The organism is Pseudoalteromonas sp. SR43-7, from assembly GCF_014163785.1.
Classification (GTDB): Bacteria; Pseudomonadota; Gammaproteobacteria; order Enterobacterales; family Alteromonadaceae; genus Pseudoalteromonas; species Pseudoalteromonas distincta.
Genome location: NZ_JACJDY010000005.1, coordinates 173,015 through 216,290 on the forward strand (window position 1 = coordinate 173,015; position 43,276 = coordinate 216,290).

40 protein-coding genes and 1 tRNA gene (1 of these 41 only partly in view) are annotated in these 43,276 nt (G+C 38.8%); 18 read left to right on the forward strand and 23 right to left on the reverse strand.

The genetic code is table 11. The features are described from left to right. The 4 genes from H5087_RS05990 to H5087_RS06005 form a co-directional block, all read right to left on the reverse strand. On the reverse strand, positions 1–731 hold the 5' portion of the coding sequence (locus H5087_RS05990; RefSeq protein WP_182671453.1) for a TolC family protein. It extends 646 nt beyond the left edge of the window; 731 of the gene's 1,377 nt are visible here — the first part of the coding sequence; its start codon is at positions 729–731; its stop codon lies off the left edge, out of view. Positions 732–989: 258 nt separating this feature from the next. Next, positions 990–1,352, reverse strand: coding sequence for a hypothetical protein (locus tag H5087_RS05995; protein WP_259397744.1), 363 nt, complete (start codon positions 1,350–1,352; stop codon positions 990–992). 94 nt (positions 1,353–1,446) lie between these two features. Beyond that, complete coding sequence (locus H5087_RS06000; protein WP_182671454.1) at positions 1,447–2,061, reverse strand: paraquat-inducible protein A; 615 nt, start codon at positions 2,059–2,061, stop codon at positions 1,447–1,449. A 2-nt stretch (positions 2,062–2,063) separates the two neighbouring features. Then, positions 2,064–3,329 carry an EAL domain-containing protein gene (locus H5087_RS06005; RefSeq protein WP_182671455.1) on the reverse strand — a complete coding sequence of 422 codons (1,266 nt, stop codon included), beginning with the start codon at positions 3,327–3,329 and terminating at the stop codon, positions 2,064–2,066. 149 nt (positions 3,330–3,478) lie between these two features. Between H5087_RS06005 and H5087_RS06010 the strand changes: the two genes are divergently transcribed. The 3 genes from H5087_RS06010 to H5087_RS06020 all read left to right on the forward strand — a co-directional run bounded on the left by H5087_RS06010 (position 3,479) and on the right by H5087_RS06020 (position 5,813). Beyond that, entirely contained in the window at positions 3,479–4,228 is a 750-nt protein-coding gene (locus H5087_RS06010) for an ABC transporter substrate-binding protein (RefSeq protein ID WP_039489054.1), read from the forward strand. Positions 4,229–4,306: 78 nt separating this feature from the next. Continuing rightward, the gene (locus H5087_RS06015; protein ID WP_007586451.1) at positions 4,307–4,873 is read left to right on the forward strand and encodes a PhnA domain-containing protein; all 567 of its coding nucleotides are present in this window, start codon (positions 4,307–4,309) and stop codon (positions 4,871–4,873) included. A gap of 121 nt (positions 4,874–4,994) precedes the next feature. Further along, the gene (locus tag H5087_RS06020) at positions 4,995–5,813 is read left to right on the forward strand and encodes an META domain-containing protein (protein ID WP_182671456.1); all 819 of its coding nucleotides are present in this window, start codon (positions 4,995–4,997) and stop codon (positions 5,811–5,813) included. 107 nt (positions 5,814–5,920) lie between these two features. Here the strand turns inward: H5087_RS06020 and H5087_RS06025 are convergent, their stop codons facing one another. Next, the gene (locus H5087_RS06025; protein WP_182671457.1) at positions 5,921–6,760 is read right to left on the reverse strand and encodes a 23S rRNA (adenine(2030)-N(6))-methyltransferase RlmJ; all 840 of its coding nucleotides are present in this window, start codon (positions 6,758–6,760) and stop codon (positions 5,921–5,923) included. A gap of 238 nt (positions 6,761–6,998) precedes the next feature. Between H5087_RS06025 and zapB the strand changes: the two genes are divergently transcribed. The 8 genes from zapB to H5087_RS06065 all read left to right on the forward strand — a co-directional run bounded on the left by zapB (position 6,999) and on the right by H5087_RS06065 (position 12,707). Next, the gene (gene zapB, locus H5087_RS06030; RefSeq protein ID WP_002957855.1) at positions 6,999–7,229 is read left to right on the forward strand and encodes a cell division protein ZapB; all 231 of its coding nucleotides are present in this window, start codon (positions 6,999–7,001) and stop codon (positions 7,227–7,229) included. Next, on the forward strand, positions 7,229–7,534 hold the full coding sequence (locus H5087_RS06035; RefSeq protein WP_002957856.1) for a cell division protein ZapA: 306 nt from the start codon (positions 7,229–7,231) through the stop codon (positions 7,532–7,534). Before zapB ends, H5087_RS06035 begins: the two co-directional genes overlap by 1 nt. Before the next feature lie 63 nt (positions 7,535–7,597). After that, positions 7,598–8,620, forward strand: a complete 1,023-nt coding sequence (locus H5087_RS06040) for an MBL fold metallo-hydrolase (RefSeq protein WP_182671458.1) — start codon at positions 7,598–7,600, stop codon at positions 8,618–8,620. 55 nt (positions 8,621–8,675) lie between these two features. Continuing rightward, complete coding sequence (locus H5087_RS06045; RefSeq protein ID WP_182671459.1) at positions 8,676–10,145, forward strand: LysM peptidoglycan-binding domain-containing protein; 1,470 nt, start codon at positions 8,676–8,678, stop codon at positions 10,143–10,145. A 66-nt stretch (positions 10,146–10,211) separates the two neighbouring features. Next, on the forward strand, positions 10,212–10,700 hold the full coding sequence (locus tag H5087_RS06050) for a peptidylprolyl isomerase (RefSeq protein ID WP_002957860.1): 489 nt from the start codon (positions 10,212–10,214) through the stop codon (positions 10,698–10,700). Positions 10,701–10,721: 21 nt separating this feature from the next. Beyond that, the gene (locus tag H5087_RS06055; RefSeq protein ID WP_182671460.1) at positions 10,722–11,450 is read left to right on the forward strand and encodes an SDR family NAD(P)-dependent oxidoreductase; all 729 of its coding nucleotides are present in this window, start codon (positions 10,722–10,724) and stop codon (positions 11,448–11,450) included. Beyond that, a complete protein-coding gene (locus H5087_RS06060; RefSeq protein ID WP_182671461.1) occupies positions 11,447–12,286 on the forward strand; it encodes an amidohydrolase in 840 nt (279 codons plus the stop codon). Before H5087_RS06055 ends, H5087_RS06060 begins: the two co-directional genes overlap by 4 nt. A gap of 49 nt (positions 12,287–12,335) precedes the next feature. Continuing rightward, positions 12,336–12,707 (forward strand): hypothetical protein, encoded by a 372-nt coding sequence (locus H5087_RS06065; protein WP_182671462.1) that lies wholly within the window; start codon positions 12,336–12,338, stop codon positions 12,705–12,707. Positions 12,708–12,802: 95 nt separating this feature from the next. On the opposite strand, the gene H5087_RS06070 is transcribed toward H5087_RS06065, so the two are convergent. From H5087_RS06070 to H5087_RS06085, 4 genes are all read right to left on the reverse strand, one after another. After that, positions 12,803–13,978 carry a mandelate racemase/muconate lactonizing enzyme family protein gene (locus tag H5087_RS06070; RefSeq protein ID WP_182671463.1) on the reverse strand — a complete coding sequence of 392 codons (1,176 nt, stop codon included), beginning with the start codon at positions 13,976–13,978 and terminating at the stop codon, positions 12,803–12,805. Positions 13,979–14,004: 26 nt separating this feature from the next. Then, a complete protein-coding gene (locus H5087_RS06075; protein ID WP_010554363.1) occupies positions 14,005–14,772 on the reverse strand; it encodes a class II aldolase/adducin family protein in 768 nt (255 codons plus the stop codon). 165 nt (positions 14,773–14,937) lie between these two features. Then, positions 14,938–15,261, reverse strand: coding sequence for a c-type cytochrome (locus H5087_RS06080; RefSeq protein ID WP_002957866.1), 324 nt, complete (start codon positions 15,259–15,261; stop codon positions 14,938–14,940). A gap of 183 nt (positions 15,262–15,444) precedes the next feature. Beyond that, positions 15,445–15,984: a DUF2058 domain-containing protein gene (locus H5087_RS06085; protein WP_182671464.1), complete on the reverse strand. Its 540-nt coding sequence runs from the start codon at positions 15,982–15,984 to the stop codon at positions 15,445–15,447. 198 nt (positions 15,985–16,182) lie between these two features. On the opposite strand from H5087_RS06085, the gene H5087_RS06090 reads away from it, so the two are divergent. Continuing rightward, positions 16,183–17,331: an MFS transporter gene (locus tag H5087_RS06090; protein ID WP_182671465.1), complete on the forward strand. Its 1,149-nt coding sequence runs from the start codon at positions 16,183–16,185 to the stop codon at positions 17,329–17,331. Here the strand turns inward: H5087_RS06090 and H5087_RS06095 are convergent. Then, positions 17,298–17,798, reverse strand: a complete 501-nt coding sequence (locus tag H5087_RS06095; RefSeq protein ID WP_182671466.1) for a prolyl-tRNA synthetase associated domain-containing protein — start codon at positions 17,796–17,798, stop codon at positions 17,298–17,300. The two genes, H5087_RS06090 and H5087_RS06095, sit on opposite strands and share 34 nt — an antisense overlap. 1 nt (position 17,799) lies before the next feature. Beyond that, positions 17,800–18,195, reverse strand: coding sequence for a hypothetical protein (locus tag H5087_RS06100; protein ID WP_002957870.1), 396 nt, complete (start codon positions 18,193–18,195; stop codon positions 17,800–17,802). Between the two features lie 166 nt (positions 18,196–18,361). Between H5087_RS06100 and H5087_RS06105 the strand changes: the two genes are divergently transcribed. From H5087_RS06105 to H5087_RS06120, 4 genes are all read left to right on the forward strand, one after another. Further along, positions 18,362–18,437, forward strand: a tRNA-Ala gene (locus H5087_RS06105). Between the two features lie 179 nt (positions 18,438–18,616). Further along, positions 18,617–19,879 (forward strand): PotD/PotF family extracellular solute-binding protein, encoded by a 1,263-nt coding sequence (locus H5087_RS06110; protein ID WP_182671467.1) that lies wholly within the window; start codon positions 18,617–18,619, stop codon positions 19,877–19,879. Beyond that, positions 19,879–23,097, forward strand: coding sequence for an ATP-binding protein (locus H5087_RS06115; protein WP_182671468.1), 3,219 nt, complete (start codon positions 19,879–19,881; stop codon positions 23,095–23,097). Before H5087_RS06110 ends, H5087_RS06115 begins: the two co-directional genes overlap by 1 nt. Before the next feature lie 59 nt (positions 23,098–23,156). After that, positions 23,157–25,364: an EAL domain-containing protein gene (locus tag H5087_RS06120; RefSeq protein WP_182671469.1), complete on the forward strand. Its 2,208-nt coding sequence runs from the start codon at positions 23,157–23,159 to the stop codon at positions 25,362–25,364. A gap of 72 nt (positions 25,365–25,436) precedes the next feature. Here the strand turns inward: H5087_RS06120 and H5087_RS06125 are convergent, their stop codons facing one another. Together H5087_RS06125 and proB are read right to left on the reverse strand one after the other, a co-directional pair. Beyond that, the gene (locus H5087_RS06125; RefSeq protein ID WP_182671470.1) at positions 25,437–26,684 is read right to left on the reverse strand and encodes a glutamate-5-semialdehyde dehydrogenase; all 1,248 of its coding nucleotides are present in this window, start codon (positions 26,682–26,684) and stop codon (positions 25,437–25,439) included. Further along, positions 26,681–27,787, reverse strand: a complete 1,107-nt coding sequence (proB, locus tag H5087_RS06130; protein WP_002957876.1) for a glutamate 5-kinase — start codon at positions 27,785–27,787, stop codon at positions 26,681–26,683. The genes H5087_RS06125 and proB overlap by 4 nt, the downstream gene beginning before the upstream one ends. An 869-nt stretch (positions 27,788–28,656) precedes the next feature. Here proB and H5087_RS06135 point away from each other — a divergent pair. Then, positions 28,657–30,504, forward strand: a complete 1,848-nt coding sequence (locus H5087_RS06135; RefSeq protein WP_002957877.1) for a sodium:proton antiporter — start codon at positions 28,657–28,659, stop codon at positions 30,502–30,504. A 69-nt stretch (positions 30,505–30,573) separates the two neighbouring features. Here the strand turns inward: H5087_RS06135 and H5087_RS06140 are convergent, their stop codons facing one another. The 10 genes from H5087_RS06140 to tsaE all read right to left on the reverse strand — a co-directional run bounded on the left by H5087_RS06140 (position 30,574) and on the right by tsaE (position 41,304). Further along, complete coding sequence (locus tag H5087_RS06140) at positions 30,574–31,212, reverse strand: tetratricopeptide repeat protein (RefSeq protein ID WP_182671471.1); 639 nt, start codon at positions 31,210–31,212, stop codon at positions 30,574–30,576. Positions 31,213–31,324: 112 nt separating this feature from the next. After that, on the reverse strand, positions 31,325–32,638 hold the full coding sequence (locus H5087_RS06145; RefSeq protein ID WP_024597266.1) for an adenylosuccinate synthase: 1,314 nt from the start codon (positions 32,636–32,638) through the stop codon (positions 31,325–31,327). 214 nt (positions 32,639–32,852) lie between these two features. Next, positions 32,853–33,731 (reverse strand): protease modulator HflC, encoded by an 879-nt coding sequence (gene hflC / locus H5087_RS06150; RefSeq protein ID WP_002957880.1) that lies wholly within the window; start codon positions 33,729–33,731, stop codon positions 32,853–32,855. 5 nt (positions 33,732–33,736) lie between these two features. Then, a complete protein-coding gene (gene hflK / locus H5087_RS06155) occupies positions 33,737–34,906 on the reverse strand; it encodes an FtsH protease activity modulator HflK (protein WP_002957881.1) in 1,170 nt (389 codons plus the stop codon). Positions 34,907–35,006: 100 nt separating this feature from the next. After that, on the reverse strand, positions 35,007–36,296 hold the full coding sequence (hflX, locus tag H5087_RS06160) for a ribosome rescue GTPase HflX (protein ID WP_182671472.1): 1,290 nt from the start codon (positions 36,294–36,296) through the stop codon (positions 35,007–35,009). 15 nt (positions 36,297–36,311) lie between these two features. Beyond that, complete coding sequence (hfq, locus tag H5087_RS06165) at positions 36,312–36,575, reverse strand: RNA chaperone Hfq (protein WP_002957883.1); 264 nt, start codon at positions 36,573–36,575, stop codon at positions 36,312–36,314. Positions 36,576–36,653: 78 nt separating this feature from the next. Then, a complete protein-coding gene (gene miaA, locus H5087_RS06170) occupies positions 36,654–37,571 on the reverse strand; it encodes a tRNA (adenosine(37)-N6)-dimethylallyltransferase MiaA (protein ID WP_182671473.1) in 918 nt (305 codons plus the stop codon). 10 nt (positions 37,572–37,581) lie between these two features. Continuing rightward, positions 37,582–39,429, reverse strand: a complete 1,848-nt coding sequence (gene mutL / locus H5087_RS06175; protein WP_182671474.1) for a DNA mismatch repair endonuclease MutL — start codon at positions 39,427–39,429, stop codon at positions 37,582–37,584. A gap of 36 nt (positions 39,430–39,465) precedes the next feature. Further along, complete coding sequence (locus H5087_RS06180; RefSeq protein ID WP_182671475.1) at positions 39,466–40,809, reverse strand: N-acetylmuramoyl-L-alanine amidase; 1,344 nt, start codon at positions 40,807–40,809, stop codon at positions 39,466–39,468. A 27-nt stretch (positions 40,810–40,836) separates the two neighbouring features. Beyond that, positions 40,837–41,304: a tRNA (adenosine(37)-N6)-threonylcarbamoyltransferase complex ATPase subunit type 1 TsaE gene (gene tsaE / locus H5087_RS06185; RefSeq protein ID WP_182671476.1), complete on the reverse strand. Its 468-nt coding sequence runs from the start codon at positions 41,302–41,304 to the stop codon at positions 40,837–40,839. Positions 41,305–42,007: 703 nt separating this feature from the next. Between tsaE and H5087_RS06190 the strand changes: the two genes are divergently transcribed. Continuing rightward, positions 42,008–43,248, forward strand: a protein-coding gene (locus tag H5087_RS06190) for an IS3 family transposase (protein WP_182671477.1) whose coding sequence is annotated in 2 segments (ribosomal slippage) — positions 42,008–42,377 and positions 42,377–43,248 — 1,242 coding nt in all. Because the reading frame shifts where the segments join, the coding sequence is not laid out codon by codon here. Positions 43,249–43,276 lie beyond the last annotated feature (28 nt).

A 43,276-nucleotide genomic window follows, 5' to 3' on the forward strand; every position in this document is an offset into this window, starting at 1 on the left:
TTAGTAAATTCGGCATTTAAAGGCTGCATAAGCATATTCATAGGTAACCACTGTGCTAAACGATTTTTAGCACTTTCAAATTGCTGCTCAAGCATAACCAGCTTATCTTCAAGGCGAGTGAGCTCTAATTGCGCACGAATAATATCTTGCTGGCGTGTTTTACCTAAGGTACTTGCGTAGCTTGCTTCGGTAATTTCAATAAGCTGAGTAAATAGCCCTTTATCTTGCTCAATTAAAGTAATACTTCGCTGAGCACGATACGCGTTTAACCACGACTCAATCACAATTGCTTTTACTTGTGCTAAGCGATCGGCGCGCTGCCAAGGATATTGTTGAGCAGACTGAGCTAATGCCTTTTGTTTAAGTGCTAAACTATCCCCTCGGCTAAACTTTTGGCTCAAATCGACTTTAAGCTGCGTCATCCCTTCTTGATCAAACGCATAACCGTTAGTAGGCAAGTTAAGTAAGCCAACCGTTAAAACAGGATCGGGTAAGGTGCCTGCGGCAATACTTTGCGCTATTGCGGCATCTTCTTGGTAGCCACTCGCTTTTAGCCATGGCTCATGCGTTAGTGCATAATTAAGCGCTTGCGTTAAGCTAAGCGTTTGCTCATTGCGGGCTTGCTTTAGCGTATCGATATTTAGGTTATTTGAATTGTTTTGCGCATCAACAGCTGTGCTAAAAAACACAACACTACATAATACGGCTTTAATACTTACAGCGTGGTTCATCACCTGCTCCATCTAAAAATAAAAGAAATTCTTAAATTAGGAAGCAAAAAAGGTGTTTAGGAGTTTTACAAAAACCTTTTATATCAATTGCATTGAATTAATGATCTATTATTGCGGTAGGGAAATAGCTCTATAACAAGGAAAAAATTACGCAGTATAGTTGCTTTATATAAGTAATTTTTAACGCAGTTAGAGAGGTATTTAACTCGCTAGAATGAGCATGTTTTCAATAAAATTGATATTACACCTATCCTGCTATTAAGCAGACATAGGAGGGCGGTAGAGTGAACGAGGTATATTAATTTGTGTAGTAAATACACTTATATTTACTTTTTCAGATTCAAGTAAAGTAACGCTAAATAAAGTATCAACATTAAGCATTGAATTAGCAGCGCAGCCACTGATAGGGCATTTGCAATCATTTTGTGGCGTACTTTCGTCGTCGCAACAATCCATCTGCATCATATTTTCAGACATGCTAGCAACAGCTGTTGCATCACTACTGTGTGTCATTGGCATTTGGGCATGCGTTGCTGTTTTCGTTGGCAAATGTGGCATTTCGCATACCATAGCTACAGACGCAACTGCCTGACCCACAAAAGTGATCAGTAAAGTTATCATGAGTAAACTAGAGTAAAAACGTTGCAACATTATGCCTTTTAATAAATTTTAAAATGATTGTAAGATAACCTAACGGCAACCACAAATACTTTAATTATGTAGACTGCGGTTTATCAGGTGTTTTAATTAAGTTACTCGCTATAATTGCAAATATACAATATGCGCTAAAATACCAAAAGCCCTCACCAAATTGTGCATTCATAACAAGTAGCTCACCACTTTTACCATGAGCGTTACCTGCTAGGTAAGTCACTATTAATGCAATAACAAATACATCAACCATGCTCCACTTACTTAATGCACAAATAACCAGACCGAGCTTTTGCTTCAACCCATTCAAAGGTAGGCAACAATAAAGCAATTGTAATAGCAGCTTCAAGCTTGGAATAACAATAGAAAACAACCCCACTAAAGCAGCTACAAATAAATTATTATTACTAGCAAGCTCTTTAACTGTGCCTAAAATACTTTGTGTTTTGTTATAGGCGCTAATCTCGCCCTCTAACTTATCAAGCCCTAGCATATTTGAGAACATCATTAGCATGCTACGAGTCCGACCATCGCCCTCTTCAGCAAGCATTTCAATGCCCGCCTGCGCTAATTTTGATTTATCTATGTTGCCCTCTATTGTTAATACTGGTTTTGTAATACCAGGAAACAATAAACAAAGAGCAACCACTACACTTATAACCGACAGCCAATTACGCATATTTATTCTGCTATTGCCTCAATAATGTCATCACTGTATAAAACAGCATCCAATAAAAAATTAAATATATCGCCAATATGCAGCTCTGAGTTTATGTTGGCCAAATGGACCATAGCTTCATCTATATTATCTAATTCAAACTCTTTTATAAGCGATAAACAGTTCCCTAAAATGCCGCTCTCTAATAGTAACGCATCAGATATTGCAGCATCTAAAGTAAACTCTTTAACTATGTCTTTTAATTCAGCATCTAAAATAGCATCAAGCACCGAGAACAAACCCACCAGATACCCTTGCTCGGTCAACTCTTTATTATTTTGCTCCAATATTAGCGACATAAATTGAGCCCGCGTTAAAGCAAGCTTAGTTAATTCGGTTGGTTTTTCGACCCCCAACTCACTAATTGCTAATACGCGAACAAATTGTCTTATTGTGTCCTCACCTAAATAAATAACCGCTTGTGAAATAGACGTAATGACTAAATTTGCTTTGCCTGAACGCGCGTTAGCTAGCTTTAAAACCCTCGCTGTTATGGCGACATCCCTGGCCACTCGTTGATGAACTTCTTTAAAGCAAAGTGTTTCTTTTGCTGTAAAACGTAATAGATCAAAAACGGTTAGCTTTGAAGGCTCTACACCTTTATACGTAATCATTTCTGGGCGAGAAAAAAAGAACCCTTGAAATAAATCGCAGCCAGCCAATTTTAATACATTAAATTGTTCATGCGTCTCTATTCGTTCAACAATTATTTTTGCATGTGGATTTGCGCGTTTTATTTTTTTAATGCGCATATTGGTTTTAATAACCGGATCATCTATCTCAATTTTTATGTAATCAACATGTGCTAACAGTGGCTCCCATTTTGGATCGCCATCGTAATCATCAAGTGCAAAAACATAGCCTTCTTTTTTAAGTTCTTGCACACGCTCAGCCACCGCAGGAATATTACCCGTGCGCTCCACTATTTCAATAACACTATTTTCTGGCAATAAAAGTTTGGGGAAGTTATCGAGAATAGTTTCTGATGACAAGTTTATAAAAGCTAAATGATGTGCGGTAAGTCTATCTAAACCAACCAACATTAAAGCATTAAAAAATAGGCGGCTTGTCGCATGGACATCAGAAGTGCCTGCAGGAAACGCATTATTGGCTGAGTCTCTATAAAGCAATTCGTACGAGAAAACATTCTGGTCTATATCAAAAATAGGTTGCCGCGCAACAAACTGAGTTATTTTTTGTACTTCATCAGGTATGTTATGTAATTTCACTTGGCTCTAAACCTATAAATAAAAGATGGCAAAACAGCCAATAATATGTGTACTTTAATGCAACACGCATAAGATAAATATAGTCGTCATTGCAAAAACGTTAAAATTACACAACACTAATATAAAATATTAATATAAAAGGTAGAGATTTGACTAACTTTATTCGGTTATTAGTACTGAGCCCTCTGCTATTTGTATTTTTTAGCTATGCCAGCATTAATCCTACTCCCCTCAAATATAATGTTAGCGCGTCAGGGAGTCATTATCCATATTATACAAATGATCCAGAAAAGCCTGGCATATTACCCGAAATTATTGAAAAAGTACTCGATGATGCCAATATTGCAGCTTCTCATATCGGCCTACCTACAAAGCGTATTACCAAATATTTACAAGATGAAATAATCGATTTTGATGTTATTTCATTAGAATGGCTCTCAAAGAGTGAGAGAAATGACCCTCGTTATGTTTTTTCAGAGCCGCTTATTTATGCCACAGAAATGATTGTTACCTTGCCTAAAAATGCCCAGCATTGGCAAAGCGTTGATAGCTTGAAGGGTAAAAATATAGGAACGGTACTAGGTTACTATTACTTTAATGACAACACCTTTGAGCGTGTTGACTTTCCATCCGAAAAAGAACTTATGACAGCCCTATCAAGAAACCGTGTAGAAGCGGCACTAGTAGGTAAGTTAACTGCGCTCTATTGGGCAAAGCAGTTAGGGATAAACATTGCCTTTGGCGCACAGCATTCCCATGGTTTTTTAAGAATTCGCTTATTGAGCAAACATAAAGAATTATTGCCCCAAATAAACCTAGCAATTAAAAACCTTCACGCTCAAGGATATATAAAAACTATTGAAGATAAGTATATGAGTAATATACCCACACAAAATTAAGGGACTAATGGCGCAGAGCTCGTGTTTTGGAGTATAATAGCAGCAAATGTTAACTCGACCAGAATCAGAAAGAGCCCCATGAGTATTGAAAAAGCCTTAATCGAACGTAGTAATAATCAATGTGAATTGTGTGCAGCCACCGAGAACTTATCTGTTTATGAAGTACCACCGGTAACTGAAACCCACTCAGATAAATGTATTTACACGTGTCAAACATGTAAAGATCAAATCGAGAATAACAGCGAAATAACGCCTACGCATTGGCACTGTTTAAACGATAGCATGTGGAGCCAAACTCCTGCAGTACAAGTTGTAGCTTACAGAATGCTTTCGCGTTTAGCGCCTGATAATGGCTGGGCACAAGATGCGCTAGACATGATTTACCTTGAAGAAGACACGCTAACGTGGGCTAAAAAAGCACTTGCTGAAGATGACGATTTAAAGCATGTAGATAGCAACGGTGTAGTACTTCAAGCAGGCGATACTGTTACCCTAATTAAAGACTTAGACGTTAAAGGTAGTAGCCTTACAGCTAAACGTGGAACAGCTGTTCGTAATATTGGCCTAACCAGCAACCCTGAACATATTGAAGGGCGAGTTGACGGCCAGCGCATAGTTATTTTAACTAAGTTTGTTAAAAAATAATCGTTTGTTTTTAATTATTAAAGGCGCTAATGCGCCTTTTTTTATGTTTAAAATAAGTTAAGGAATGATTAAGTCACTAGGTAATACACTAGGGGGATAATATTGAGTAAGGATAACAAACATGGAAAAGCATCAAGCAGTACATTCACGTAAAAAAACACTTACAGGACTTAGTTTATTAGCACTGAGCGCTTTTGCTATAACCGGTTGTGATCAACAAACAAAGCCGACTGAAAATACAGAGCAAGCAAAATCAATATCGACTCTAACTACCCAAGTTAGCTACAAAGATCGCAGTATGCTTCGCCCCGGTTCACAGTTAATAGTTACGCTTTCGGATGTATCTAAAATGGATGTAAAAGCAGATATAATAACCCAAGAAGTGATTGATATTACCCAAGCCCCACCATTTACTGTAGAGCTAACTTATGATGCCAGTAAAGTTAACGATAAACACCGCTATAGCCTAAGCGCCAGAATCATAAATAAAGACAAAGTACTTTACACAAGTACCACAAATAACGACCCATTTAGAGAATCACAGCTAACTGGCCCTTATAAAATTGAGCTTTCAAAAGTATCCGTTGAAAAGCCAGACGTAACGCTTACAAACACGTACTGGAAAGCAATAACAATCAATGCTCAAACAGTAAATGTTACAACTAAAGAGCCGTTTATTCAGTTCGATAAAGACTACCGTGTTAATGGCTTTTTAGGCTGTAATAATTTTAGCGGAAGTTATAGCACCGAGCAGCACACAATTACACTTAGTCAGTTAGCGAGTACAAAAAAGATGTGTTCGGAGAATATGGACCAAGAGGCAGCTATGTCTAACGTACTTAACAATACTTCAAAGTGGGAAATTACAGGCGAGTCACTAAAACTAAAAAACAACAGCGGTAATACGCTTGCTACTTTTAACGCAGTTTATTTTAATTAATATTTAGCTCCCTAATATATGTGTTACCTAACACATTCGTATTGATTTTAAATAAAATGCCCAGCAAAACTGGGCATTTTATCATTCATTCTAAGCACTATTTAAAGCTACTCATCAACGAGTTGTTCACTTCTGTAAAAACCACTTGGCTCACTCAACAAATCAACAAGTTCAGGCATTATTGCATCCATTGTTTGCTTTAGCTTCCATGGAGGGTTAATCACAATCATGCCAGATGCTGTCATGCCGTGTACGTCAGTGTCCGCTTCAGTGCCTAATTCAAATAGCTGAATGTTGCGCATTCCTGAATCAATTAAGCCCTGCTCCATATTATCAATGCGCTCTCTGTCTACTACCGGATACCAAATCATATAAGTACCTGTAGCAAAACGCTGATGAGCTTTAACTAAGGTTTTTACAACCGTTTCGTAGTCATCTTTAATTTCGTACGGAGGGTCAATTAACACACACGCTCTGCGAGATGCTGGTGGTAATAATCCTACTAAGCCGGTAAAGCCATCTTCTCCGCGCACACGAATGGAGCGCTTACCTTGCATATTTTCTTCAAGTAATAATAAATCGCGCGGGTGCAGTTCAAAAAACCAACCCTTATCTTGGCGGCGCAAGTAATGCTCTGCAATTTTTGGTGAACCCGGATAAAATGCAAGTTCGTCAGTGTCGTTAAATGACTTAATTAATTCAATGTACTCATTAAGCTCAGCATGTTCACTTTTATGTTGCCAAAGTTTTTCAATACCATCTTGATACTCTTGCGTTTTTTGCGCATCAGCAGCTGCCAGTTCAAAAAAGCCAGCACCTGAATGCGTGTCTATATAATCAAGCGGTTTATCTTTAATTGTTTGGTAATTTAGTACTTGTGCCAGTACTAAATGTTTAAGTACATCGGCAGGATTACCCGCATGAAATGAGTGTCTGTAACTAAGCATTATTTATTTTCGCCATACGCAATTTAATATCGTAAGTGAACCATAAGCACTAGGCTTTGGCAACTCACACCAAGATAAGAGAGTGTTAAAGTGAACCATTTCTGAATGAAAAAGCTCATATGCTGAATTATCCCTTAACGCAGAAGAAAAATCAGCTAAAACCACCGTAAATGCTGGCAAATCAACACACTTTGCTTTACATTTGCATGACATTAATTACAGTTATATGAGCGCCTTTATGAACAACACTACTCTTCAACAACTCGAACAACTGATCGATTCTTTAATCGAACGTAATAATCAATTACAAACAGATGTTGCTACTTTAAAAGAACAGAACACTAAACTAAGCGATGAAAACGAATTACTACAGCTTGAAGCTTTAGAAAATGAAGAAAAGCAAAAAGATGCCAGCACAACTTTATCTGGTCTCCTTGATAAATTACAAAGCGCACAACAGGCTAGCTAATGTCTGAGCTGCAAAACCAGCGGGTCACTGTTGAGTTGCTAGGTAAAGAGCAGCAATTTGCTTGCCCCGAAGGGCAGGAAGATGCATTAATAGCAGCAGCTAAAAATCTAAATGACTTAGTTGAGCAAATGAAACAACGCTCAACCGTTAGAAACGATCAAAAAGCCCTATTAATGGCAGCATTAAACTTAAGCCACGAATTGCTAGAAGCAAAAACACAGGCTACAGTTGAACAACAGCATCAAGACCAATTGATTGATAAACTCAGTCAACATTTGGCAAATGACCCCAAACACCAAAAATAAAAAGCGCATACTGCGCTTTTTGTTTATTATTAAAGTAATTAAACCTCAGCGTAGAGATAATAAATGAAGTTAAAACTTTCAAACATAACCTCTTTATGTAAGCACTTACTATTGTCATGCACTTTGCTATTAATAGCACCCAGCACCTACGCTGCCGTTATTTGGAATACAATAAACCCTCATATTCAGTTTTTAAAGCAACAAGACAAGCTTCGCTTTTACGACTCTAACCAAGTATTAATTGAAGGCGAAAAATGTGCCCTACTGGTTGATACGAGTGCCAATTTTGCTGCAGTTGAACAACTTGCTGAAGATTTAAAAAAACGCCTTAAAACACCTTTATGCTATTTGGTTGCCACGCATTACCATGACGATCACTTGCTAGGTATGGCGGTTATGCAAAATTTTTATCCTGATGCCAAGCTCATTGTTCATCAGCAAGTAAATAAAAATTTTAGCCTTTACCAAACAGCATATACCGACAAACTAGACACCTATGAAAAGAGCATTGAGCTGAGCTACCAACGGTTAGCGAATGTACCCAAAGAAGAGCAAGCTAAATGGCGTGATAAGTTAAAGCTTGCAAAAAAGCGACTTTTTCGCTGGCAGGAGTATCAGCTTAGCCAACCCGAAATAGTAATTGATAGTCGTAAAATTATCGACCTTGGTGGTTTTGAGGTAACGCTTGAGCCGCAGCAAGCCCATACTAACGGTGATTTAACTATTACTACTAATAATGGCAGTGTGCTGATTGGTGGCGATATCGTTGACTGGCTTCCTTACCCTGGTCACGGCGAACTTAAAAGTTGGCAAACGTTGCTTAAGCAATATATTAACGACGAAAAGCTCACTATTATTATACCTGGCCACGGCGGCACATTAACAAAAGAGCAGCTGAAACAGCCACTATCATTTTTAACAGCCATAACAGAGCACGTTAAAAACAATAAAGATCAAAGTATTGAGCAGTTAATGCTATCGTTTCCTGAATCAGTTATTGAGCCTTATAAACAAGAAGCGCTTAATATAAAATCGAGCAACTTCTTTTTACAAGCTGGCCTAAATCGCGCAAAAAGCGCAGAATAACTCAACACAACGGATTGTGTTAAAATAATAAAAGGAATTTACAAAAGTGATCACTATGCGCAGTTTGGTTTTATGTTGTTTGGGTGTTTTGTTATTTGGTTGTCAATCAACGGAGCAAGAACCACAAGAAGCTCCACAAATATTTACTCATTTTGAGCCTGACTATACTTATAATATTGACGAGGAAATAGCTCAAACGCCTCAAGTTAATGAGATAGTTACGCCACTTCAATTCAAAAAAACAATCGTAAAAAAGCGCCCACCTAAAACCACCGATCTGTGGGTGCATATAGCCAATAATCTACACTTTACGATTTATCAAAATCGCGCCTTAAAAAAGCGTATCAGCTGGTATGCAAAGCAACCTAACTACTTACAAACGGTGAGCAAACGCGCAGCGCCTTATCTGTATCACATCGTAAAAAAAATTGAGCAAAAGCAATTACCTATGGAGCTCGCTTTACTACCATTTGTAGAAAGCGATTTTAGACCAACAATAGCCTCATCACAGCAAGCTGTTGGTGTTTGGCAATTAGTTGGCGCAACGGCGCATCACTTTGGTGTTAAATCAGATCAATGGTATGACGGGCGCCAAGACGTACTTGCTTCAACCGATGCTGCACTTGATTACTTAAGTTACTTACATAAACGCTTTGATGGTAATTGGCTACATGCTTTGGCCGCTTATAATAGTGGTGAGGGCCGTGTTAAACGCGCAATCGAAAAAAACAAAAAACGCGGTAAAAGCACCGATTACTGGTCGCTCAGTCTGCCAAAAGAAACCGCTGACTATGTACCCAAGTTACTCGCTTTAAGCTATTTAGTTAAACACCCACAAAAGGGCATTAAACGCCCAAAGCTTGCATATAAACCATTTACAACACAGATGAATATAGGCCAGCAGTTCGATTTTTCAGTCATAGCTAAGCTCTCTGGTATAGGTTCAAAGCAGTTACATGCTATTAATCAGGGGTATTTAAAAAATCAAAGCTCACCTAATGGGCCGCATACTTTACTGCTACCTATAGGACAAGAAGCATTATTAAAAAGTCAGTTTTTTAAATCAAATTTTGCTGGAGAGTACATCGTTAAACAAAACGATACGCTTTACAGTATCGCCGGGCGTTTTAGTATGTCTGTAAAAGCGTTAAAACAACTTAATAATAAAAATAATAATTTAATAGGTGTTGGAGAAAAGTTATTAGTTGGACAACCTAAAACTCTGCCAAGCACATTAACTGTTGATTACAAAATCAGCCCTTATTTAGAACCCCAAGAGATTGCGATCCCCACCATTGAAATAGATTACGAAGTTAAGTCAGGCGATAGCCTTTGGAGTATAAGTCAGCTTTATGATGTACCTCATAGCGACTTGGCAAAATGGAACAAACTCTCTGCATCAAGTATTTTAAAGCCTGGCACTCAATTAGTACTGTTTATACCACAGGCTGAAAAGCAAAAAGCAGCACCAATAAAAAAAGATTTACTGCTAGATTTACAAAAAACACTAAATCAGCCACGTTAAGTTTATAAACACGTATATTTCGCGTAAAATTGCGCCCTAACATAGTTATTATTTGAAGAGACAAGCATGCAAATTAGCAAAAATTCAGCAGTTGAATTTCATTACACCCTTAGCGAAGCGGGCGAGCAAATTGAAAGTAGCACAAACGAAGCGCCACTTACTTACATTCATGGCAGCGAAGGCATGCTTCCTGGTTTAGAAAAAGCACTTGAAGGCAAAGAAGCTGGCGAAAAATTTAGTGTAACTCTAGAGCCAAGTGAATCATACGGCGAGCGTGTTGATGACTTAATTCAACGTATTCCGCTTAAGCACCTACAAGGCGACGTAAAAGTATGGAAACCAGGTATGACAGCAATGGTTAGCTCTAATCAAGGTCGTCATCAGGTTACTATTGTTAAGGTTGGTCGTTTTAACGCAGATTGTGATTTAAACCACCCATTTGCGGGCAAAACACTAACGTTTGACGTTGAAGTTGTATCTGTACGTGAAGCAACAAGTGAAGAAGTTTCTCACGGACATGTGCACGCTGAAGGCGGCTGTGGTCACTCTCACTAGTTAGCAATAAAGGAAGTAAGTATGTCTAAAGTTGCAGTAGTTACAGGTGGTACAAAAGGAATTGGTCTAGCCGTTGTAAAGCGTTTGCTAAGTAATGGTTATAAAGTACATAACCTTGATATAGAGCCAAGCGAAACTGGTATATTCCATCAGTGTGATGTAAGTGATGTATCGGCGGTACAAAGCTGTATCAACGCTATCTGTGAACAAAGCAAACGCATTGATGTACTTGTTTCTAATGCTGGAAAACACTTAAGCGCAAATATAGAAAGCACCGATGAGCAAACTCTCGATGCACTTTTTGCGCTTAATGTTAAAGGCGCCTATGCCGCAGTACAAAGCGTATTGCCAAGCATGAAAGCGCAAAATAGCGGCGCTATTATATTAGTCGCATCCGATCAAGCAATTATAGGTAAGCAAAACTCTTTTGCGTATAACCTAACAAAACATGCCCTTGCCTCAATGGCCAAAACAACGGCGCTTGATTACGCGAGCTTTAATATTAGAGTAAATGCGGTATGCCCTGGCACAATAGAAACCCCGCTATTTCATAACGCGATAGATGCGTACTGCGCAAACAGTGGCGCAAACAAAGCTGAAATAGTTGCCGAGGAAGCAAGTCTTCAACCGCTTAACCGATTAGGTCAAGCCGATGAGGTTGCTGCCCTTGTGAGCTTTTTAGCAAGTGATGATGCCAGTTTTATAACAGGCAGCCTACAAAGTATTGATGGTGGTTACACTGCCCAATGAGCATGCAAATTATTGACCCTCATGTGCATTTTTTTAATCTTGCCGAGGGGCAATATACTTGGCTACAAGGCGAAAACCCACCAGCATGGCCTAACCTAGAAAAAATTAAACAAGCAATAAGTGCAGAGCAACTTGTTAAAAGTACTGATTTTGAACTTGCGGGTATTGTGCACATTGAGGCTGGGTTTGATAATCAATCACCTATAAACGAGTTAAACTGGCTAAGCTCGCATTTAAAAAACCTTTCATTTAAGGCTATTAGTTACAACCAAATTGATGCGCCCGCAGAGCAATTTAATCACGCGCTAAATGCACTGGCTCATTCAAGCCTTTGTGGTATAAGAGATATAACCGAAGAAGATGATGCAGTGAGACTAAAAAGCCCTCATTGTATTAGTAACCTTAATTTATTGGCTACAAATAAACTGCATTTTGAAGCTCAATTTGATATTGAAAATAGCGAAATAACCAAACAAATAGCTTACTACGCTAAGCAGCTACCGCAGCTTCAAATTATAATTAATCATGCAGGACTGCCAAGTAATTTAAATTACTGGCAACAAGGTGCTGAGTTACTTGCTCAGCACGACAACATAGCAATTAAATTCTCTGGTTTTGAATTACTACAACTTACCAGTGAGCAACAAGCCGCGTGTTTTAATTTTCTTTTTAATCACTTTGGCCAGCAGCGTATTATGTTTGCAAGCAACTTCCCTGTGTGCCAAATAAATACAAGCTACAACAACCTATGGCACTGCCATAAGGCGCTATGCTCAAACGATAAGACATGGCATGACCTTAGCTATGCAAACGCTAAGCACTACTACCAAGTTTAAGTAAAACTAGTTATATTAAACTCTCTTTTTATAATAATACGGCCAATTTATGAAAATGTACTTTTTACTAATCGTTGTATTTTCTGCGTTTTTTCTCAATGGCTGCATATCTCAAAATCCAGACCCTACACCTAAGCTGCAACATGCTCTACTGACAAAGCCAAATAAAACAGCCGTTAGCAAAGCAATTAAAACACTTGTACATATACAAGAAACTCAATTAGCTGATAATGTATTTACTACCAGCAGCACAGTAACCCTTAGCAATGTGGATGGTAATAATATTATCGACACGCAAAGACGCAATACACCCGATCAGTTTGAATTGATGATTAAAGGTAATCAGTGCTACATACGCCATCTCGATAGCAAAGCAACTATTGAACTTAAAGACGTGGAATGTAAAATCAACGAGTTATAGCAAGCTTTACCTCCCCCCAAACAAGTAAAATCCGGTAAGTGACTAATCACTTACCGGCTTTTTAATGCATGACCTAAAGTTAGGTTAAAAGACTATTATTTTATTTCTACGCGTTGAGAACGCATAACAATCTCATCATTTAATTCAATCCCCAACCCTGGCTCTTCTGACACTTCAAAGAAACCATTTTTAGGTTGTGGGTCTTGTAAACATAACTCGCGGTTCCACTTTTTAATCGCATAAGTGTGGTGCTCATGAATCAAAAAGTTAGGGATAGCCGTTTCTAAGTGCAGTGATGCTGCTGTTGCAACAGGCCCGCCACATACGTGAGCTTGAATACGCACATCAAAGATATCTGCGTAATCACATACTTTTTTAGTTTCGGTAAAGCCACCACATAAACCAATATCAGGTTGCAGAACATCAATACTTTGATCTTCTAAGTACGGGCGCACACCCCAGCGATTATACAAACGTTCACCACCAGCAATTGGCACATTAACTTTATCTGCTACTTTTGCATGCAATGAATGGTTTAGGTAGTTAACTGGCTCTTCAAAGTACATACAGTCAAATTCTTCTGCAATTTCACCCAACTGAATGGCTGTTGTCACGCCAGGTAAACTGTGGCATTCAAAAATAATATCCACTTCGTCGCCTACTGCTTCGCGAATGGCTTGCATACGTGCACGGTATAGCTTCATTTCAGTGCGTGAGATTATTTTTGTACGGTCGTAATAAGTATTGCCGTCTTTATCGTACTGAATTGGATCTACTTTTACTGCATCGTAACCTTCGGCCATCGCCTTTAAAGCCGCTTCTGCATATTCTTGCGGTTGTACTAGGGCTTTAAATTCGCTATCCCAGTCAAACTGTAATTGCGAAGCGTAAGTGCGTAGTTTGTCGTTAACTTTACCGCCTAATAACTGGTATACAGGTAAACCAAGCGCTTTACCTTTTATATCCCAAAGTGCGGTATCAATTGCGCTCATTGCAGCATATACAACAGGTCCGCCGCCTAAACCCCAAAAGCTTTCACGTAACATACGTGACCATAGTTTTTCTGTTTGAAATGGGTCGTGGCCTATTAAAAAGGCGTCGGCCATTTCCTTAATCATAGCCGCTGCAGCACTGTGACCTAAATCGTATGCAAGGCCCGCTTCGCCAACACCACAAATACCTTCGTCAGTATGAATACGTACAAACACAGGTGTCCAAGAAGGTCTATCAGGACAGTGAATATCAAATACTTCAACGCGATTTACTTTCATTAAAATTCCTTATTAACCGCTATGGGTTATTTTGCAAAACTAGGGTCAAGTCGATACGCTTTACGTAACATCGCAGGCCACGCAAGTTGCCCGCCAGTGCTGCCACTGTGTACTACGTTTGCTTGATTATAAATATTGTCGATTATAGGTTGCGGTACTTCAATCACCTCTTGCGAGCTTGATTGTAGTGCTAGTTGTATTTCACACGCTCGCTGTAAATCATAAAAGCGCATAAACGCATCGCCTACCGTTGGACCTACTGTTAAGCCACCATGATTTACCAATAACATATGGTTAGTGCTGCCCAAATCATCTTGCAGCACTTTTCGCTCGTCGTCGTTTACTGCAAGCCCTTCGTAACCATGATAAGAAAGCGATGGCAGTGAAAACATTGAATATTGGCTAAGCGGTAATAAACCATTTTTTTGTGTAGCGACTGCGATTGTTTCTTTGGTATGAAGGTGAATAACACAATGAGCGTCTTCGCGTACCTCGTGAATCGCACTGTGAATAGTAAATCCAGCTGGATTAATACTAAATGGCGTATCGTCAATAATGTTGCCGTCTAAGTCTACCTTTACTAAATTAGAGGCAGTTACTTCATCAAAGGTTAAACCAAAGGCATTTACTAGGTAGTGGTCAGTGCCAGGCAAACGTGCTGATAAATGCGTATAGATTAAATCCCCCCAACGAAAGTGCTCTACCAGTCTATAACATGCGGCTAAATCAACACGAAGTTGCCACTCTTGTGCTGATACTTTATTTTTTAAATCGAGTTGGGGTAAATCAAACATAATGAGCCTTTTAAAAACGTACATTATTAACCTGTACGAACAGATGTTTAGAAGTCTAAAGCAGTCTCTATTTTATAGCAAACACCAAACAAAACAGCCACACTATTGTGTGGCTGTTTATAAAACTAAAATACCAATTGCATTAAAATGGTATAGCTGCGTAAATTATTTTACGTTAGCTAGGTAATCTGCAATTGCTTCAAACTCTTCATCTGTTACCGTTGCAACCATTGCTTTCATTGCCATTGTCATACCGTTATTACGTGCACCTGACTTAATATCTTTCATTTGCGCTACTAAATAGTCTTTGTTTTGACCGTTTAGTTTAGGGTACATACCCATAATTGGTGCTTTGCCTTCAGCGCCATGACAAGTTTGACAATTTTTAGCGGTATAAAGTGCAGCGCCATCGGCAGCAGCTGCATTAAACGAGAAGCTTGCGGCTAAAGTAATACCCGCGCCTAATAGTAGTGTTTTCATCTTGCTCATTGTATTTACTCTTCTTTTTTGACGGTTAGAAAAACTGTTCTATTGATTGTAGTAAACAATCAAATAAAAAGCATACGTACGAAACGACGCTAGACGATCAACTTAACCAAAAGCCGCTAACTCGTTTCTATCTCACTTTAATATACTTTAGCAAATAAAAATGAGCTTACCCTTAATAGACCATTACCACACTATATCATCTGGTACTTCAAAGTCTGCGTACGGGTCATCTTCATCTTTTGGTTTATTTTCTGGCTCTACATGAAAAACAATATACTTTTCGTCAACTTCAGCCACTTTGCGTGCTGGTTCGTCATCTAATACGTAAAATTGCCCTTCTAGTACACAAATAGCTAAACGACCGCCCGATAACGCTTTTTGCGTTTTCTCGTTCACGTCAATATTTTTTACTTTGTTTTGATAAGTAAAATTAAATGTGCGCTCACCACGAATAGCATCTTGGTTGTGGTGTTCTAAAATTTGTTTAACACGCGCTTCTTGCTCGCGCTGCTTTAAGCTCACTTGGCGTGTTTGGTTAAGCTCTTCAGCTTTTTTTTGCTGCTCTAGCTTGGTTTGTTGAATATGCTTTTGCAGATCACTAGGGTTGCTAGTCGCCCCTTTCTTTTGCTTTTTTTGTTGCTTACGCTTTTCTGATTTAGCAACCTTAGCATTATGCGTTGTTGTTAATCCTGCTTGAAGCAATTGGTCTTGTAATGAACCCATGACTTTGTTCCACTAAAAACTAATATTATCGCTATTTTAATCACCAACGAGTTCAAATAACAGCGCTATCGACATTAATCTAGCAAACTAGTTAAAACAAGCCATGATATAGCGCAATGACTATGGTTTTAATTATGAATTAAAAGCAATTTTTAATACAATACCAGACAACCAATCAGCAAATGCACAAGCCATATAATGCGTTTACCTCATCTACTCGTTTGCTCGGTATTTATATTTTTTGTGCTTTATGCACCGCAACCCCTACTTAGCCTTTTTGCGAGCGAATTTAATGTAGCACCTGCGGTAGCTGGCAGCCTAATGACTGCAACTATGCTGCCTTTAGCCATTGCCCCGCTCGTTTATGGTTTATTTTTAGCAAAAATAAATCCACTACTTATATTACGTATTGCAATGGTGCTTTTAGGCCTTAGCTGCTTACTTTTTGTTTATGTACCTAGCTTTGAGCTTTTATTATTAGTCAGATTTTTACAAGGTTTAACGCTCCCCGCAGCCTTAACAGCAATGACTAGCTATATAGGCATGAGTTATAGCGCTGATACACTTCAAAAAAATATGACCCTATATATTGGTAGCAGTATAGTTGGTGGTTACTTTGGACGCGTGTTTGCCGCTTTGTTTAGCGACTTATGGAATTGGCAGAGCTTTTATTACGTAATTGCTTTTATGCTTATTTGCTTAGCTTTGACAGTTAAGCATTCTCGCTTTACAAACCCAGCTAAACAGTCGCAGCTCTCCCCACTCGATTACATTAAACAACTTAAAGAAGGCGCTGTACTTAAAGTTTACGGCGCCGTTTTTTGTATGTTTTTTTGCTTCGCGGCACTACTTAACTACTTACCGTTTATATTACAAAACACGTTTTTAATTACCAATACTCGTGACATAGGTTTGGTTTACAGTGGTTATTTAATTGGTGCCCTCGCCTCTATTGCTGCACCTTGGTTACTTAAAAAAGTCCCTTCGCCTTGGCATTTATTAACTGCGGTATTTAGTTTTTATAGTGTGAGTATTATTTTATTAATGAGCCGTCAGCTTAGCTTATTTTTAATCGCATTTACTTTGTTTTGCGGTGCTATGTTTGTGATTCATTCAACTGCCGCACCGCTCGTTAATAAAATCAGTAAAGCCCCACCAAGTGTAACCAATGGCGGATATGTATCGTTTTATTACAGTGGTGGCGCATTGGGGTCGTTATTACCCGGTGTGGTATACCAACATCATGGGCAAACAGCGTTTATGTTTACGCTGCTTGCGGTTTGCTTATGTGGTTTATCGTTAATTATGTGGGCTTATTTTGAGGGTAAAAATACAACGCGCGGTTGATGCTTTGTGTAATTAAAAAATGTTTCTAAATCAGCTTTACTAAGCAACCATGTTTGGGTGTTTTCAAACGGATGACAATGAAACAAATCACCGTGCCAAATATCTTGGTCAACCCATAAGCTCACTTCGTTTTGCTTATCATTTAAAAGAGCCAACATAGATACACACCCAGGAGCCACTTTTAAATACGTTGCTAAGCGTTCACTCGATGCAAACCCTAAGCGTGAAAGCCCTTGTTGCTTTGATAGTGCCTTTAAATCGAGTTGCTTATTGTGCGCTGTAATAACTAAAAAGTGTCGCTTGCCTTCGTTATCGCGTAAAAACAGGTTTTTAAGACGAGTACCTCGGCGCTCAATCATAAACTCATCAGCCGCTAAGCTAGTATGTAGCGGCGGATGCTCTATTACATCATAGTTAATATCTAGGTGCGCCAAAAGCTCTGCTAACTTAGTTTTATCAGCCAACATATTACAAACAACGCCCTCTTAGTTGTACACTCAAATCTCGCCATAAAACATCATTAACTTCATGCTTATTGTCGCAATACTTACGATCTTTTAGCTCTTGATTTAATAATTCAACTGCTTGGTCTTCTAGCTGTAACTTCAGAATGCTCGATTCTTCAAAATGCTCTTTCTCTATATACTGCTTAACCTCACCACGACTTGGTCTCTTATTAGGACCACGATCTAAGTTAAAGTTTTCACGATGCTTAGCTTTTACCGACACAACATAAGCAAAAAGCTTATTACCTTGCTCATCTTGCTTTTCGTGAAACTGTTTATTATTTATTTCAAAAGGCGGCTCATCATTTGAGGCACAGCCAGCGAGTAAAACCATAAGCGCTAGAACACATTTTTTCATTGTTTTTTATCGTTTTAGTTTTGAATTAAGCCGAGTCTAACAAAAATTGACGTAAACAGTGAAAATTTACGAAAAAATACTTGACCAAATTTATAAAAAAACTTAAAGTTCATCCCGCTTGGAACTCAGCAGTCAAGCAGTTACATTATATGTAACTTAGGAATGTGGGGCTATAGCTCAGCTGGGAGAGCGCCTGCCTTGCACGCAGGAGGTCAGCAGTTCGATCCTGCTTAGCTCCACCACTTTCCTACTCCTTTTCAAATTCGTTCTACTCTTCTATTTTTCCACTGTTTTTATTATTTTTTGACACCCTAACATTCTAATTTTTCATTCTATATAATTTTAAATTTATCCATTCAACTTGTGTCTTTACAAGTTCTTAGCTATACATAATATCACACATTAGTACTTTAGGCTTAACATGGACAACCCTAAGCGTTCAACGCTAAAAAAGCTAGCTGCAATAGGTTTAACAGCAGGTGCAATAACACATGCGCCTTATGTTTTTGCCAGAAAAAAAGTCACATTAAGAGTGCTTGGTACGCATGTAACACTCCAAGAGGCTATCCGCAAGCAAGCGATGAGTGACTTGGGTATTAATATAGAATTTACTCCCGCAGGCAGCGCTGCTGTTTTGCAAAAGGCATCAATGGACCCTAGCTCCTTTGATTTATACGAACAGTGGTCAAACAGCATTAATGTGCTTTGGGATGCAGGTTCCATTCAGCCAATAGAAAAAAAACGACTCACCTACTTTAACGAAATAAATCCACTTACTAAAACGGGAAAACTAACCGAAACTGCAAGTATTGGTGCAGGTGATGCCCCCTATAAATTATTAAATGTTCAACCCGATGGCACGTTAAGCGCACAAGAAAGCGATCATATTAGCTTTTTACCTTATGTGCATAATGTTGACTCTTTTGGTTACAACACCGACTTTATTAAGCCCGGTATAGCATACGAAACAGAAAGCTGGAGTTGGCTGCTTGATGACGAGAACAGAGGTAAAGTAGCTATTGTAAATGCGCCTACCATTGGATTATTTGACCTAGCCCTAGCAGCACAAAGTAAAGGGCTTATAAAATTTAACAATATAGGTGCAATGACCCGCCCAGAACTTGATAGATTGTTTAGTATATTACTCGACTTTAAACGCCAAGGTCACTTTAGTGGCTATTGGAACTCGGTTCCTGAGTCGATTGAATTTATGAAAAGTAAACGAGCCCATATAGAAAGTATGTTTTCGCCTGCAGTTTCTGCATTAAACAGCCAAAATATTAATGTTCAATTTGCCGCGCCAAAAGAAGGCTACCGAGGCTGGCATGGTGTTATGTGTTTATCGTCACAAATACAAAGTAGCGCAAAAGATGCAGCTTACGATTATATGAATTGGTGGCTTTCAGGCTGGCCTGGTGCATTTATTGCTCGCCAAGGTTATTACATTAGTAACCCGCAGCGCTCTAAACTACTCCTATCTCAGTCTGAATGGGATTACTGGTACGGTGGAAAAGCAACAAACATAGATTTATTAAATACCAATGGCGACGTAGCTGTAAAAGCAGGTGGGCAACGTAATGGCGGTAGTTACCATAAACGCTTTAGTAATGTAGCAGTGTGGAATACAGTTATGCCAACCTATGACTACAGCCTGCAAAAATGGTATGAGTTGATTAGCCGATAATGATAATAAACTCAATTAAATCAAAAATAATATTAGCTCTGTGTTCGCTGATTGGATTACTTCTTTTACAGAGCTATTTGTTTAACTATTCGCAAACGTCTTTACTTAACTTGCAAAAATCGCAACATAACGCGCTTATTCAAAGTGAAGCTGTAACTAACTTAGAAAAAGATATTATTTCCCTGCAAGGGCATGCAGTTTCATTTATTGACAATGCAAATGAAAATACGATTACCAAATTTAATTTTTACTTAAATAAGGCAAATCTAAATCTCGAGCAGCTAAAAACAAACACTCAAAACCAGACCCCTGAGTATCAAAACTCACTAATACGCCTTGGCGAGTATTTAAATAATTACCAAGATACATTTGGCCAAGTTGTCGTAAACAGACAAAAACGCGAACGCCTTTACACTACTCAGTTCAAACAGCCTATTGATGATCTGCAGGTAACAATTAGTGATTTAGAAGGGTCTTCAAACAATGATAATAAAGTTATTTTTAACGATGTTTTACTCACAATAAGTAATTTAAAACACGCAATTATAAGCTATCTCTATAAACCTAATTTTGATGAAGCACAAAATGTAAAACAAAACTTAAATCACTTACATAAAAAACTAACGAGCACCTCTGTAATAAATGAATTCCTCTCCAATAAAACAACAAGCTTAAAACAAGCTTATAACCAACTTGTATTACTCACCCGTAGCTACACTTTTTCTGTAAATGTAGTGCTTACAGGCATAGAAAACGAATTGCTGTATTTAACTAATGAAATTAAAAACATAGAAAAAAATAAACTTATCAAAACAGAAGAGCTACTAAGTAGCCACTTAACAAAAAATACAGAACAGGCAAATATATTTGCCGTTTTAATTATGTTAATCATTTTATTTTTAAGCTATTTTATTTTTAGATCGGTTATAAAACCAATTACTCAGCTCACTTTATTACTTAAAGATATGAATAGCGAAAAGCCAGTAACTATTTCAAATAACAGCCAAAATCAAACTGAAATAGCATCGGTAATAAAAGCAGCTAATGCTTTATATTTAAAAAATAAGCAAACCAAAGAGCTACTCAATGAAACCCGCGTATTAAATTCCCAAATGGAAGCAATGAATGCCGACCTGACGAGCGCTATGGAGCAAACCGATAAAGCCAATAAAACAAAAATAGATTTTGTAGCCAATATGAGTCATGAACTTCGCACCCCAATGAATGGCATATTAGGTATGTTGCAACTTTTACAAAGCAGCGAGCTTCCCTCAAGGCAAAAACACTACGCAGATAAAGCTTTTTCAAGTGCTCAAAATTTATTGCAGATCTTAAATAATATTCTAGATTTTTCTAAGCTAGAATCGGAAAAAGTCCAGTTAGAGCAAATCCCTTTTACTTTACATACTATTGTTTCTAACGTTCAAAATTTATTCTCAACAAATGCCAAGCAAAAAGGTTTGTTATTAAACTTTACTTTACACGTTGATGCAGGGCTTGAACTTATTGGCGACCCAATGCACTTAAGCCAAATAATAAATAACTGTGTAGGTAACGCAATTAAGTTTACTGAGCATGGTGAAATATCATTAATTATAGAAGCGACATCTCAACACGAAAAAACAATAAACCTTCGCTTTAGTATAAAAGACACGGGTATTGGGATGACTGAAGAGCAATCAAAAATTATATTCCAGTCTTTCTCGCAAGGTGATTCAAGCACAACAAGAAAGTATGGTGGGACCGGTTTAGGACTCACTATAAGCAAACAATTAACTAAATTGCTGGGCGGAGATATACAAGTAAGGAGCACGATTAATCAAGGTAGCGAATTTTTCTTTACTTTACCCTTTACTTTATCTGAGCAACAAAAGCTTAAAAAACACGCCTTATTAATTAGCCCCGATAATGAGCAAATTAAAAAATTAATGGACTTACTAAGTGATATAAATATAACGACAGAAACAACACAAGAACCATTAAGAGCCATTGCAAAAATGTCTCAGCCTAGTAGCCCATTTAGTATTGTAATAATGTCGATAGAAAAAAAAGAGCTCAACGATAACTTTATTTTACAACAACTGTACGCTCAAAATAAAAACGTTAATGAAAAACTGACACTGATTTTATTAATTACCGATGAAGAGTCTCCTGAGCCAATTGCAAAAAATGAAAATATAGACATTATAATTATCGGTAATAAAAATAGTGAAGTTGAAGTTTTAAGAAAGCTTTCACCAAATAATTTCAAAGAAAAGCAATTAAAGCCTCACCCTAAATTCTCGGGTTTTAATGCATTAGTTGTTGATGATAATAGAATTAACCAAGAAATAGCCTCCGCCCTTTTAGCAAGATTAGATATGACCGTGATCATTGCTGATAATGGACATGATGCATTAGATAAAGTCGAGATAAATGACATCGATATTATTTTTATGGATGTTCAAATGCCAGTTATGGATGGGCTTGAAGCAACAAGCATATTAAGAGAACGAGGCTACAAAACTCCCATAATTGCCATTACGGCAGCCGCAGATCCTAATGATAAAAAAGCAGCGTTTAGAGCGGGTATGGATGACTTTTTAGTAAAACCGATTATTTTTGATGCGCTTTACGAAAGTATTGAAAAGCATCTGCAAAGTAGCGAATCTCTGAGCACTATAAACCTGCCTTTAGCAAAAGAAAACCTAGAAAACAATGACGAATTGTTAGCTAAATTATTTACTCAGTTTGTCAACGATTACAATGACTTTTCGATTAAAGCTGATATATTAATCAAAAATGGAGAGTTAGAAAGCTTAATTCGACTAGTACATACACTCAAAGGCTTGGCCGGCACATTAGGCTTTGAGCTACTGCAACAAAGCGCGCAAAGTGTTGAGGAAAGCTTAATAGATAAGAAAAGTATTAATTTATCTCATTTTAATCAGCAATTAATACTTACACTTTTTGCTGTAAAACAATTTTTGATAGCTGATAGCTTTAAAAAAGAACATATACAGCAACATGAACTAGAAAACGAAGACTCGGTTATTGATAATATATACTCATTAGCATTAACGGCTCGCCCCGTACCTAGCAGTTTGGTTAGACAGCTAGAAATGAATCAATATGAGAGAGGCCACTCTCTATTTAAGCTCAAAGAAGCAATTGATCACTTTAACTACGCGTTAGTAATTGAGCTTATTGATAAGTATAGAAACGATAATAAAAATTAGGCATAACCACTAACCTGAACTAGATTTAATATTGTAAAGAACGCAGAGAAGGACAGATAGTGCATTCAAATTACCTCGCAAACAATAATGGATTAACCACAGAACAAAAGCATAAACCTTTAATTCTTATTGTTGATGACGAACCTAGTAATTTACACGTATTAGTAGAAGGACTTTTAACTGACTACGATGTACGTATTTCTACTAGTGGTGAGCAGGCTTTGATCTTTATTGAGTCAACTCGGCCTGACTTGATTTTATTAGACATAATGATGCCCGGCATGGACGGCTACGAAGTATGTAATATACTCAAAGCGAAACAAAATACCAAAGGCATCCCCGTCATATTTGTAACTGCGCTTACAGAAGAAGAGTCTGAAGAAAAAGGCTTTGCTATGGGCGCAATTGACTACATACACAAACCTTACAAGCTAGCGCTCGTTAGAGCACGTATTCGTACACACATTACAGCGCAAGGCATGCTAGACAGGTTAATAGAAAAAAACTTTGATCTGCACGACAAGCTACTCGAAATAGAGTCTCTTGCGAAAGAGCTTAGCCAGCGAGAAGAAGAATTAAGAGAACTCTCATCAAAACAAAAATTATTTTATCAAGCCCTAACGGGAACTGCCGATGGTGTTGTTATTACCGATAGTAACGGCAAAATTATTGCGGTAAACCCTTCATTTTGTCGTATAACCGGTTACTGTGAATCAGACTCACTACAAATGCAGTTGCACGATATTAAACAAAATAACCATCCTAGCATTAGCTTTGACCAAGTATGGGAACATGCAAATCAAGCAGGCTATTGGAGTGGAGAACTTGTAACCAGACGAAAAAATGGCGAACTTTATCCAGAGCTACTAACTCTCAGTTTGGTTAAAGGCGATCAAGATACTAACGTTCACTATATTGGTGTATTCAGTGATATTTCGAGCGTTAAAGTAACCCAAGAAAGAATTCATTACCTTACATGGCATGATGAACTTACAGGTTTACCCAACCGAAATGGGTTTTTAAAGCAGTTAGAGCAACAACTTCAAGTTTGTAGTACCGAAAATAGTTATGCCTATATTTATATTATTGATATAGACAGCTTCCACTCAATCAATGATGGATTAGGCTTACTCGCTGGCGATAATATTTTAAAAGAATTAACTAAACGAATTCATTCTAAGGTGAGTAAAAAAGATGTTATTGCTCGCTTAGGCAGTGATGAGTTTGCAGTACTGTGTACAGTTGAAAAAGGTGTGGGCAGAGCTAGAGCTCAAGCAATGGCTGAAAATAAAGCCCAAGAGCTACTTGCAAGTGTAAACCATCCATTTGTCGTTGCTGAGCAAGACGTTAGCTTAACAGTAAGTATTGGCACCTATATTTTTCCACGAGAAGATCAATGGGAAAGTGCTATTGAGACTATTCGTAACTGTGAAGCGGCCTGTTACAAAGCAAAAGAGAAAGGCGGCAATAGAGTTACCTTTTTTGATACTTCATTTGGCGAGCAAGCAAAACGCCGTTTTGAAATAGAACAAGATTTACGTAAAGCTATTTCTAATAACGAGTTATCGCTATATTTACAATCCCAATTTGATCGAAACCAAACCCTTAAAGGCGCTGAAGTTTTATTAAGATGGGAGCATCCTCAAAAAGGCTTTATTAGCCCTGGTGAGTTTATATCTATAGCTGAAGAGTCAGATATAATTTACGATTTAGATTGCTGGGTAACTTCAAATGCACTTGAAATACTAACGCAACTTGGTAAAACTCACCCTGAGTTAAACTTATCAATTAATATAAGTGGCAGGCACTTTCATGAAGCGCGTTTTTTAAACTTTATTAGCCAACAGATAAAGCAACATAACATTAATCCTCAACAACTCACTATTGAGATAATTGAAGGTACGTTACTTAATCATATGGAAGCGGCTATTGAAGCTGTTCACTTTCTCAAGAAGTTAGGTATTAGAGTATCAATTGATGACTTTGGTACTGGATATTCGAGCTTAACCTACCTAAAACAGTTACCAATACAAGAACTTAAAATTGATCGTTCTTTTGTTTTAGAGGCTCCTACCGATAACAACGATAAACTAATTATTGATATGATTGTAAGCTTAGGTCGTTTATTTGAACTCGAGATAGTTGCTGAAGGCGTAGAGAACCAGTCCCACTTTGATTTACTACAGGAGTATCCTGAGGTTATTCTGCAAGGCTATTATTTACACAGGCCTGAACCCGCAAGTGATTGGTTTAAAAAGTTAAAGTAACTGTAGCGTGATTTATAAACTAAAAAGCCGAGCATGAATATGCTCGGCTTTTTATGGACTTAATTTTTGCGGTTACTCGCGAACTTGGCCAACTCCATTAACTAAATACTTTTCGGTCGTTAGTGACTCGAGGCCCATAGGACCGTATGCATGTAGCTTGGAAGTAGCTATTCCAATCTCTGCACCTAGGCCCAATTGTGAGCCATCAGAAAAACGAGACGATGCGTTAACCATTACTACAGAAGCATCAACACTACGTTGGAATAACTCTGCAGCAGCTTCATTTTTAGTACAAATTACTTCTGTATGGTTTGATCCAAACTGTGCAATGTGTTCAACCGCTGCCGTAAAGTTTGGTACAACGCGAATAGCGATTTCTAGGTCTAGATATTCTTCACCAAATTCGTTATCGGCTAACACAGTTGCATTATCAAAATATTTAGCTGCAAAGCTGTCAGCATTTATTTTTACACCTTCTTGGCGTAATACAACTGCACACAGATTTAAAAACTCATCTGCCACATCTTGATGCACAACTAAACCTTCTAGTGCATTACAAACACCAGTACGCTGCGTTTTACCGTTAAGCAGTAAGTTAAGCGCAATTTCTAGGTCGGCATCTTTATCTACATATAGATGACAAACGCCTTTGTAATGCTGAATTACTGGGATCGTGCTGTTTTCAGTAACAAAGTTAATTAAACCCTCGCCGCCGCGTGGAATGATTAAATCAATGCTTTCACGTTGCTGCATTAGTTCCATTAGTAGCGCACGGTCTGGATCTGGAATCACTGAAATAAGTGATATCGGTAAGTTGTGCTTCTCAAGTACGCTGTGCATTACACTTGCGATAGCTTGTGAACTTCTAAGTGCTTCTTTGCCGCCACGTAAAATTACGCCATTACCTGATTTAAAGCATAATGCACCAGCGTCTGCTGTCACATTCGGGCGTGCTTCGTAAATCATACATACAACGCCAAGAGGTACTCGCATTTTGCGAATTTTAATACCATTTGGGCGCTCAGTAATATCACGCAGCTGACCAACAGGATCATCAAGGCTTACGATTACTTCAATACCTTCTGCCATTGCTTCAATACGCTCATCGTTTAACGTTAAGCGGTCGATCATTGAGGCTGCTAAGTTATTGTCGCGTGCTGCGCTTAAATCACTTTCATTTTCTTTTATTATAAATGCTTTTTGCTCTCTTAGTGCCGCTGCCATTTCAACTAATACTTGGTTTTTAGTCTCGGTATCGAGTAAAGCAAGTGTATGTGCAGCTTTAGCTGCCTGACGTGAAATGTCCGTAATTAAACTCATGACTTCTCCAATAATGCGATATGTTTTTCAGATATAACTGGTCCAATTGAATCCTGCATTTTTTCGCTGAATTCACTCTGTTCGTTGTCTGCAATAAAGTTTAACAAACAGCTACTATAATTTGCGGTCGCTTTAGCTAAACGCGTACCGTCTTCACTACGTACTAAAATGGTATCACCCACGGCAAATTCACCGTGAACTTCCATGATTTCGTCACCACGAATACATCCACTTTCACCTTCAAGAGATTCATCAAATGATCCATCAACAACAACTTCACCTTGCTCATTTGCTGTATGTGTCATCCAATGAATAGAGTCCTGCATCGGCTTTTCGTACGGTAAAAATACACTACCTGGATTTTCTCCAGCTAGCAGTTTTGTAAATGTTTCTTCTTTAAAGCCATTTATAATATAAGTCGCTATACCATGTGACGTTGCTTTTTCTGCCGCTTCTATTTTAGTTTTCATACCACCAGTACCTACCGCACTTGTAGCACATCCTGCCATAGCATAAATAGATTCATCAATTGATTTTATTTCAGGCAGTAACACCGCATCATCATGTAAGTTAGGGTTTTTATCATATAGCCCATCAACGTCTGAGAATATTAATAAAGCATCGGCATCGGCAGCTGCTGCGACCATTGCTGATAAGTTATCGTTGTCACCTACTCGTAAATCGTCGGTGGTTACTGCATCGTTTTCATTAATGATAGGAAGTACACCATGTTCAAGTAAAGTGAACACGGTTTCACGGATGCTCTGGTAACGCTCGCGGTCACGCAAATCGCCATGCGTTAATAATAGCTGCGCAGATGGAAAGTCAAAAAAGCGGTCCCACATGGCAATCATTTCTGTTTGACCTGCTGCCGCCATTGCTTTTTTCATTACCACAGAGCGTGGTTTGTCTGATGGGAATAAATGCGCGCCAGCAGCTACAGAACCCGATGATACTAAAATCACCTCGATTCCACGGGCACGACAACGAACAATGAACTGTGCGATGGTTAATATGTAACGCGAACGGCAGCCATCTTGATCTGGTGCAATTAATGCACTACCTACTTTAAGTACGATACGTCGCCAATTTAACTTTTGCATAAATGCTCAACTTTCCATTTTATCTGCGCTCACCTTAATTAGACGAGCTAAAACTAAGTAGCTAGGTTTAAAACATAGCTTCGAATTTGTCTTTCATTTAGGCAACACTTTTTTACACACACGCGAAAACCATATCTAAAACAACAAGCTTAGATTTAAGGTTAAGTATAAAGTAGCAACAACCCAATAATATCGAGCAGCACTAATCAAAAAATTTAAAAGTGTTGTTTATGCATCGCTGTAAAAAGCTGTGTGTGGCTTTTTTATTAACAACATACATAGAGCCTCTAAAGTCTGATACACCAACAGATAGGGTGAAGACCAAAGGACCGAGATTTAACCGCCACGATGGGGGTTAAACATTGAAAGTAATAGTTCAACTCAAACCTTTATTTACTTAAATAATTAAATAAACTTGTTTAGCAAAACCATACCAAGAGTTCGGCAAATGAAATTATGTAGTGTTCGAATACTAGTAACACCACTAATGCATGATTATAAAGACTAAAAATGACGTTAAGATTAACAAACCACTTTTACTTCCAATAAACTTCATTAGATAACTAATTATTAGAACACGAAACATATTACACTAAATACCCCTTAAAAATCAAGGTTAAAATTCGAGCGAAGCTAATTCCTCCTCGTTTGTGGTGTTAGATTGTTATTAAAATTCAACCAATTAAACAATTAATACAGCCTAAAATAAGGCGGCTTAACACGCGCAAAATAATTTAAGCCTACTAATCTTCTATAAGTAGCTAAAATTGATTAGTAATATTTTAATTTCCCGTGTATACCCCTGTATTAATAATTAACAAAAGTTATACTTTCTAAACAAACCGTCATAAATAAGGAATTCTTAATCTATGTCAGCAATTTACATAGCCGGTATCGCACTTTGCTCTGTGCTTGCCCAATGGGTCGCGTGGGCTTTTAGAGTGCCCGCTATTCTTTTCTTATTGCTTACTGGTCTTTTACTTGGGCCATTTAGTGGTGTTTTAGACCCTGATGCATTGTTAGGTGATTTACTGTTTCCAGTTGTATCACTAAGTGTTGCCATCATTTTATTTGAAGGATCCTTAACTCTGCATTTCAGAGAGCTAAAAGGAATCGGAAAAGTTGTAAGAAACCTTTGCTCCATCGGCATGCTTACTACCTGTATTATTATTAGCCTCAGCGCCTATTGGTTGCTTGAACTTAATTGGCGTGTAGCTGCGGTATTAGGTGCAGTGCTAGTTGTAACAGGCCCTACTGTTATAGCACCGCTATTAAACTCAATGCGCCCAACACAAGACATTGACCGCATACTTCGATGGGAAGGTATTGTAATAGACCCGATCGGCGCATTATTCGCTGTATTAGTATTTGAAGCCGTAATGCTGGTAGGTCAAGGCGAAGTATTTAGCCACACTATTATTGCTTTAGTTAAAACCCTAGGTGTTGGATTAAGTATTGGTGTTGCTGCTGGTTGGTTAACAACACTATTAATGCGCCGCGAGTGGCTACCATTTGAATTACATAAGTTTGGTATATTGGCATTAGTACTCATTAGTTTTTCTGTATCAAACTATTTAAGCCATGAATCAGGCCTATTAGCAGTGACTGTATTTGGTATTTGGCTTGCTAACCAAGACGATTTAGAAATAGATTCTGTACTTGAGTTCAAAGAAGACTTGTCGATGATATTAATATCAACGCTGTTTATTTTACTTGCAGCACGCTTACAGCTCTCTGATTTAATGATGCTCGACAGCGATGTATTTATATTTTTAGCTATCGTGCTTTTTGTTGCTCGGCCACTGTGTATTGCTATTTCGACCTTTGGTACTGACTTACCAATGAAGTCTCGTTTGGTACTTGCCTGGATAGCTCCACGCGGTATAGTCGCCGCAGCCGTTGGGTCGGTATTTGCGCTTAGCATGATGGAGTCTGGTGTTGCGGATGCTGAAAAAATGGTACCTCTTATATTTACAGTAATTATAATTACCGTTGTACTACAGAGCTTAACCGCCATCCCTGTTGCCAAGCTATTAGGCGTACGCCAACCATCGCCAAATACAATATTAATTATTGGTGCAAACCATGTATCGCGTGCAATCGGCCGAGGCTTACAAGAACAAAACATTCCGGTTCACCTGTCAGATCCTGCATGGGAAAACTGCAGAATGGCACGTATGGATGGTTTAGCTTGTTATTATGGTAACCCGCAATCAGAGCATGCTGAACGCTACTTACCACTAACAACGATTCGTAGTGTATTAGCATTATCGCCAAATCGTCATCATAATGCGTTAGGTGTTCAATACTTTTCTCATTTACTTAATGAAAAAAATGTATTTTCGCTACGCTCATCAACGTCGCATGCAAAAGCAAATAAAGACAGCGCAACGTTTTTATCTAGACAAATACTGTTTGGAGATGAAGGCTCGTATGCACGTTTAAGCAGTATTATCGCTAAAGGCGGTAAGGTTAGTTCAACACGTATCTCGGATGAGTTTAGCTGGGAACAATACTTAGAAATGAACCCTGAGGCTATCCCTTTATTTATTCTCAAAGGTGATAAAGACAGTGATGACGATACACCAATTAAGCTAAGACCGTTTACAATCAACATGGAAAAACCGCCGCAAGAAGGCGAACGCGTTGTTGCATTGCAGCCGCCTAAAATGTCAGTTTTAAAAGACCCGCAAACAAAGGCTAAAGAAGACAGTTAAATACTTTTACAAACTGTAAAAACTAAAAAACCCTAACTTAAAAAGTTAGGGTTTTGTTTTTAAAAGCCATTAAATAGGAAGGCGGGCACGAGCAACCACACTATCTGGCATTTTTTGCGCTAACTTAGTCAGCGCTCGCTCAATTTTTTTATGAGTCGCTTTATCTGCCACCATAGAATTAAATAGCCAACGATAGGCATCTTCAAAATCACGCGGGCTGCCATAGCCATCATTAAATAATTTAACTAAACGTAGTTGTGCTTTTAAATTGCCTTGCGACGAGGCTTCGCGCAAATAGGTAATTGCCATTGCTTTATCTTGCTGAACTAAGCGACCAGTGTCGTAGTATCGCCCCAACTGCTCTAGTGCTGCCGCTAAGCCTTGCTCAGCTGCTTTTCGCATGTAATACACACCCAACTCTACATTGCGATCAACGCACACGCTATAAGCCAGCATATCGCCGTATAAAAATTGATAAGACGGCAATGCCATTTTATTGGCTCGTGCTTCTATATCTTGCACTAACTGGCAGTCATCTGCCTTTACGCGCGCTAAATGCGTATTTTTATTTATTAACGCAATTAGCTCTGATTCTGTATACAGCGGCACAGCAGCAGGGCTTTCTGTAGCTAAGCTGTTGGTTGCTATAAATAAAGACAGCGGAATTAACGAAAGCCTTAGTACGCAATTACGGTCAAATAAACGCATGCTCACCACCTACTATAAATAAACTTGTTAAATAATATACAAAGATCGTTCCAAGGTGAATTTTAGACACAAAAAAAGCTGCACGAAGCAGCTTTTTTTAATCTAATGGTAATTACGCAAACGGATTGCGAAGCACCATAGTTTCTACACGGTCAGGACCTGTAGAAATAATATCAATTGGAACACCCGTAATTTCTTCGATACGTTTGATGTAGTCAATCGCAGCTTTTGGTAAACCGTCAAGACTCGTTACACCAACAGTGTTTTCTGACCAACCTGGCATTTCTTCGTATACTGGTGTTACTTTATCGTAACCTTCAGCCGCTAATGGTGTTACGTTAGTAACTGTACCATCTTCAAGCTTGTAACCAGTACAGATTTTAAGTGTTTCTAAGCCATCTAAAACATCAAGCTTAGTTAAACAAAAACCTGAAATACTGTTGATTTGAACTGCACGGCGCATAGCCACTGCATCTAACCAACCAGTACGACGAAGTCGACCTGTTGTAGCGCCAAACTCATGGCCTTTATCACCTAGGTGCTTACCAACTGGATCTTGTTTATCAAGACCGTCGTAAAGCTCTGTAGGGAAAGGACCTGAACCAACACGTGTCGTGTACGCTTTAATAATACCTAAAACGTAATCAAGGTTTAATGGACCAAAACCTGCACCAGTTGCAACGCCACCAGCGGTAGTGTTTGAAGATGTTACATAAGGGTAAGTACCGTGATCTATATCAAGTAACGTACCTTGTGCACCTTCAAATAAAATGTTTTCGCCTGCTAAACGCGTTTGATCTAAAAGCTCAGTTACATCTACAACCATTGCTTTTAAGATATCAGCAACAGCCATTGCATCATCGAACGTTTTTTGGAAATCTACAGCATCTACTTTGTAGTAGTTAACTAAAGTGAAGTTGTGGTACTCAAGCACTTCTTTTAATTTAGCTGCAAATACTTCAGGATTAAATAAATCGCCTACGCGTAAACCACGACGTGCTACTTTATCCTCGTACGCAGGACCGATTCCACGGCCAGTTGTACCAATAGGCTTATCGCCACGAGCTGTTTCGCGGGCTACATCTAATGCAACATGGAAAGGCAAGATTAGCGGACATGCTTCACTTATTAAAAGACGCTCGCGTACTGGTACGCCGCGCTCTTCAAGCATGCCAATTTCTCTCATTAGCGCTTCTGGTGATAAAACTACACCATTACCAATCACACATTTAACATTGTCACGTAATACACCCGATGGAATAAGGTGTAGAACCGTCTTTTCACCTTCGATAACTAAAGTATGACCCGCATTGTGGCCACCTTGATAACGAACTACTAAAGATGCTTTGTCTGTAAGGAGATCAACTACCTTACCCTTTCCTTCGTCACCCCATTGGGTGCCTAATACAACAACGTTTTTACCCATCGTAAATTCACTTAGAGAAAATTAGGACGAGATTTTACCAGAAAACTAAAGTAAAGATCACCCCTGTTCAGCTTATTTTTTCTGCGGGCAATTGTTATATCCAAATATTGACCAATAACCACATAAATAACAGTGATTTAACGCACTAGTTTGTATTTAACAAAAAGCCCCGCAAATGCGAGGCTTTTTAACTTTTAAATAATTAACGTAAAGTCTATTGAGCTTTAGCGCCTTTCATATATTGGAAGAAGTCGCTATCTGGTGAAAGCACCATAACATCTTGCTTATCTTTAAAAGTCTTTTTGTAAGCTTCCAGCGAACGTACAAAACTAAAGAACTCAGGGTCTTTGTTGTACGCATTAGCATAAATGCCTGCAGCATCAGCATCGCCTTGACCACGTACAGAACGTGCATTACGCTCAGCATCAGCAAGCATTACAGTTACTCGACGGTCAACTCCCGCACGAATAGTCTCTGCTTTTTCCTGACCTTCAGAGCGGTGCTCTTTTGCAACCGCAGTACGCTCAGCGCGCATACGTTGGTAAATAGAGCTACTCACTTCTTGTGGTAGGTTGATTTGCTTAACACGTACGTCTAGTACTTCAATACCTAGCTCACGTGCACTTTCAGAAGCTTGTACTAACGCTTCTTCCATCAACTCGCTACGCTCACCTGATACAATTTCGCGAATTGTACGTGTACCAAAGTTTGTACGAAGACCATTGTTTACTTTTTGCTTAAGTAGCGTTTCAGCATATTGCTTATCGCCACGAGCACGTAAGTAAAAAGCACTAAAGTCATTAACGCGCCATTTTACAAACGAATCAACAATTAAGTCTTTTTTCTCGCTAGTAACAAAGCGATCTGGCGCACCATCTAGCGTTTGAATACGTGCATCAATACGACGTACTTGGCTAAAAAATGGTACTTTAAATTGTAGGCCTGGGCCATATACAATCGCTTTATCGTCGCTATCTTTTTGTACTTTACTGAATAACATTACAATTGCTTTTTGCCCTTCAGGTACAACAAATACCGATGAGAAAGACATAACAATGGCAGCTAATAGTATTACTAAACTAAAGTTTTTCATTATGATTATCTCCCATCATTGAAGCGGTCGTTGTTAAAGCGGTCATTGCCACTATTAACAGAGCTATTGCGCGACGTATTAACTTTGTTACGTAAGTCTTGAATATCACTTGAACTTGGAAGTGCAACTCGTGTTGCTGTCCCTTGCTTGTCCATGATTTTATCAAGAGGTAAATACATCATGTTATTGCCGCCTTTAACATCAACCAATATTTTAGAACTACTCCCTAACACTTCTTCCATTGCATCAATGTATAAGCGCTCACGAGTAACTTCTTTAGCTGCTTGATATTCAGGTAAAAGCTTTTCAAAGCGAGCTACCTCACCTTGTGCTTCTAATGTAATGCGCTCTTGATAACCTTCCGCTTCTTGAGTCATACGCGTTACTTGACCACGAGCACGCGGTTCAATTTCACGAGCATATGCTTCTGCTTCACGGATGAAACGTTCTTCATCTTCTTGTGCAGCAATTGCATCATCAAATGCATCTTTAACTTCAGTTGGTGGACGAGAGTCTTTAAAGTTCACGTCAGTAACAATTAAACCTAAGTTATATGGCTCGATAATCTTATTAAGCTCATCCCATGTATTTTGACGAACAACCTCACGGCCATTAGTTAATACTTGGTCCATTTTTGCATGGCCCACAACATAACGCAGTGCACTGTCTAGCGCTTCTTCTAAGCTACTATCAGCGTTAGTTACGCTAAATTCATAAAGGTATGGGTCAATAACACGGTATTGCACCTGAAACTCAACGCTCACTACGTTTTCGTCTTCAGTAAGCATAAAACCAGAAGCCGATAATGAACGAACTGCTTCAATATCTACTGGGATTACCGTTTCGATGAAAGTCATTTTCCAACGCAAACCAGGATCAGCAATTCGGTCATATTTACCAAATTGTAGAACCACACCACGCTCGGCTTCTTTAACCGTATAAATACCACTTAACGCCCATACAATAACGGCGATAATAAGTATGAATGAAATACCGGCTCCGCCAAGTCCACCGCCGCTACCATTGCCGGATTTTTTCCCGCCAAATAAGCCGCTGAACTTGTTACTAAACTTGCGGAACACCTCGTCTAAATCAGGTGGGCCTTGATCACGTCCGCCTTTATTATTCCACGGATCTTTGTCATTGCCATTATTACCCGGTTCATTCCAGGCCATAGCTATACTCCATTGTTATCTAAATAAATTAGGAAATTGTGTTAAATCTAACAAATCTACCGCGTTTCTCATACAAAAACCGACATTAAAACGTCAATTTTTAATTACGGTTGATAAAACCAGCAATTTCAGGACCAAATTCTTTAATTAAACGATTCCACTCAACCATTGGCATTCTAACATCTAACAGCCAATTACCTTGCTCATCAAATTGCTCTTCATGCACTGCATTTAAGCTGAACAATGCAGCTCTTAAGCGACCATACAATGGCGTAAGAAATAATGTTTCGTTAAACATCTTCTTAGCTAGTAACTCACTGATAGCCTCGCTAAGTAATTCACACCCTTCACCAGTCTGAGCGCTAAGCCATACTCTTATAGGTTGGCCTTCGTCGTCTCGATCAATACGTGAGCTTACGTTATCCAGCGCATCAATTTTATTATAAATTAATAGCTGTGGTACTTCATCGGCCTCAATTTCTTTAAGCACCGATTGTACTTGTTCAATATTTTCTTGCAGACGTGAGTCTGCTGCATCAATTACATGTAACTGCAAATCAGCTTCGCGAGTTTCAGTAAGCGTTGCTTTAAAAGCAGCAACTAAGTCATGTGGTAGGTGACGAATAAAGCCCACTGTATCAGCTAAAATAACAGGGCCAACATCACCTAACTCAAGCTTACGTAGAGTCGGGTCAAGCGTGGCAAACAACTGATCGGCCGCGTATACATCTGAATTTGTAATTCGATTAAATAATGTAGATTTACCCGCATTGGTATAACCAACTAATGAAACTGTAGGTATTTCGTTGCGAGTACGAGCTCGCCTACCTTGTTCACGTTGCACTGCTACTTTAGCTAAACGTGCACGAATATTTTGGATACGGGCACGAAGTAATCTTCTGTCAGTTTCAAGTTGAGTTTCACCAGGACCACGTAAACCAATCCCGCCTTTTTGACGTTCAAGGTGAGTCCAGCCTCGAATTAATCGAGTCGACATATGGCGAAGTTGAGCCAATTCAACTTGCAGCTTACCCTCGTGGGTACGTGCGCGTTGGGCAAAAATATCAAGAATTAGCGTCGTTCTATCAAGCACACGACATTGACAAACGCGCTCTAAATTACGCTCTTGTGATGGCCTGAGTTGATGATTAAAAATTACGACATCTGCTTTGTGGATTTTGACAATCTCAGCTATTTCTTCTGCTTTACCGGTACCGACGAATAGTTTCGGATGTGGTGCTTGACGGCTGCCTTGCACAACCGCCAAACTACTAACACCAGCAGAAGATACCAACATTTCTAATTCATGAAGATCTTCACGATCTCCTTCTTTAGGCAAGTCGATATGAACTAAAATTGCCTGTTCGCCGGATTCATAGCGGTCAAACAAACATTATGCTCCTAATTAAAAGTTTCCAGCTTCTGCCTCTTCAGTGTCATCACTTCCTTGAACTGCTTGGAAGTTAACTGCGCGAGCAGGGACAACTGTAGAAATTGCATGCTTATAAACCATTTGATTTACGGTGTTCTCTAGTAAAATAACAAATTGGTCAAATGACTGAATTTTGCCTTGTAATTTTATGCCATTTACCAAAAAGATTGATACTGGAATGCGCTCACGTCGTAGTGCATTCAAAAATGGGTCTTGTAACGATTGGCCTTTTGCCATGTTATTGTTCCTTCGTTCTAGGTGTTATTATAATTAAGTGGCTGAACTTATTTGATAAAAAACAATATTCAACTACTACTAGCTTAGCGAACTTACTACACGATGCAAGTTTTCTTCGTCGCCTGTTGTTAACCAAGTAACATCAGGCCAACTACGAAGCCACGTTAACTGCCGTTTTGCCAGCTGACGTGTTGCTGCGATGCCACGAAAAACCATTTCATCATGGTTTGTTTCACCCGCAAGGTAATCCCACATTTGTCTATAACCAACACAACGAATAGAAGGCATATTGGGGTGTAAATCCTTACGTAGATATAGGGTCGAAACTTCATTTTCAAACCCCTGATCAATCATTATTTTAAACCTTTCTTCAATTCGGCGGTGTAATTCACTGCGTTCTTGCGGTGCAATCGCAAATTGATGAAAAGTATAAGGTAAAGCCGGCTGTTTTTGCATTTGCAACTCAGTCATGGTCCTACCAGTTAACCTGTAAACCTCTAAAGCCCGATTAATTCTTTGTGAATCATTTTCACTTATTTTTTCGGCTGCTTTTGGGTCAACTTTAACTAATTCTTTATATAAATGAGGCCAGCCAAATTCTTTCGCTTGCGCTTCTAACTCTGCTCTTATCTCTGTATCTGCTTCAGGTAATGGCGATAAACCATCAATTAAAGATTTGAAGTACAGCATTGTACCTCCAACCAATACAGGCACTTTACCTTTTCTGTGAAATTCGTCAATTTTTTGCACTGCATCGCGCCTAAAATCTGCAACTGAATACGTTTCACTCGGGTCAAGTAGATCAATTAAATGATGCGGAGCTTTGGCTAATTCTTCGGCATCAGGTTTTGCTGTACCAATGTCCATACCTTTATACACTAGCGCTGAATCTACGCTGATTATTTCTGTATTTAAATGCTCGCACAGCGAGATTGCCAATGCTGTTTTACCTGCTGCAGTTGGACCCATTAAAAATATAACTGGTAAATTACTCAACACTGATACCTTAATCTAATTGCGTTAAATAGTGATTTAGCTCTATTTTAACTGCTTTTTTACGCAAGCGTTCAATAGTTTGTGGATTATTTTGTAAGCGCATTTGTTGCGCTAAAAATACATTGCTTAAATAAAATCGGGTCGGCACGCATTTCATTTGCCATTCTAACCAATTCTCTATATTTTCAAGTTTTGCTTTACACGCATCAAGTAGCTCACCTACCGCTGCACTTACGTCAAGTAAATATAAACACGCTGGCAATTTTTTAACCATTACAAATTGTTTTTCTATTACAAGTTCAAAACCAAGTAAGGTAAACCACGATTGCTGGGATTCTATAAGTAAGCAATCTTCTTTTTCTAAGTTTACTCGCACTGGTAACAAAAGGGCTTTCCCTTCTAAACTTCCGAACTCTTTAATTTGATTATGCCAATCATCAACTAATGCATATTTAAAATGTGAGCAATACAATTGCTGTTCTTCACTAAAGACACACACTCCTTTACTAACACTTATAATAGAAACAGCTTTTAAGACATTATCAACAGATACGGACTGGTGTTGTGCTGCAGATATATTGGCTGCATTATCAAAATGCGCGGCGTGTTGCTCACTCACTCCTTGATAAAACGCATTTACGTCATGATGGCTCGTACTTGGTGCAGCACGGTATGCACCGCCAACACTTCTAGTACCTGAGGACGAACTTGAGCTACCAGCACTTCCAGAGTAAGACGGCTGTAATTGCGATTTAGGGTAATCAAACACTCCTTCGCTTTCTATATTATTAGCACTGCTATGCGTTGACTCAATGAACGCTGGCGTGAATTCTGCTTCTGTGCTCGCTGATTCGTTAGTGAATTCGCCTTGCAATGGCACGACTACCTGCTTAATAGCTTGCAATATAAAATCATGAATTAACCGCCCTTGATGAAAACGCACTTCATGTTTAGCAGGGTGAACATTTACATCAACCTGTCGTGGGTCAATATCAATGTAAATGACAAAACCGGGTAATTCTTGTGTTCCACTTACTTCTTCAAATGCCTGGCGTATCGCATGCAAAATAAGCTTATCGCGCATCATGCGATTATTCACATAAGTGTACTGAGTCGTATTAGCTGAGCCTACAGGTAGCACCCAACCATGCAGCTGTAAACCGCCTTCTCCTGATTGAATATGCAAACCTTGCTCGGCAAAGGCCTTACCTGCAACTTGTGCTACGCGTGTTATAGCCTGAGAGGGATCAGTTTTGGCACGATACTGCCTTACTACTTTTTCGTTGTGAGTTAGTGTAATAGAGACATCAAAGCGACTAAGCGCAATACGCTTTATCAACTCATCAATATGGCTAAATTCAGTTTTTTCGGTGCGTAAAAATTTACGACGTGCTGGAGTGTTAAAAAATAAATCTTTTACTTCAATGGTTGTGCCATCGGGATGCGCTACAGGTTTTACTTGAACGGCCATGTCGCGGCCTTCTGCAAAAGCTTGCCAAGCTGCTTCTTGCTCTTTTGGTTTTGAGCTCAGCGTTAAACGCGACACAGAACTAATTGACGCAAGTGCTTCCCCTCTAAAGCCAAGTGAGCAAATGTTTTCAAGGTCATCAAGTGATTTTAATTTACTTGTCGCGTGGCGAGAAAGTGCGAGCGTTAGCTCATCTTTACTTATCCCTGCGCCATTATCACGAATACGAATAAGTTTGTGGCCGCCGCGCTCAATATCAATTTGAATACGCGTTGCGCCAGCATCTAAGCTATTTTCAACAAGCTCTTTTACTACCGACGCTGGGCGCTCAACCACTTCGCCTGCGGCAATTTGGTTGGCTAAACGCGCGGGTAATATTTCAATATTCATGAGACTTCCTAGCAAACATTGCGCTAATAATAATGACTAACTTTGAGGTATATCGAGCTCTTGCCCAATAAATAAGGTATTAGAACTAAGCTTATTAACTTGTTTTAATTTATTGACTGTAACGCCATAGCGACTCGCTAACATACTTAAAGATTCACCGGGGCGTACTTTATGCTTTGTTGGATATTGCGACTTTAATTTAGCAAATAAAGAATCATCCGGCGGATTTTTCAAATAATAATTTTTAATTGAAGTAAATATAGCTTTAGCTAAACGCTCTTGATGATTAGGACTTTTAAGTAGCTTTTCTTCTCGCGGGTTAGATATAAACCCTGTTTCTACCAAAATAGATGGAATATCTGGTGATTTTAGTACTGCAAGGCTCGCATGCTGGGGATCTTTTTTATGCAGTTTGGCAACCTTACGAAGCTCTTTAACCACTTCGTCAGCTACATTTAAGCCAGTTTTCATTGAGTGGTCCATCGACATATCAAGCAACGCTTGTGCTAGATATTTTTCATTGGCGGCATCTTTCATTACATCAGCAGCGCCACCTAAAAGCTCGGAGTGTTTTTCTTTATCTTCTATCCATTTACCTATTTCTGAATTAGCACGTCTTAATGATAAAACCCACACAGAGGCACCATTTGGCCCAGGGCTTGTAAATGCATCAGCATGAATAGAAACAAAAAAATCTGCCTTTTTTTCACGGGCTCGATTAGTGCGGGTATTTAATTTTACAAAATAGTCACCGCTTCGTACCATGCGCGAAATCATGCCACGTTCGCCATCAATCATGCGCTCTAAACGTTTCGCAATTTGCAGTGTAACTGTTTTTTCGTAGGTGCCTGATGGCCCAATTGAACCAGGATCTTCGCCGCCATGCCCCGCATCAATTGCAATAACAATGTCGCGATCTTGGCTTAGTTGACGGTTTTTAGCGGCTGTTTGAGCAGGAGAAACAACTGTAGTAGCTTGGCTTTTATTGTATAAATCAACAACGAGTCTATTTTTATAAGGGCCTGTAGGTGCGAGGGCAAATACCACTGGCTTTATTGGCGCACTTAATTCAAATACTAAACGTACGCTTTGTTTATTTTTAGGTTTTGAGTAACGTAATTTGCTTACTATTTGATGTTTCGGGGGCACACCTGGCAATATTTTTAACTCGCTAGTATTTTCTAAATCAATCACTAGGCGGCTAGGGTTTTTAAGCATGAAATAGCTAAAGTCGGGCTTATCATTTAAATCAAATACCACGCGCGTACTATCTGGAGACGGCCATACGCGCACACTATTGATTGTGTTTTTAGCCCATAGCGGCAAGCTTATGGTGATAACCATAAGATAAATAAAAAGTTTAACTACACCTCGGCTCATTGGATAATTACTGCCTTAACTATATTATTATTGATTATTTAGTTTTTCGACAATTGCTATACCGCGCTCACTCGCACTATTTATAACAATTTTACGTTCGTTACCCACATAGCTCAGAGTAATATCTAAATCAGGCACAGGAATAAATTCACCACCCTTTTCAGGCCATTCAACAACACAAATTGCGTCTGCTGAGAAATAATCGCGTATTCCCATGTATTCGAGTTCTTCAGGATCACCTAAGCGGTATAAGTCAAAATGATAAACATTTGCACGCTCAAGCTCATAAGGTTCTACTAGTGTATAGGTCGGGCTTTTAACCTTACCTGTATGGCCAAAGCCTTGCACTACACCTCGTGTAAACGTTGTTTTACCAGCACCTAAATCACCATGTAAATAAATAACCGCACCTTGATCTATAATATCAGCAACGCGATTACCCATTGCAACCGTGGCAATCTCATCAGTTAAATGAAATTCAAAACTACGCGTCATTATTACCTCAAAAATTCATTCAAAAGCGCATATTTGCTAATCATACCAGAATATTCATTTAAGGCGATAAATTGAGGTTTTAGACATAAAAAAACCAGACAAGCGAATGATTAAAGTTATATTTGAATATCTAGTTTCGATACCTTAAAACTGTAACATTGAAATAAAGTAAGAGAAAAGTAACGCTAAGGCTGAGATGCCTATAGCAAGTATTAAAGTTACTGAGATATGTAAGCTTATAATCAAACTTTTATGATTCAGCCACTAGCTCTGATACCAAAAATATATAACAACAACGGAGTTGATGACACAAACCAGAATAACTACCCTGCATGCTTTTGTATTTCTGATAAAAAGATAATACCAACTAACTTAACGTCTTTAGTTTTAAGAGTTTTCATAAAATAATACCAATTCGCTTAATTAAGTGATCTATTTTGAGGCTGGAAAAACGTGTTGATAGCTAGGCAAAAAAATTCGCTATTTAGTTGTTCTAAATGAGCATTTTTTAACGCAGGTAGCTACACGTTTAGCCCCGCAAAATGATTAAGTATTATTGCGGATTGGTATAAGTCCTAAATGTGTAAACACGTTTCAGGATAAGGCAGTTCCAGAAAACAAAAAGCCCCGGCTAATGCCAGGGCTTTTTTACAAAACTAACTTTGTCTCGTCCTGAAATGTGTTTACACATTTAGGATTTATTATGACCAAGTCAAATAATACACCGCTCAAACGAACACAACGAGATTATTCATTAGGCTTTAAATTACAAGTTGTTCACGCTGTAGAAAAAGGCGATATGACTTATAAACAAGCCCAAAAAATTTATGGCATACAAGGTCGTTCAACCGTGCTTACTTGGTTAAGAAAACACGGTAAGATGGATTGGACTCAATCACCTAAGATAACTATGCCTACATCACCTAAAGCCAAAGAAAGTCCCGCTCAAAAAATCAAACGCCTCGAACGAGAGCTTGAAGATGAGCATTTACGTAACCTGTTACTCAATGAAGTGGTTAATATTCTTGATGCGGAGCATGGGACAAGCCTTCGAAAAAAGTATATTGCCAAGGAGCAAGAAGCCTTCAAAAGCAAAAAATAGTTAGCTTAGAACGTGCTTGCAAGCTGCTTGGTATAACGAGACAAGCGATATATCAACGAGAGAGCAGAGCTAAATTGCGTGCGATTGAACTCGCACCAGTTAAAGCGATGGTATTGGAAATACGGCGCTTTATGCCGCGTTTAGGCGGAAGAAAATTATACTTTCTACTTAAACCCAAGTTCATAGAGCAAGGCATAAGTTTAGGTCGAGACGCTTTCTTTAGTTACCTGAAAAATGAACATTTATTGGTTAAGCCTAAGCGTAGTTATACAAAAACTACGTTTAGTAAACATTGGATGAAAAAGCATCCTAACTTACTTAAAGATAGGCAGCCATCGAAGCCAGAAGAGGTATTTGTAAGTGATATAACCTACGTTCAATCAGCGCAAGGTGTTCACTATCTATCGCTAGTAACTGATGCGTATAGTCGAAAAATTATGGGATATGAACTCAGTGATGAAATGAAGGCGACAGATGTGGTTAAGGCATTAGATATGACCATCAATAATCGTCAGTATCAATGTAGTACGATTCATCATTCAGATAGAGGGTTGCAGTATTGCTCGCGGGTATATCAAGTAAAGCTTAATGAAAATGGCATTATTCCATCAATGACCGATGGCTATGACTGCTATCAGAATGCACTGGCGGAGCGTATTAACGGCATATTGAAGCAGGAATTCTTACTCTATAAATGCCAAAACCTAGAAGAGCTAAAGCAGCTCGTCGATGAATCGATATTGATATACAATGAATTGAGGCCGCATTTAAGTTTAGGAATGAAAACACCAAACCAAGTGCATAAAAAAGACCAGGAGCAAAAGCTACTGGCCTTCATTTAAAACCGTCAACGTATTTTAGGACGGGACA

Bases quoted from the DNA above. Each gene is read 5' to 3' on its own strand.
- H5087_RS06065 (WP_182671462.1), top strand. From the start codon at position 12,336: ATGAAAATGTACTTTTTACTAATCGTTGTATTTTCTGCGTTTTTTCTC.
- H5087_RS06125 (WP_182671470.1), bottom strand. From the start codon at position 26,684: ATGAGTTTAATTACGGACATTTCACGTCAGGCAGCTAAAGCTGCACAT.
- H5087_RS06045 (WP_182671459.1), top strand. From the start codon at position 8,676: ATGCGCAGTTTGGTTTTATGTTGTTTGGGTGTTTTGTTATTTGGTTGT.
- H5087_RS06055 (WP_182671460.1), top strand. From the start codon at position 10,722: ATGTCTAAAGTTGCAGTAGTTACAGGTGGTACAAAAGGAATTGGTCTA.
- H5087_RS06040 (WP_182671458.1), top strand. From the start codon at position 7,598: ATGAAGTTAAAACTTTCAAACATAACCTCTTTATGTAAGCACTTACTA.
- zapB (WP_002957855.1), top strand. From the start codon at position 6,999: ATGAACAACACTACTCTTCAACAACTCGAACAACTGATCGATTCTTTA.
- H5087_RS06080 (WP_002957866.1), bottom strand. From the start codon at position 15,261: ATGAGCAAGATGAAAACACTACTATTAGGCGCGGGTATTACTTTAGCC.
- H5087_RS06090 (WP_182671465.1), top strand. From the start codon at position 16,183: ATGCGTTTACCTCATCTACTCGTTTGCTCGGTATTTATATTTTTTGTG.
- H5087_RS06095 (WP_182671466.1), bottom strand. From the start codon at position 17,798: ATGTTGGCTGATAAAACTAAGTTAGCAGAGCTTTTGGCGCACCTAGAT.
- proB (WP_002957876.1), bottom strand. From the start codon at position 27,787: ATGCAAAAGTTAAATTGGCGACGTATCGTACTTAAAGTAGGTAGTGCA.
- H5087_RS06085 (WP_182671464.1), bottom strand. From the start codon at position 15,984: ATGGGTTCATTACAAGACCAATTGCTTCAAGCAGGATTAACAACAACG.
- H5087_RS06110 (WP_182671467.1), top strand. From the start codon at position 18,617: ATGGACAACCCTAAGCGTTCAACGCTAAAAAAGCTAGCTGCAATAGGT.
- H5087_RS06025 (WP_182671457.1), bottom strand. From the start codon at position 6,760: ATGCTTAGTTACAGACACTCATTTCATGCGGGTAATCCTGCCGATGTA.
- hfq (WP_002957883.1), bottom strand. From the start codon at position 36,575: ATGGCAAAAGGCCAATCGTTACAAGACCCATTTTTGAATGCACTACGA.
- hflC (WP_002957880.1), bottom strand. From the start codon at position 33,731: ATGAAAAACTTTAGTTTAGTAATACTATTAGCTGCCATTGTTATGTCT.
- H5087_RS06050 (WP_002957860.1), top strand. From the start codon at position 10,212: ATGCAAATTAGCAAAAATTCAGCAGTTGAATTTCATTACACCCTTAGC.
- H5087_RS06115 (WP_182671468.1), top strand. From the start codon at position 19,879: ATGATAATAAACTCAATTAAATCAAAAATAATATTAGCTCTGTGTTCG.
- H5087_RS06140 (WP_182671471.1), bottom strand. From the start codon at position 31,212: ATGCGTTTATTTGACCGTAATTGCGTACTAAGGCTTTCGTTAATTCCG.
- H5087_RS05995 (WP_259397744.1), bottom strand. From the start codon at position 1,352: ATGATAACTTTACTGATCACTTTTGTGGGTCAGGCAGTTGCGTCTGTA.
- H5087_RS06020 (WP_182671456.1), top strand. From the start codon at position 4,995: ATGGAAAAGCATCAAGCAGTACATTCACGTAAAAAAACACTTACAGGA.
- tsaE (WP_182671476.1), bottom strand. From the start codon at position 41,304: ATGACGCGTAGTTTTGAATTTCATTTAACTGATGAGATTGCCACGGTT.
- H5087_RS06060 (WP_182671461.1), top strand. From the start codon at position 11,447: ATGAGCATGCAAATTATTGACCCTCATGTGCATTTTTTTAATCTTGCC.
- H5087_RS06000 (WP_182671454.1), bottom strand. From the start codon at position 2,061: ATGCGTAATTGGCTGTCGGTTATAAGTGTAGTGGTTGCTCTTTGTTTA.
- H5087_RS06075 (WP_010554363.1), bottom strand. From the start codon at position 14,772: ATGTTTGATTTACCCCAACTCGATTTAAAAAATAAAGTATCAGCACAA.
- H5087_RS06015 (WP_007586451.1), top strand. From the start codon at position 4,307: ATGAGTATTGAAAAAGCCTTAATCGAACGTAGTAATAATCAATGTGAA.
- mutL (WP_182671474.1), bottom strand. From the start codon at position 39,429: ATGAATATTGAAATATTACCCGCGCGTTTAGCCAACCAAATTGCCGCA.
- H5087_RS06135 (WP_002957877.1), top strand. From the start codon at position 28,657: ATGTCAGCAATTTACATAGCCGGTATCGCACTTTGCTCTGTGCTTGCC.
- H5087_RS06180 (WP_182671475.1), bottom strand. From the start codon at position 40,809: ATGAGCCGAGGTGTAGTTAAACTTTTTATTTATCTTATGGTTATCACC.
- hflK (WP_002957881.1), bottom strand. From the start codon at position 34,906: ATGGCCTGGAATGAACCGGGTAATAATGGCAATGACAAAGATCCGTGG.
- H5087_RS06145 (WP_024597266.1), bottom strand. From the start codon at position 32,638: ATGGGTAAAAACGTTGTTGTATTAGGCACCCAATGGGGTGACGAAGGA.
- H5087_RS06070 (WP_182671463.1), bottom strand. From the start codon at position 13,978: ATGAAAGTAAATCGCGTTGAAGTATTTGATATTCACTGTCCTGATAGA.
- H5087_RS06035 (WP_002957856.1), top strand. From the start codon at position 7,229: ATGTCTGAGCTGCAAAACCAGCGGGTCACTGTTGAGTTGCTAGGTAAA.
- H5087_RS06100 (WP_002957870.1), bottom strand. From the start codon at position 18,195: ATGAAAAAATGTGTTCTAGCGCTTATGGTTTTACTCGCTGGCTGTGCC.